This window comes from Streptomyces sp. NPDC048191 (assembly GCF_040652655.1).
Lineage (GTDB): Bacteria > Actinomycetota > Actinomycetes > Streptomycetales > Streptomycetaceae > Streptomyces.
In genome coordinates this window covers 140,831-196,909 of record NZ_JBEZMO010000017.1, presented here as the reverse complement: position 1 = coordinate 196,909, position 56,079 = coordinate 140,831, and the positions used below count along the sequence as shown (strand labels likewise).

Here is a 56,079-nt window from a genome sequence, read left to right as displayed (position 1 = left end):
CAAGAGGGCGCTGGTCATCGGCGCCGGGTCGATGTCCTCGCTGGCGGCCGCGACACTGGCGCGGGCCGGGGTCGCCGAGGTCGTCGTCGCCAACCGCACCTTCGAGCGCGCCGAGCGGCTCGCGCAGATACTGGCGGAGGCCGACGACAACGCGGTGACCGCCCGCGCGGTACGGATGGACGCCGTACCGGACGAGCTGACACGTGCCCACGTCGTCGTCTCCTGTACCGGGGCGACGGGCCTGGTGCTCACGGCGGAACAGGTCGCGCAGGCCGTCGAGGGCCGCACCGGGCAGCCGGCCGTCGCCGACACCGCCGTTCCCGCGGCGCACACCAGGGCTCCGCTGCCGCCGGCCGGCGCCGACGAGAACTGCCCGCTGGACCTGGCCGCCGTACAGCCCGGTTTCTCCCTCATGGGCGAGGCCGCCGTCGCCGGAATGGACGCGGCCACCCTGGAGCAGCACGCGGCCTGGGTCTCGGGCAAGACGACCGCCCGCCCCGGCCGCCGCAGCCCCGAGGCGGACGCCGAGCTGATCACCGCGCTCGCCGCGACCGCCGCCACGGTGGGCCGGATCCCCGAGCGGCGCAAGCCGGAGCCGCCCGCCGAGCGCCCGGCGCCCTTCTTCTTCCTCCTCGACCTGGCCATGCCCCGCGACATCGACGCGGCCGTGCACCGGCTGGCCGGGGTGCGGCTGGTGGACATCGAGTCGCTGGCGGAAGCCTCCGCGGACGCGCCGATGGCGGCCGACGTGGACCAGGTCCGGCGTATCGTCTCCGACGAGGTCGCGGCCTTCGGCGCGGCACAGCGGGCGGCACACATCACGCCGACCGTGGTCGCGCTGCGCACCATGGCCGCCGACGTCGTCGCCAGTGAGATCGCGCGGCTCGACGGCCGCCTGCCCGACCTGGACGAACGCCAGCGCGGCGAGATCCGGCAGGCCGTGCACCGGGTCGTCGACAAGCTGCTGCACGCGCCGACCGTACGGGTGAAGCAGCTCGCGGCCGAGCCCGGCGGCGCCGGGTACGCGGACGCGCTGCGCACCCTGTTCGACCTCGACCCCGAGACGGTCGCCTCCGTCTCCCGGGCCGGGGACAGCACAGACAAGAAGGACCGACCGGCATGAGTGACAAGGCACTGAGACTGGGGACCAGGCGGAGCAAGCTCGCCATGGCCCAGTCGGGGCAGGTGGCGGAGGCCGTCCGCCGGGTGACCGGGCGGCCCGTCGAGCTGGTCGAGATCACCACGTACGGCGACGTCTCCCGCGAGGCCCTCGCGCAGATCGGCGGCACCGGCGTGTTCGTCACGGCGCTGCGCGACGCGCTGCTCAAGGGCGAGGTCGACTTCGCGGTTCATTCGCTGAAGGACCTCCCGACCGCACAGCCCGAGGAGCTGGTCCTGGCCGCCGTACCGGTGCGCGAGGACCCCCGGGACGTGATCGTCGCCCGCGACGCGCTGAAGTTCACCGACCTGCCGCGCGGGGCGCGCATCGGCACCGGCGCGCCGCGCCGCATGGCCCAGCTGAACGCGTACGCCCGCGCGCACGCCCTGGACATAGAGACGGTCCCGATCCGCGGCAACGTGGACACCCGCATCCGGTACGTCCAGGAGGGTGAGCTCGACGCCGTCGTGCTGGCCGCCGCCGGACTGAACCGGATGGGCCGGATCGACGAGGTGACCGACTTCCTGTCGGTCGACACGGTTTTGCCCGCCCCCGGCCAGGGGGCCCTGGCGATCGAGTGTGCCGCGGGCAACGCGGACCTGATCGCGGCGCTCGGCGAACTCGACGACCCGTTCACGCGGGCCGCCGTGACCGCCGAACGGTCACTGCTCGCCGCCCTGGAGGCCGGTTGCAGCGCCCCTGTGGGCGCGCTGGCCGACTTCCTGGCCGACGGGCAGTTTGTCAAGGAAATGCGCCTGCGCGGCGTCGTCGGCACGACCGACGGCACCCGCACGGTGCAGCTGTCCACCACCGGTCCCGTGCCCCAGACGCACGACCAGGCGCTGGCACTCGGTCGCGACCTCGCCACCGAGATGCTCGCCCAGGGCGCGGCCGGTCTGATGGGGGAGCGAGCACATTGAGCCCCACCGCCCTTCCTGCCGCCGGTCCTGAACACGGGCACGTCACCTTCCTCGGTGCCGGACCCGGAGATCCGGGACTGCTGACCCTGCGCGCCGTGGAGGCGCTGTCGAGCGCGGACGTCCTGGTCGCCGAGCACGAGGTGCTCGACGTGATCCGGACCCACGCCCGACAGGGCGTCTCCGTGGTCCAGACGGACGCAGACCCCTCTTCGGTCTCGCCGCCGGGCACGGGCACGCCCCAGCTGACGGTCGTTGACGGCACGTCAACACCCGCCGCGGTCCCGGCTGCTGCCCGGGATGCCGCTCATCTTGTCATGGAGGCCGCGCGGGGCGGCAGGCGGGTCGTCCGTGCGGTGTCCGGGGACCCGGGACTTGATACGTACGCGGCCGAGGAAATGCTCGCCTGCGCCGCCGCCGGGGTGCCCTTCGAGGTGGTCCCGGGCGTCGCGGCGGCGGTCGGTGTGCCCGCGTACGCCGGTGTGCCGCTGCGGGACGCCGAGGGCGCGGACGTCCGGTTCGTGGACGCCCGTACGGCCTCCGACCGGTGCTGGACGGAAGTGGGCGCGTCCGACGGCACGGTGGTCGTCTCGACGACGCTGGACTCGGTCGCGGCGGCGGCCGGTGAGCTCGTGTCCGCCGGCCGCAAGCCGGACACCCCGCTGACGGTGACGATCGCCGGTACGACGACCCGCCAGCGCACCTGGACGGCGACGCTCGGCACGATCGCGCAGACCCTGAAGCAGGCGAAGGTGCTGCCGTCGCCGGACGGCGGCCGGCCGGTGATAGCCGTGGTCGGCGAGCGCAGCGCCGCCGCCCGGCGCGACCAGCTGTCGTGGTTCGAGTCCAAGCCGCTGTTCGGCTGGAAGGTCCTCGTGCCGCGCACGAAGGAGCAGGCGGCGTCGCTCTCCGACCAGCTGCGGTCCTACGGCGCGGTGCCGCACGAGGTCCCCACGATCGCGGTGGAACCGCCGCGGACGCCCCAGCAGATGGAGCGCGCGGTCAAGGGCCTGGTCACCGGCCGCTACGAGTGGATCGCGTTCACCTCGGTCAACGCGGTGAAGGCGGTCCGGGAGAAGTTCGAGGAGTACGGCCTTGACGCTCGGGCTTTTGCGGGTATCAAGGTGGCTGCGGTGGGCGAGCAGACCGCGAGGGCGCTGGTCGCGTTCGGCGTGAAGCCGGACCTGGTGCCGAGCGGTGAGCAGTCGGCCGCGGGCCTGCTCGAGGACTGGCCGCCGTACGACCCGGTCTTCGACCCGATCGACCGCGTGTTCCTGCCGCGTGCCGACATCGCCACGGAGACGTTGGTCGCCGGCCTGATCGAGCTCGGCTGGGAGGTCGACGACGTCACGGCCTACCGCACCGTGCGCGCCTCGCCCCCGCCGGCGGAGACCCGCGAGGCGATCAAGGGCGGCGGCTTCGACGCGGTCCTCTTCACGTCCTCGTCCACGGTCCGCAACCTGGTGGGCATCGCGGGCAAGCCGCACAACGTGACGGTGATCGCGTGCATCGGCCCGGCGACGGCCAAGACGGCCGAGGAACACGGCCTGCGGGTCGACGTCATGGCCCCGGAGCCGTCGGTCCACAAGCTGGCGGAGGCGCTGGCGGACTTCGGCCTGAAGCGGCGCGCCGCCGCGGTGGAGAACGGGGATCCGGTGACACGGCCCAGCGAGCGGCGACCGGGGGCGCGCAGGCGCCGGTCCACGACGTAGTCACGGCCCTTCGCGGTCCTTGCGCGCCCCGCCGTCCCCTACGGACGGCGGGGCGTCGCCCTGGAACGTGCCGCCGACCAGGTGGCCGCCCGGCACGCGGGCCGTGACGCGACGGTCGCCGCGCTGCGCGCCCTTCCCGTCGTCCACGCCGCGCACACCCACTACTGGCAGACGTACGCCGGGATGGGCAGGCCGCTGGGGGCCCTGCCACCGGTGGGCGAAGTGCACGGCGGCTTTCTGCGGCTGCTCGCCGCCCGGCCCGGAGAGGACCTCGCCACCCTCGCCGCCGGGCGTCGTCCGCCCAGGCCGCACCGGTACGACTCGCACCCGCCGACCGCCGAACGGATCGCCCTGGTCGAGGAACTCCCCGCCGACGACCGGGCCGACGACCCCGCCGACGCGCCGACCGCACTCGGCCTGCTGCGCGAGCCGGGCAAGGTGTTCGCCGAACTGGAAGCGCGCACGCTGCCGCACGAGGCGGCCGGGCTGCGGCGCATGAGCTGGGACGACCTCGTCATGGCCCGCGCGGTCGCCGACGCCGAGGGATGGTCCCGGCCGCTGCGGCTTGCCGTCGCCAGGGCGCTACGCTCGGAGGCCCGGGACCCCGACGAACAGGCGGGCACCGCGTTGCCCGGCCTGGAGGAGGTGCTCGACGCCTTCGACCGGGGCCTGCTGTGGATGGCGGTGGCCGACCGCATACCCAAGCCTCCGCAGGCGGCGCGACTGGTCGGGGCGTCCGCCCGCAACTTCATCCGGCCCAAGGTCTTCGACGGGCTCGCGGGCATGGTCCATCTGCGCCTCGTCGACGCCGGGCAGGCCGCCCCCGACATCGCGTGGTCGGGGTGTCCCGGGATCGCCCTCCCCGAGGAGTGGGAGAAGTCCATGGACGACGCCCTCGACGCGGCCGTCGCCGACACACCTGACACCGCGCCGCTGCGTAGCCTGCTCGCGGGCGTGACCCCGGCGTGGGGTGTCAGCGACCCGATGCGTACGACAGGAAGCTCGCCCAGGCGGTGGGGGTGAGGGCGAGACGGGGGCCGGTGGGGTTCTTGGAGTCGCGGACGAGGATGTGGTCGGGGACGGTGGCCACCTCGACGCAGTCGGGGCCGCTGGACGTGCTGTAGCTGCTCTTTATCCACTCCAGCTTCATGTCTCTCCAAGCACTTTCTCGATGAGGGCCATCGACTCCCGTGGGCTGAGAGCCTGCGCCCGGATGATTCCATACTGGATGTCGAGGAGTTGCACCTCTTTGGGCTCGGCGATCACACGACTGATGTGCACCACTTCGATGTGGCCAACCGTGCTGCCGTCCTTGAGCCTGAGCAACCTGAACGGTCCGTCGAGCCCCGAGTTCTCCTCGCGACCCAAGGGCAGCACCTGGAGGTCGACGTTGCGGAACTCGGCGACATCCAACAGCCGTTCGAGTTGGGTGCGCATCACCATCTTGCCTCCGACGGGCCGACGAAGCGTCGACTCACACTGGACAAAACTGAAGACAGGGCGGGCCGTCGTGTCGTTGACGATCTCCTGCCGCGCCATGCGGGCCGCTACCTGCTGCTCCAACTGGTCGGTCGTGAAAGGGGGACGGCGGGCGCTGAGCACCGCCCGCGCATACTCCTCGCTCTGCAGCAACCCATGGATGACGGAGTTGTTGTAGGCACACAGCTCGACCGCATCCGCCTCCAGCTTCTTCAGGTCCCGCACCTTCTTCGGGTACCGGACCTCCGCCAAGTCCTTCTTCATCGCGGCGACCCTGCCGCCCGCACCCAGGGCTTCGTCCGCCGCGTCCAGGTACTCCGGCCGTGGAATTCGCCGTCCCCGCTCCACCGAGGAGACCAGTTCCTCCCCGTACCCGATGGCCGCGCCGAACTCGGCCTGGGTGAGGCCGGCCGTCTCCCGCCACAGCTTCAGCTGTCGTGAGACCGTCCGCATCACCGCCCCGGCCTCGTCGTCCAGCCCCGCATCCCAGTCGCTCACGCACGCCGTCCTTCCGTCACCACTCACCCCGTACGGCCCGGACGCACCCGGACACCACACGGACAGCCCCCGTCCGCACGGGCCGCCGTGCTTCACAGGCTAAGCACGCTTGGACACGCTGAGTGACGTGAACGAGCGAATCTCCACCCTCCACATCCCGGCGCGCCAGTTCTGCGTGCCGCTCTCCTCAACCCGGCGCGGCGCCCGCCTCGGCCGGCTGCTGGCGACCGAGCAACTGCGCGCCTGGGGACTGCCGTTGGACCCCGCCCGGCTGATCGTCGCTGAGCTGACCGCGAACGCCGCGCTGCACGGCCGGGTTCCGGGACGGAGCTTCCGCTTGGCGCTTTCGGTCACCGCTCCGCGACGTCTGTGTATCGAGGTGACCGACACCCGGGGCGATCACCTGCCCGCCCGCCGGACCGCAGCCGGCGTACCCGCCGAGTCCGGCTACGGCCTACTGCTGGTCGAGGAGTTGGCGGACCGCTGGGGCGTGCGGCACGGACCGGTGCCGTGCAAGACGGTGTGGGTGGAACTGGACCTCGCACCGGAGCCGGGAAACGCGTGATGCGGTGACGCCGCGGCCGGGGCTGCGGGCCGTAAAAGACCAAAGAACCCGGGGAAAAAACCAACCAACCAAACCAAACCTCGCGTAGGTCACTCGCGCGGGTGAAACGGGTCGGTCTGGCTGGCGCGGCGGCGGCTCGGGCGTGCAGTCTCACCCCGAGGCAATTGCCTCCGTCACGACTCCACAGCCCCAGACATGCATCGGCCCCCGCCGGGACGGCAATCCCAGTGCGAGGGCCTGACCAACGAGGAAGAAAGCCCTTCCCCATGGCTGAGAAGAAGCCTAACGCCGCCCTGCGTCCGATTCCGGGTGTTCGGCGATCCACCACCCACTCCGGTGTCACTCACGTACGTACGTACCAGTCCGGCCAGTACGTGGTCGTCGGCAACCACCTCGCCCAGCACCGCGAGCTGTCGCTGACCGCCATCGGGCTCGCGACCCACATCCTGTCGGTGCCCGAGGGGACCCCGGTCGACATCCGCAGCCTCGCGGACCGCTTCCCCGAGGGGCGGGACCGGATCGCGGCTGCGCTGCGCGAACTGGAGAGGCACGGCTACCTGGAACGGGTCCGCGAGCACACGGACTCGGGCCGCCTGGTCACGCGGACGTACGTCCATCACGCCCCCGTCCCGGATCACGTCACCGCTGTCGCGCCCCTGCGCGTGGCCGGGCCTCAGGATCCAACGATTGGTACCCGTGACCGCCGGTCCGAGGCAGGCACGGACGTAACGGAAACGCCCAAGGAGGACGACCAAGCGTCCCACCGGGACGCGACCGAACCCGAAGCCGCGCCGAAGGAGCGCTGCTCCCACGACCGGCATCAGATCAGGGCTGTTGCCCTCCTCGCGGGCCTGCGCCGCACGGACGAACGCCTCGCCCTCTCCCAGCGGCAGGTGGACCGACTCGCCCCCGCCGTCGCCGCCTGGTTCGCGGTCGGGGTCACGGAGGCCGCCGTTCATCGGACGCTGAGTGCCAATCTCCCTGAGGACATGCCGCACCCGGCCGGTGTGCTCGCCTACCGGCTCCGTGCGATGCTGCCGGTACCCCTCCCGGCCCGTCCCACAGACTCGCCGCCCAGCGAAAGGACGGTTGGAGCCCCCCGTAGGCCCGATCCCCTCCAGACCTGCGACGGCTGCGAACGCGCCTTCCGCGCCGCTCACCCCGGGCGGTGCCGCGAATGCCGCGTCGATCGGACGGTGTCAAGCGAGGCCGTGTGCGTCGCATGAACCTGCTGCACCGGCCCGTGGGCCTTGCGCAAGCCGCCTGCGCCAGGGGAAGCCGTTCCTATACTTGCGCCATGGACCAGGAGTTGGAGCGAGCCGCCCTCGTTGCGCTACTGCGGCGTGGTGATCGGCCCTGGTCCGAGGTAACCGACCAGGTGGAGACGGTCGGAAGTGCCCGGGATGTCCTCGACAACTCACTCGACCTCTCGGGACAGGGGGCGCTCTTCGACACCGCGCCCTCTGTCGATCTGGAGAAGGTCACGGCGGAGATCGCCGACTGGGAGCGCGAGGGGATGCGGCTGGTCACGATCCTCGATCCTGACTATCCGCTCTACCTGAGGCTGGTCCATCAGCGTCCTCCTCTGCTTTTCCTTCGCGGGACGACGGCCGACGACGACCTGCGTGTCGCTGTCGTCGGCACCCGCACGCCCACTCCGGAGGGCGTCGCCCACGCCCGTGCGATCGCGGGCGGTCTCGCCGCGCGCGGTGTCACCGTCGTCAGCGGGCTGGCCGCAGGCATCGACACCGCCGCGCATGGCAGCGCCTTGGCCGCCGGCGGCCGAACCGTCGCGGTGATCGGAACCGGGCTGCGTCATGTCTACCCGGCCCAGAATGCGCGGCTCCAGGAGGAAATCGCCGAGAAGGGGCTGCTGATTTCCCAGTTCTGGCCCGATGCTCCTCCCTCGAAGACTTCCTTCCCCCTGCGTAACGCGGTGATGAGCGGTTACAGCCTGGCCACCGTCGTGATCGAGGCCGCCTACCGCAGCGGCGCTCGGATGCAGGCGCGACTCGCGTTGGAGCACGGCCGTCGAGTGTTCCTCATGCGCTCTCTGATGACTCACGAATGGGCCAGGGAGTACGCCACCAGGCCCAACACGACTGTCATTGACGGTCCGGAGGACGTCTTCCGCCACCTCGACTCCCTCGTCCCCACCACGGGCGAGCTGACCTGGACCTGACCGGCGGACCAGCGTGGCAACCGTCGTCGGGCTGTCCGCCCGCTATGCCAACTTCCTGGTCCACCCGCTGCTGCCCGGCCCTGGTGTGTGTCGGGTCTGCCGAGGTCCCGCCACGGTCGGGTACCGAACCTGTCTGCGGTGCAACGAGGCCGCCAAGCTTCTTGGCGCGGGAGTGGCTGACGCCGTGGTGCCTGTCAGCCTGGCCCTCAAGGGCGAGCAGTATGCCAACGAGCTCTGGCGCTACAAGAACGCAGCGGGCCCTCAACAGCAGTACTTCCGTATGGGGCTGGCAGCCGTTCTATGGCGCTTTCTCACTGCGCACGAGGAGTGCATCAGAACTCACTGCTTAGTGCCCTCCTTCGACATCGTGACCACGGTGCCCAGCACCAGCGGACGTGCGGATCACCCCTTGCGTGCGATGGTCGCCGAAATGGCCGGGGTCACCCGGGACCGCCATCGCCACCTGCTCGCGCCGACACCGGAGGCGGCCTACCTGGGCCGGGTGGCCTCTTCCAGGCGCTATGCGTCAGCGGCGCTCCAGGGTGAGAACGTCCTGCTCATCGACGACACCTGGACCACCGGCAACCATGCGCAGTCCGCGACGGCCGCGCTGAAAGCGGCCGGGGCCGGCAGCGTGGCCATCGTGGTTCTCGGCCGCCACCTCAACATCGACTACAGCAACACGGCCGAGCACGTCGCGCAGGCGCGATTACGCCGCTTCTCCTGGGACGCCTGCCCGTTGCGTCCCTGGGACCACGCCTGACCGAACCGCCTTCGGCGTGCTCTCGTCTCTGCGATGCTGACCGGCATGGGTGGGGGAGTTCGACGACGTGATGGTGCAGCCCGCTGGCTACGGCAGCGTGCCGCGGCAGTGGCGCTGACATGCTTCGGGGTTGCGGCCGCTGTGTTGCATGTCCTGGCACCTGGGCTGAAGATCGACGGTGTCACGGTCGCGCTGCTCGCGGTGGCGGCGGTGCCGTGGCTCGGGGATCTGGTGCGCAGTATCGACGTGCCGGGCCTGGTGAGGATTGAGTTCCAGGATATGCAGCGTCGGCTGGAGGCGGCCCAGCGGACAGCGAACGCGGCTCTCGTCGGTGATGAGCCGGGCGTCGGTGCCGTGGACGACACAGCCGCGTCGGACGCGGTCCGGGAACTTGCGGCCGAGTACGTGAAGGTACGCGACGAGCTGCGCAGCGGTCCAGCGCGGACCCACCGGATGGATCAGATCTTCGCCCGCCTGGTACGGGCAACTCAGCGAGTGCGCGATTTCGACGCAGAGGCGTTGCTGGGCTCGCAGGACGCCGGGCTGCGGCTCGCGGCCTACGCGCGCCTGTACGCGGTGCCCGAACCGGAGCTACTCGGCACGCTGGTCGAGGCAGTGACCGTCGAACCGCTCGCCTTCAACCAATACTGGGGATTGCGGGCGGTCGGCAGAGGCGTGGAGGAGACGGGAGCGGAGCACGTTCCGCTCGGCGTGGTCCGCCGTTTGGAGGAGTTCCGCTCCCGTATGCCGCGTGACAGCGACCGGGGCCAGCTCGCCGACCGTGTGCTCACGGAGTTCGGCGAAGGATGATCCGCCTGCCGCACACGCCGGTCAGGCCCCCGTACCCCCCGCGTAATCGCTGTTGAACGTCGTCTCGATCGTCTGGGCCACCGGCTGGGCCACGCCCGTGCCGGTGAGGATGATGCCCAGTTCGCGGTTGTTGCTGAGGGAGTTGCTGCTGATGTTCATGGAGCCGGCCTCGACCTCCTGGGTGGACAGGCCGTAGTCGGCGACCATCGCCTTGGCGTGGATGTAGAAGCCGTTGGGGTCGGAGTAGCCGACGACCGTGCCGCCGGCTGCCTTGATCGCGGAGACCTCGCTGGAGTAGCTGGAGGGGTTCTCCAGGACGACGCGGACCTTCACGCCGGCCTTGGCGCGGGCGACGATCGCGTTGACCACAGTGCTGTCGCTGAACTCCAGTTCCTCCACGTCCAGGGACTTGGTCGCGGAGTTGACGAAGGACACGAGGCGGTTGCGGGAGTCGGTGGGGGACCAGAGCAGGTGGTCGCCGTCCGTCGGGGTGATCGACGTCGCCGTGTAGTCGGCGTTGAAGACCTTCTCGATGGCGGCGACGTCGCGGGTGTCGTCGGTGAACACGCCGTAGTCGCGGCTGGTCGTGTAGTACTGCGAGGTCAGGTTCCCTGTCATGACCAGGGACTTCACACCGTCCACCGTGATCGTCTTCTGGTGCGTGTAGACGTAGGCGGAGGAGGACCAGACCACGCCCACGCCCGCGTTCTTCAGGGACGTGTACGCCGCGTTGTTGGCGCTCTGGTGCTGGCGGTCGAGGATGACGCGGACCGTGACGCCCTTGTTCTTCAGGGCTATGAGGTCGTTCACGGCCGTGGTGTCCTCCAGCTCGTACATCGTCATGTCGAGCGTGCTGGTGGCCGAGTTGACGAAGTCGTAGATCGTGGGCTGGCTGCCGGTCTGGGAGAAGGCGAACGCGGAGTAGCTCGCGGCGTTCGCGGGTACGGCCGTGGCGACGATTGCGGTGCCGGCGGTCAGGGCGACGGCGGCGCGGGTGAGGACCTTCCGCAGCATGCGTGACTCCTAGGTGAGCGCACGGGGAGGGGGTGGCGCGTGCATGTCACCACGCGCGTAGAACGCTGGGGAGGCCGGAGGATCCAGGGATGCCCAGGGGAGCGCAAAGTCTTCGTATGGCGGCGCCGCTATGCCCGTGAATGGGCTGTCTGTGGGCTCACTGTGGACCGGCCGCCGGGCCGACACGGCGTCGGCAAAGGCGGGGGCCGGGCGGGCGTAGCGTAGAAGGCATGACGAAGTACGGATCGTTTCCCGGAACGCGTCCCCGGCGGCTGCGGACCTCGCCCGTCATGCGCCGGATGGTCGCCGAGACCCGTCTGCACCCGGCCGACTTCATCCTCCCGGCGTTCGTCCGGGAGGGCGTGAGCGAGCCGGTGCCGATCGCCGCCATGCCCGGTGTCGTCCAGCACACCCGCGACAGTCTGAAGAAGGCCGCGCTGGAGGCCGTGGAGGCCGGGATCTCCGGGATCATGCTGTTCGGCGTGCCGGAGGAGGCCAACAAGGACGCGCAGGGCACGGCCGGCACCGACCCGGACGGAATCCTGCAGGTCGCCCTCCGGGACGTGCGGGCCGAGGTCGGCGACGACCTGCTCGTCATGTCCGACCTGTGCCTCGACGAGTTCACCGACCACGGGCACTGCGGGGTCCTGGACGCCGAGGGCCGTGTCGACAACGACGCGACCCTGGAGCGGTACGCCGAGATGGCCCAGGTGCAGGCCGACGCCGGTGCCCACGTGGTCGGCCCGAGCGGGATGATGGACGGTCAGATCGGCGTCATCCGCGACGCGCTCGACCAGATCGGCCGCGAGGACGTGGCGATCCTCGCGTACACCGCCAAGTACTCCTCCGCCTTCTACGGCCCCTTCCGCGAGGCCGTGGCGTCGTCGCTGCAGGGCGACCGGAAGACCTACCAGCAGGACCCGGCCAACTGGCGCGAGTCCCTGCGCGAGTTGGAGCTGGACCTGGCCGAGGGCGCGGACATGGTCATGGTCAAGCCGGCCGGACCGTACCTCGACATCCTCGCCCGGGTCGCGGACGCGGTGGACGTGCCCGTCGCCGCCTACCAGATCTCCGGCGAGTACTCGATGATCGAGGCCGCCGCCGAGAAGGGCTGGATCGACCGCGACCGGGCCATCTTCGAGACCCTGACCGGCATCAAGCGGGCCGGGGCGCGGAACATCCTCACCTACTGGGCGACCGAGGCGGCACAGAAACTGCGCTGACCGCGCCCGGCGGGCTCACCAGTCGAGGGCGTCGTCCGCGTTCTGCTGCCAGTACGTAACCTTCAGCGAGCTGTCGTAGTAGACGCCCTTCGCCGGCAGGGCGGGGGTCGCGGCGGGGCCACCGTCGCTGTTCGGGGTCCGGCCCTGGAACATCACGGTCAGCCGGTGGCCGGTGGCTCCGGCCTCACCGCTGCCGTCGGCGGCCGACAGCAGCACGCCCGCGTACCCCGACTCGCCGGGCGCCAGGGTCGTCACGGCCTGCGGCTGGGTGGCCTTGTCCCCCTGCGGCGCCCACTGCATCTCGTCGAAGCGCAGGACCGGGTAGTACGGCAGCAGGCAGGTCCTGGTGCCGGTGTTCTTCACGGTGATCAGCATGTGGTTCAGGGGGCGGGTGACGGGCCGGGCGGTGACGGTGGTGTTCGCGCCGTTGCACAGCACGACCGAACCGGCGGTGCCCGTCCCGGTTCCGGCGCCATGACCCGATCCGGTACCGGTGCCGGCACGGGTGCCGGTGCCGGTGCCGGTCCGGGTGGTCGGCCTGCCGGTGGGCGTGTGGGTACGGGCCGCGGACGCGCCGCTCGTCGCCCGGTCGCCGGAGCTCTGTCCCGGGGCCGTCGTGGCCGCGGACGGCGCCGGGTGTGCCGCGCCCTCGTCCTTCGTCCCGGTCCCGTCGCCGCACGCGGTGAGCGCGAGCGCGGCGAGTGCGGTGCCGGTGGCGGCGAGCAGACGGATGTGGCGCATACGCATGGCAAGTCCTCTTTCGGGATGGGCCCGTTGGCGTGTTTGGATGACCCATAGCCTGTGCGGCGCTTCGTCCCGGCGGCCACATGCAGCGGGAGATCCGGGACGCTGGAACGGCGGCACAGCAGATGACCTGCGGGAACAGTCCCTCCCTGGAACGCCGGGAGGGGACACGGGGGCGGAGGAACGGTGGCGGACGGCACCAGGGAGAGCGGTTTCGCGGACCTTCTGCGGGAGCTGAAGAACCGCTCCGGGCACAGCTACGGCACACTCGCCAAGCGGCTCCACATGAGTACGTCGACGCTGCACCGCTACTGCAACGGGGATGCCGTACCGACCGACTACGCCCCGGTGGAACGCCTGGCCCGGCTGTGCGGGGCCACGCCCGAGGAACTCGTGGAACTGCACCGCAGGTGGGTGCTGGCGGACGCCGGGCGGGGGCGGAAGGAGCCGGCGGCGGCCGCCGCGGTACCGGCGCCTCCCGCCGTGGAAGACGCCGAGGAGGAGCCACGGGCGCCCGGTGAAGCGGAGGCTGCGGCGCCCGGTGAAGCGCAGGCCCCAGCGCCCGCCCGGGCCCCGGTGCCGTACGACCGGCCTCGCCGCCGTGCCCGTACCGTCCTCCTCGCCGCCCTCACCGTCACCGCCGTCCTCGGCGGCGTGGGCCTCGCCCTGAACCTGTCCCCGAGCCCCAAGAGCGGTACCCCCACGGTCGCCGGTACGCGGGCACGGGACCAGGAGCCGACGGCAGGCGCCCCGTACCCGACGGCCCCCGCCGGCTCGGCCGGCCCGTCCCGCTCCCCGTCCCGGGCCTCCGGTGCGCCGCCCGCGGACAGTCCCGGCGCGCCGCACACCGGCCGTACGCCCGACGGCGGTGACACCGTCCCCTCCGCCACCCCTCCCCTCGCGATCACCACCCACCCCTACGCCTGGCCCGACCCCTGCAGCCAGCACTACCTGATCGACCGCGCCCCGGCGGACGTCTCCCCGCCTCCGCTGGAGCAGGACGCGCCCGCCTGGGTGGCCGTGCACAAGGCCGTGTCGGCGGGCGAGCAGTACGTCACGTTCACCGTGCAGGGCACCGGCTCGGACACCGTCGTACTGGAGGGGCTGACCGTGCGCACGGCGGGCCGGTGGGCGCCGCTCGCCTGGAACGACTACGCCATGGGCTATCCGGGCGTGGGCTGCGGCGGCGGCGTGCCGACCCGGTCCTTCACGGTCGCCCTGGACGCCCTGCGGCCCGGGGTCGTGCCGGCGGCCGGGCAGCCCGGTTTCCCGTTCAAGGTGAGCCGGTCGGACCCCGAGGAATTCCACATCACGGGCGACGCCTCCGCGTACGACGTCAGCTGGTACCTGGAACTGGCGTGGTCCAGCGGGACGCGCCACGGGACACTGCGGATCGACGACCACGGCCGCCCGTTCCGCACCAGTGGCAACAACAGCCGGCCCGCGTACGCCTTCCCGTTGGGCGGCGAGAAGTGGCAGCCGGCGACGGACGCCGACTGAGCGTCCGGATCGCGGAATTACCGGTGTAGACGGCACGCACTTGTCTAGCCTGACGGCTCCCCGAGCCGAAGGAGAGCGCGCCATGAGCACCGCCGAGTCCGTCGCCCCGAGACACGCCGCCCCGACCGTCGCCGCGCCTGCCCACGCCGTCACCGGGCCGGCCCCGGTCCCGGCCCGTGCCCCCCTCCCGCCGCTCGCCCCACGTGTCCGTACCGTGGGTGGCTCGCCCGTGCGGGACATCCTCGCGGTCACCGCGCGCCCCGAGGTGATCAACTTCGCGGGCGGCCTCCCGGCACCCGAGCTCTTCGACCGGGACGGCATCGCGGCCGCCTTCCAGGACGCCCTGGCGCGGACCCCGGCGCAGGCGCTGCAGTACTCCACGACCGAGGGCGAGCCCACGCTCCGGGCCGCCCTGGCCGCGCGCGTCACCACCCGGGGGCTGCCCACCACCCCCGACGAACAGCTCGTCACCACCGGCTCCCAGCAGGCCCTGTCTCTCCTGGCGACGGCCCTGCTCGAACCCGGCGACACGGTCCTGGTGGAAAACCCCTGCTACCTGGCGGCACTTCAGGTCTTCGGCCTCGCGGGGGCGCGCGTGGTGGCCGTGCCGGGGGACGAGGACGGTGTGGATCCGGTGGCCCTGGAGGAGGCGATCCGCCGCGAGCGCCCCAAGCTGCTCTACCTGGTCCCCACCTTCCAGAACCCCACCGGCCGCACCATGCCCGCGCAGCGCCGCACGGCCCTCGCCGCCGTGGCCGCCCGCGAAGGCGTGTGGATCGTCGAGGACGACCCCTACGGCGAGCTCCGCTACGACGGCGAGCACGTCCCCTGGATCGCCTCCCTCCCCGGTGCCGAGGACCGCACCGTCCTGCTCGGCTCCTTCTCCAAGGTCATGGCCCCCGGCCTGCGCCTCGGCTGGCTGCGCGCGCCCGCGGAACTGCGCCGGGCGTGCGCGGTCGCCAAGCAGGCGGCGGACCTGCATACCCCGACGCTCAACCAGCTCGCCGCCGCCCGCTACCTCGACGTCCTGGACACCCATGTGGAACGGGTGCGGGCCGTGTACGGCGAACGCCGGGACGCCATGCTCGCGGACCTGCCGGCCGCGCTCCCGGCCGGTTCGCGGTGGAGCCGGCCCGAGGGCGGCATGTTCCTGTGGGTGCGGCTGCCCGAGACGTACGACACCCTCGCCCTGCTGCCCCGAGCGGTCGAACAGCACGTCGCCTACGTCCCCGGCGCGCCCTTCTACGCCGACGCCCCCGAGCCCTCCACCCTCCGCCTGTGCTTCGTGACCCAGACGCCGGAGGAGATCGTGGAGGGGCTGCGCAGGCTGGGGCGGGCGCTGCGGGACTGAGACCCCGCCGGGGTCAGTCCCACCAGAAGGTCCAGGTGGACGCCCCGACCAGGTCCTTCGCGTACGTGCGGAGGGTGTCCCGGTCGCCCTGGAGCACGTTGTCCGGGCAGAACGCGAAGTGCTCCGCGGCCACGGCCTCGGCGTCCTCCTGGGTGGCCGGCGGAGCCGCCACGGAGACGACGAGGGTGCCCAGGCCGAGGGCCACGACCCGTATCCCGAAGCGGTCCTCCCAGGAGCGCAGCACCGCGCACATCCGGGCCACGTCACCCTCGTAGTTCACCGGGCCGGTCCAGCCGATCGCCGCCGGTATGTCGGCGGACCGGCGGGCCGGGACCAGGGCGAGGTGCGCACGCTCGATCTCCGACTCCGGATCGCGCACCAGCGCGTCCGCGACCTGGGCGGCGCGGGTGTCCGGATCGGCGGAGAGCGCGGCGGGGGCGGGCGCGAGGCCGGGCCACTCGGCCCCGAACGGCTCGATCTCCTCCGCGATCTCGCCGTCCTCCGTCTCCTCCTCCCAGTACTCCGCAAGGACGTCCTCGGCGTCGTGATCGCCCGGGTACGACGTCTCGCCGGGCAGCAGCACCCAGTCGTCCAGACCGGCCACCGAGCCACCGACGTCGAGGAGCACGGGCAGCAGACCGGCCCGGGCCGCCGGATGGCCGAGCGCCTTCCACGTGCCCGGCGCGGCCGGCTTCTCCGCGTGCCACAGCAGCGGTTCGTGCCAGGGCCCGTCGTCGGTCAGGTCGACCAGCCTGCCGGGCGGCAGTTGAAGCCCGAGGGAACGGCCGCTGGGGTCGGTGGCCAGCCTGGGCAGCGGATTGGGAAGAGTCGCCATACCCGTGACTGTAAAGCCCGCCACTGACAACGCCGTTGACCAGCCCTCCCCAGGAACCCAAACCCCCCGCAGCTTCTCTTACCGGGTGGTGTTGTGATGGGCGGGGACGCGGTGAGCGGTGTGACGGGAAGGACGGAGGAACGTGCGGATCGGGCGCTACCCGGTGCGGTGGCACATCGTGCTGCTCACGCTGTGGACGGCCGGGTGGTTCGTCGTGGCCGAACGCCACGCGGCCGTGTCCTGGCACTATCTGCGCCAGGGCGAGCAACTGCTCTTCGGCCAGGCCTCCGGCGGCGGTCTCGCCCTCTACGCCAACCACCCCGAGCTGCAGATAGGCCCCGTCAGCTTCCTGGTCGCCGGGCTCTTCGCGCCCTTCCCTCCCGACCTGGGTGAGAAACTGGCCGACGCGTTCATGTCCGGCGTCGGCCTGTACATGCTCGTCCTGGTCGGCCGGGCGGCGGCCGACCACTACCTCGGCACGGGCGTCAACCACAGACGTCTCCAGCAACGCGTGCTGATCGCCGGGGCGGCCTTCATCCCCATGTGGGTCGAGGTCTCCGTCCGCTTCGCCCACCTCGACGACGTGCTGGCCCTGTTCTTCACCACGCTCGCGGTGCGCGCACTGGTCCGCGGCAACGCGACGGCGGTGGGCGTGTTCCTGGCCCTGGCGGTCGACTCCAAACCCTGGGCGGTCGGCTTCCTCCCGCTGCTGCTGGCCCTGCCCCGCCCGGCCCGGCTGCGCTCGGCGACCTGGGTCGTCGCCCTGGTGGCGGTCGCCTGGCTCCCCTTCTACCTGACCCACCTGGAGACCCTGCACGCCGCCCGCTTCACGATCCCCAACCAGCCGGCCTCCTCGCTGCGCTGGTTCGGGGTGGACGACCCAGCGACCCCCTGGTGGGACCGCCCGGCCCAGATGGCGCTCGGCATGGGTCTCGGCGCCCTGGCGGTACGACGGGGCCGCTGGCCGGCGGTGGTCTTCCTGGCCGCCGACGCCCGCATCCTGCTGGACCCCAGCGTGTACACGTACTACAACGCCTCGGTTCTCCTGGGCACGTTGATCTGGGACTCGATCGGCCAGCGCCGCCTGGTCCCGTGGGTCAGCTGGATCGCCCTCATCTCCCTCTACGGCGGCGCCCTGCTGGTCCCGTCGGACTCCACCCGGGGTTTGCTCCGCCTGGCGTTCTGCGTCGGCTCGGCGGCGTACGTCCTGCTGTGGCCCCAGCGGGCACCGCGAGGCACCCGCGGGGGCCGGCGGTCACGGCGTGAGGCGCTTCGGGGGAGCCTCGTCGACCAGTGATCCGGCGGGAAGGTCCGGGCCCTACACCAGCGTCGTGATGCAGAACGGGTGCCCGGCCGGGTCCAGCAGCACCCGCCACCGTTCCCCGCCCGGCTGGAACTCCGGCTTGGTGGCGCCCAGGTCGAGCACGCGCTTCTCGGCAAGGTCCAGGTCGTCCACGCCCAGCTCGATGTGCGCCTGCTTCTCCTGGGCGGGGTCCGGCCAGGTGGGCGGGCGGTAGTCGGCGAGCCGGTTGAAGCCGAGGCCGGTCGAGCCCTCCTTGCCGAGGAAGACGAAGTCGTCGGTGGAGAAGAGGACGGACATGCCGAGCAACTCGCTGTAGAAGTCGGCCATTTCCTTGGGGTCGGCGCAGTCGAAGGTGACGGCGGCGTAGCGGAACGCGGGCGTGGAAGAGGTCTCCGTGGTCATGGGGAGGACGCTAGGACATGACCAGGACAGCTCCGGTCCTGGTTGTGCGGGGCGTGTGCCAGACTTCCCGTCGTGCTCAGCTCGTCCGCCCGCCTGCTAAGACTGCTGTCCCTGCTGTCCTCCCGCCCCTCCTGGACCTGTGCCGAGCTGGCCGAGCGCATGGAGGTCACGGACCGTACGGTCCGCAGGGACGTGGCCAGGCTCCGGGACCTCGGCTACTCCGTCGACTCGGAGGCCGGCCCCTGGGGCGGTTACCGCCTCCGTGCCGGATCCCGCGTGCCGCCGCTGATCCTGGACGACGAGGAGGCGCTGGCCGTGGCGGTCGGGCTGCGCGAGGCCGCGCTGAGCGACGCGCTCGGCGGCGACCAGGCGGCCCTGTCGGCGCTGCTGAAGTTGCGGCAGGTGCTCCCCCGGCACATCGCGGACCGTCTCGGCGAGCTGGACGACGCCTTCGTACGCCTGCCCGGGACCGACGGGCCGAAGATGCGACCGGGCCTGCTGCTGGAACTGGCTGTGGCATGCCGGGGTGGCGAGCGCGCCCGGCTGTCGTACACCGACGGGGAGGGCAGGACCACGGTCCGGGACGTGGACCCCTACCGACTCGTTCATGCCGCCCGGCGCTGGTACGTCGTCGCGCGCGACGTGGCCCGGGACCAGTGGCGCACCTTCCGCGCCGACCGTATCGACCGCTTCCAGCCCACCGGACAGCCGGCGGACCTCACCGACCCACCGGACCCCGCGCACCTGGTCTCCCGCAACATCGCGAACGGCCCCTACCCGCTCTCGGCGACCATCCGCCTCCCTTTTCCCCTGAAGGAAGCCCTGCGACTCATCCCCCCAACCGTCGGCACACACCGCCCCGACGGCCCCGACGCCACCCTGGTCGACATCGGCGGCCCCGACCCGGACGGCCTGGCCCGCTACCTCCTCGGCCTGGCGACGCCCCTACGGGTCCTCGAACCGGAGTCGGTACGCCAGGCGTTGGCACGCCGGGCCCGGGAGGTGGCGGACGCGAACGCTTAGGATGTGGGCGCGTCCCTCGTCTAGCCGAGGTCAGATGGCGTAAGCGCCGGTAGCCGGTTTCCCGTGCTCCCGCGCGTACGGCGTGAGAGCCACGATCCCGGCTCCCCACACCGTGGTGTCCGGGCCGAGGTCGAAGGGATTCACGCCCAATCGGCCTGCCAGCTCCGGCGCGAGGTACGGGGCGAGGTCCGCCCACTCCTCCTCGTTCTCTCCGTCGTCGGCGGGGTCGTCGCCCGGCGGCGTGATGCCTTCCTCGACGCAGGCGGCGCGCTCCTCCGGCAGGGGTTCGCCCAGGCTGTACCGCGCGTCGTCCGTGTCCCAGGAGCCGCTGCAACGACGTATGACGTTCCCGTCCTCCGCGACGAGCCAGCCCGAACCACCGCCCTGCTCACCGAAGTAGTACGCCTGGGCCCTGCCGTAGCGCCGGCTCAGTTCCGTGACGACGCGCAACACGTCCTCGGCGCGCTCCGGGTCGACGGGGTTGCACCACGGGCCGAGCACCAGCGTCCAGCCGTCGACTTCCGGGGTGACGTAGACCCTGCCGTATTCGGCACCGTCGTGGCTGTCGTGAGCCCCGATGCTGAGGCCCAGCGCGAAGGTGGCCGGTCTCGCGTCGTAGAGGTCGAGCACGTCCACGACTCCTTGCTGGTCGCCGCCGGGAACGGCGAACCAGGACGTGAAGCAGGTGTCCAGGGGCCGGGCCTGGTCGTGCGGCAACTTGATGCGGATGAGCCGCTCAACGGCGGCGCGGTCGGCCGCCGACAGGGCCTCCTCGCCGCCGACTGCGGCGAGCACGGACAGCGCGCCTGCCCTGAGCCGTCCTGGTCCATGACGGCGCACGCGGCGCAGGGGTTCGACGACACCCGGGCCCAGCATGCTCAGCACCCACATCGCCCGCTGGGCCACGCCGGGGTCCGGGTCGGCGAGCAGCGGAATCAGCGCGTCGATCACACGGCCGTAGTCCACGTCGGGATTCGGCTCCCTGCCGTAGTCCACCGAGCAGGCGTACTGGATGCCGATGGCGGCCGACTTACGTACGGACGCAGAGGGGTGGCCCAGCGCCTCCTTGTAGCGGTCGACCGTACCGAACGCCGAGAACGTGGCGCTCAGGCGGCGTCGCGACTCCTCATCCGACGCCGTGGCCAGAGCCGCCAGTACCTCGTCGTAGGCAGCCGGCCCGATCCGCTTGGACAGCACCATCTCTATCTCCCACGCGGGCACAGGTGATGCCGTGTCCAACAGCTCTTCGATCAGGGGCGGGGCCACCGCGGGGCCGCACGCGGCCAATCTCTCCCGAGCTGCCTCCCGTTGGTCCGGGTCGGCGAGGGCCTTGATCACCTCCGTCGCGGTCTGCTCCCAGACGCGAGGCTTCCAGGGGCCCACTATGGTGTCGGGGATCGACAGCTTGGGGAGAGGGCGCGGATTGTTCACCACAGCGGTCTCACCAGATCCCGTGCTCGAGTTCCTCGAGCGACAGGTTCCACTGCGATTCTTCATCGGCGAACGGCGTGGGATCGAAGGCGCCGACCACTCTCCGGAACCGTTCGGACAGTTCTTCCGGGGCGACATTATTGTCGTGATCGACTTCAAGCTTCCGAAGTTCGATGAGAGCGAAGAGTAGTGATTCGACATCGCGATGCAGCAAGATGTAATGCTCTTCGCTCTCCGGGAAGGAATACACCCTTCCGGATTCGGGGTCGACCGCAATGAGCGAGGTGAACAGGTAGCCAAGCGGCCACCATGCCCGGGTCTCGTAGGGGAACGGCCTCCCGAGGTGACCCAACAGGCCGGCCAGGGTTGTCGGGTTGAAGCCGAACTCATACATGTGCTCTAAATCTGTCTTCGAGGTGAAGATTGCAGAGTGGGGGAGACCCACTGAACTGAGGAGGGATGTCGGTTGTGGGCCGTCCGCGGATCCATGGATCGGGTGCTGCGGGAAAAAGACCACGTTCGTCAGGCCATAGGCCTTGATCAGGCTGGTGGCGGTTACTAGGTGTGTCACGGGGCCAGACGACGCTCTCTGCTCCTCACCACATGCCGTCCAGAACCTCACCCAGGAGACGGCTCCACTCGGTCTCCTCGTTTGCGAGTGGGACACGGTCCACCGCGGTGACAGCCTGCCGGAACTCGTAGACAAAAGCCTCCACCTCGTCTTCGTCCTCGGTATAAGCGTCAATGAGCTTCCGGAAGGCGCACAGAGTGAAAACGAATGACTCAACGTCGCGATGGAGTATCTGGCTTTCTGTCTCGCCTTCGGGATAGGCATGGACCGATCCGGTTTGAGGATCGAGGACGACCAGGGCCGTGATGAGGTAACCGAGTACGAGCCAACGGCGCTGCTCCGGTGGGCATGCCTGGCCCCGGTGGTCAAGGAGCGGGCCCAGTTCCGCCGGGGTGGGGAATCCGTTCTCGGGTTCGGCACGGGACACGAAAGTGCGGTCGCTGGGCAGACCCACAGCACCTAGGAACCCGGCCGTGGCAGCATCGAGTTCACTGCCGGCGTACTGGGGGTAGTAGTTGACGCCGTCCAGGCCGAACAGACGGATGACGTCTTCGCTGCTCACTGCGTGCTTCATGTTCGCCACGCTACCGTGTCCTACTTCTTGCCGTGGAGCCGTGCCAGGTTCTCCCGATAGGTCTTGTGCTCCTTGCCCTGTGTCGAAGGGTCACTTTGGTCGTAGTTCGCCGCGTGTGTGACCTTCGCATGCGGGAAGAACGCACTGAGCCATCGCTCACACCGAGGGCTCTTCTGGCAGGGAGCTCTCTCTGTGAACACCTCCCTGAGTCCGTTTGCGTTTCCTGTGTGAAGGAGAGGGTGTCCCAGAGAGCGTTCGGAGTGGAATCCTCCACCACTTCGCGTGATGAGGATCATTTCTCGACCGCTCTGGGGGTCTATGTACCGTCCGGCAGCGTAGTTCCTTCCCTGGTAATAGTCGTGTGCTTTACGGGCCAGTTGTGTCGCTTGCGCCAGGTCACTTGAAGCGGGGTTGATCTTCTGCGATACCACTTTCCCCTCGTGGCCTGAAGGCGTTTGCCATTTCTCCCGCTCAGACTGCGTCTTGGGGCGCCAGACCTGGCCGGTCGGAGCGATGTTCGCCAGATTCAGTCGGTCTTCGTGGTCGTGCCCGTGGGTTCCCTTGGCAGGTATCGTGCCGTCCGGCATCAGACGATCCACAGAGCCGTCCGCGTTCAGGATGTACATCCTGGGGTTCCCGTGCTCGTCTCGGCCCTTGTGGGTTTCGATCCCCTTGAGCCGTTGCCCGATCTCGATGTCGTTGTCCTTGTGCAGCCGCGAGACCCCCCGCGCGCGGTCCGGGACCGTCTCGGTGAGGTGCTTTCCGACCTTGACGAGGGCTTTTTCGCAGCCGTGCAGGGCGCCGTGGATCATCGAGTCGAAGGTCTGGGTGAAGGGGTCCTTGCCCCTGGTGCGGCCGAAGAGGCCCTTGGCGCGGCCGAGTGGGGCGGCGCTGTTCGCGTGGAGTTCGCTGCCGTGGAAGGAGAGCTTGCCGGCGCCGCTCTCGAACTCCTCGTGGTCGATGTGGAGGTCGCCACCCGCGCCCGAACCGCCGGACGCGGAGGCCAGTTCCATCCCACCGGTTCCGGCTCCCGCCGAGGCCAGCTTCATGCCGCCGTGTCCGTGGCCGTGTCCGGTGTCACCGCCGCCGCTTCCGCCCCCTCCCGCGCCGGTCGGGGCGGGAGGCAGGGTGAACGCATCCGCCGCCAGGTTCAGGACCGCGTCCTCGATCATCGCCTCCAGCTTGGCGTTGACCGGCTCGGTGACCTTGGCGATCAGCTCGTTCACGATCTGGTCGGCGGCCTCGTCGATGATGCGTTTCACCAGTTGGCGCATGGCCGTGACCTCGGCCGCGCCGAGCACGGCGGACAGGCCGCCGGTGACGAAGGACAGGCCGAGCGACAGGCCCACCGAGCCCGCCATGACGGCGAGTTCGGCCTCGGCCTTGGTCTTCATTCCGAAGATGACGTCCGCGACCACGTCCAGGGCGTCCGCGAACAGGCGTGCCAGCTCCGGGATCTTGTCGAGGTGGCTGGCCTTGACCTGGTTCCAGTGGTTCTGCATCGATTGGACGGCCCAGCCGTGGGAGGAGGCGAGGATCTGCTCCACCGTCTTGTGGGCGTCCGCCCCGTGTCCCTCGAACTTGTCGGCGAACTCCCGCATGGCAGTGGCCATGTGGCGGTAGTCGTCCTCGTCGACGTTCGGAAAGTGGATGCCGATGTAGTCGAGTACCTGGTCCAGCCAGCCCGGAATCGTGTAGCCCATCCCCCGTGACGCCCCCTCGCCCTCCTGATCATCGTATGAGCATCAAAACCCTAACGGGAAAGGTGGGTTGGGGGGCAAGGGTGCTCGCCGCCTCTATGGCATGACTGTGACAACGCCATCCGGTTTCAGGCCGGGCGCAGGTGCACCAGCATCTCGTCCGTGCCGACCAGGAGCGTCCCGGCATCGGTCACGGCCAGCGAGTTGACCGCCGCTCCGGGCCGGTAGGTGCGGACCGTGCCCTCGTCGTCCAGGGTGTGGTGTTCGACCAGGCCGTCCGCCCAGGCGATGGCCAGCACCGGTCCGCCCTCGGTGGTCGCTGTCGCCAGGGCCGTCACCGGGCACGCCCGCGACCGGACAGGCGACGCGAGGGGCTCCGCTCCGGGGGCCCATGCTCGCACCGTGCCGTCGTAACCACCGCTGTGGATCAAGGGGATTCCCGGGCCGTCCCCGGGCGTCTCCAGGCGCAGGACTGCCACTGCGGCGACCTCGCCCTCGTGCAGGTGCGCCACGAAGGCCCGTGTCTCTCCGTCCACTTCGGAGAAGGCGTGCACCGTGCCCGCGGCGTCCCCTGCCGCGAGCAGTCCCTCGCAGAATGCCAACGTGACCGCTTCGGCGCTCAGTTGTTTCCGCGCCGCCTCCGTCAGCCGCTCCACCGGCGCCGGCCTGTCCTCCAGCAGTGCCGCCAGGCCGGTGACCCGCGGCGTGGAGGGGCTGTGCTGGATGTGCATCCGGCCCTGCGCGTCCAGGACGAGTACGTCGCCCTCGGGGGTGGCGGCCACAGCACGCACCCCCGGCACCGGCTCCGGCAGCCGGCCACTCGGAGCCGCGTCCGACTCGTCCACCAGACGGACCGTGCCCTGATGATCGGCGACGACCAGCTTCCCCGCCAGGTGCCCGCGACCGGACGACAGCGCACGTGCCGGTCCCGGCCATGGCGGGCGCACGTCGCCGCGCACCCTGCGCCAGACGACCTGCCATGCGGCACCCTCGGCCAGGGCGGCGAGCGCCTGCGGCAGCCTCGGGTCGGCGTCGTCGCCCAGGGCCGCCAGGAGTACGACGGCCCGGTCCGCGGGTGCCTGCTCGTGGGTCAGGGAGGCGCCCGCCCGTAGCCATGCCGTCCGCAGGCCGCCGTGAGCGTCCCCGGAGCGTTCGTAGCCGACGGACACCTGCCAGGGGTCCGCTGCGCAGATCACGGTGGGGTCGTTCAGGTCGACAGTGCCCGTTGGGCGTTCGATCGGCACCTCGCGGTCGGCCGGCTGGGAGGCCGCCCACGCCGCGTACCGCTCCGGATCCGTCCACTGCGGTTGGTCGAGGTCCATCACGGCCGAAGGCACGGCCATGAGGGGCGCGGCCTCGGCGCTGTCGCTCCGCACCTCCACGAGCAGGCGTACATGGGGCAACTCGGCCAACAGCAGCACCAGTTCGGTGACCGTCCCAGCATCCTCCGCCTCATGCAGCTCCGGCAGCGCGATCACCGTACGGCGCTCGTCGGTGGCCAGTGAGGCCACCAGCTCGCCCGGGGTGCGGGCGGCCACGTGCAGCTGCTCGGCCAGTGTCCAGGCGGCGGTCAGGGCGGTCTGGCCGGCCAGAGGGACGAAACCGTGGATCCGGCGTTCCGGCTGCGTCGCCTCCCGCGTCCCGTGCCCGATCAGCCACGCCAGCAGTGTCGACTTGCCGCATCCCGCGCTGCCGGTGAGGACACAGAGGCGAGGGGCCTGTGGATCGGCCAGCCAGGCCAGCAGGGCGGCGGCGGCCGGTTCGCGGCCCGCCGCGGGACGGGACCAGCTGAGCTCGGTCACCGGTCGCCCGCCTGCTGAGCCGCGTGGGTGATCAACTCCTTGAGTCCCTCCTCGCGCGAGTCCGCCGTGTCGCCGTAGTCGAAGCTGTGCGTGAACTCCGCGTGCGGGAAGGTCGCTTGGAGCCAGACCGCGCAGTAGTGGCCCGGCATCATGCACGGCTGGAGTTCGCAGTAGACACGCCGTACCTGCTCCGGGGTCACCCCTTGCGCGTGCAGGCGCTGCCAGACCAGTTCCTCGGGGTGCGGGCGGCCCGGGCCTGTCGCGTCGGTGACGATCTGCTTGGCGCCCGTCGCGTCGACGTACTCGAACGCCGACGAGAACGGGAAGTTCAGGGTGTGCCGTACGTCGTCCAGCACCTTCGGCCACCAGCTCTCGCGCTCCTCGAACGCGGCGGCGTCGATCTGCCGCAGCTCGGCGTTGAGTTCACGGAACGCGGCCGCTGCCACCGGGAGGCTGGTCGAGGCGGCGATCACCGGCATGCGGCGGTCGAGTGCGGCCAGCGAGGCGTTGAATGCCGGCACGTCCGAGCTGACGAACATGTCGGCCTCGTCGAGGCCCAGGAACACCGCCTGCACCGCACCGTCCGGACGCACGCACAGGTGGGCCAGCGGGTCGGTGCCGAGCCGGAGCCAGTTCTCCTGGCCGGCGGGTACCGGCAGCCCTTGGTGGCCCGCGGTGACGCCCAGCGTGGGACCGTCCGTGTCGGGGGCGGCCGTGAAGTACGGCTGCACGTGCAGCGGTACCCCGGTGTCCGACAGCACCTCGCGGGCCACGTCGGGCAGTTGGACCCCGTAGGAGGCCGGCACCGTGAACCGGCGCATGCCGTCCCGGCCGAAGTGGGACGTGGCGGGATCGGGGACTCGCTCGGACATCGGGCTCCCTCAGAGTCTGCGCGGACGGGTCTGCACAGACTCTAAGGGCTGCACGTCAGAGGGTCAGAGCTTCTCCGGCGTCCTGATGCCCAGCAGGGCCATGCCCTGCTGCAGGGTGCGGGCCGTGACGTCGCACAGGAAGAGGCGGTTCTCCACCTGCTGCGGCGTCTCAGCCTTCAGGACCGGGCACTTGTCGTAGAAGGACGTGTACAGGGACGCCAACTGGTAGAGGTAGGCCGCCAGCTTGTGCGGGGCGTACTCGCCGGCCGCCTCCGCCACCGTCGCCGCGAACGCGTCCACGTGCAGACCCAGGGCCCGCTCGGCGTCGGTCAGTGCCAGCTCCGGGTGCGCGGCCGGGCGGGTCTCGCCGGCCTTGCGGAGGATGGACCGGATACGGGCGTACGCGTACTGGAGGTAGACGGACGTGTCGCCGTTCAGGGACACCATCTGGTCCAGGTCGAACTTGTAGTCCCGGTTCGCCGAGGTCGACAGGTCGGCGTACTTCACCGCGCCGATGCCCACCTGGGTGCCCCGCTCGGCGATCTCCTCCTCGGACAGGTCCTGGGCCTTCTCCCGGACCACGGCCGAGGCGCGGTCGATGGCCTCGTCCAGGAGGTCGACCAGGCGGACCGTCTCGCCCTCACGCGTCTTGAACGGCTTGCCGTCCTTGCCCAGCACCGTGCCGAAGGCCAGCTGGAACGCCGTCACGTCCTCGTTCAGCCAGCCGGCCCGGCGCGCGGTCTCGAAGACCATCCTGAAGTGCAGGGCCTGGCGGGCGTCCACCACGTACAGCAGGGTGTTCGCCTTCAGGTTGAAGACACGGTCGCGGATCGCGGACAGGTCCGTCGCCGCGTAGCCGTAGCCGCCGTCCGACTTCTGCACGATCAGCGGGACCGGGTTGCCGTCCGGGCCCTTGATGTCCTCGAAGAAGACGCAGAGGGCGCCCTCGCTGCGGACCGCCACACCGGACTCCTCCAGGAGGCGGCACGTCTCGGCCAGCATGTCGTTGTAACCGGACTCGCCGACGATGTCGGGGTCGCGGATCTCCATGTCCAGCTTCTCGAAGACGGAGAAGAAGTAGATCTTCGACTCGTCCACGAACTTCTGCCAGGTGGCGAGGGTCCGCGGGTCGCCGGCCTGGAGGTCGACCACCCGGCGCCGGGCCCGCGTCTTGAACTCCTCGTCGGAGTCGAACTTCTTCCGCGCGGCCTTGTAGAGACGGTCGAGGTTCGACATCGCCTCCTCGCCCGAGGCCGCCGTGTCCTCGGCGGACGCCTTGTGGTCCAGCTCGTGCGGGTGCTCGTCCAGGTACTGGATGAGCATGCCGAACTGGGTGCCCCAGTCGCCGATGTGGTGCCGGCGGATCACGTTCTCGCCGGTGAACTCCAGCAGCTGGACCACCGAGTCGCCGATCACCGCAGAGCGCAGATGGCCGACGTGCATCTCCTTCGCCACGTTCGGCTGCGCGTAGTCGATCACCGTCGTGCCCGGCTGCGCGGCGGTCGGCACACCGAGGCGGCCCGTCTCGTCCGCGTACCGCGCCGCCAGGTTCCCGGTGATCGCCCGGTCCGCGATCGTGATGTTCAGGAAGCCGGGGCCGGAGACCTCGACGTCCTTGATCAGCTCGTCACCCGTGACCACCTGGGAGACGACCTGTGTCGCCAGCTCCCGCGGGTTCGCCTTCGCCTTCTTGGCCAGCGCCAGGATGCCGTTGGCCTGGAAGTCGGCCCGGTCGCTTCGTCGCAGCAGCGGGTCCGCGTCGGCGGCCTCGGGCAGGGTGGCCGAGAGGGCGGACGCGAGGTGCTGCTGGACGTTGTCGCTGAGGGACGTGACCGAGGCCATAGGAATGGGTGCCGTTCTCCTCGTGGGGATGGATAGTCCCGGCCAGTATCCCATGGGAGGTAAAGCCGTTTTCGCGGGCGCGAGCCGGTCTGTGAGAATGGAGTGTCACCTTGTTGTGCCACCCCGTTCAGAAAGAAGGACGTGCCGATCGTGGCTCAGAGCACCGAGACCACCGACTGGGTCTCCCGTTTCGCGGATGAGGTCATCGAGGAGTCGGAGCGCCGGGCCCCGGGCAAACCGGTCGTCGTCGCGTCCGGACTCTCCCCCTCCGGCCCCATCCACCTGGGCAATCTCCGCGAGGTCATGACCCCGCACCTGGTCGCCGACGAGATCCGGCGGCGCGGACACCAGGTCCGGCACCTGATCTCCTGGGACGACTACGACCGCTACCGCAAGGTCCCGGCCGGCGTCGAGGGTGTCGACACGTCCTGGGCCGAGCACATCGGCAAGCCGCTGACCTCGGTCCCGGCGCCGCGCGGGTCGTCGTACGCGAACTGGGCCGAGCACTTCAAGGCCGCGATGATCGCCTCGCTGGCCGAGCTGGGTGTCGAGTTCGACGGCATCAGCCAGACCGCGCAGTACACCTCCGGTGCCTACCGCGAGCAGATCCTGCACGCCATGAAGCACCGCGGCGACATCGACGCGATCCTCGCCCAGTACCGCACCAAGAAGGCCCCGAAGAAGCAGCAGCAGAAGGCCGTCGACGAGGCCGAGCTGGAGGCCGAGGAGGGCTCGGGCGCGGCGAGCGAGGACGACGGCTCGTCCGGCTCCGCCGGCTACTTCCCGTACAAGCCGTACTGCGGCAACTGCGGGAAGGACCTGACGACCGTCACCTCCTACGACGACGACAGCACCGAGCTGGCGTACACCTGCAACGAGTGCGGCTTCGCCGAGACCGTCCGGCTCAGCGAGTTCAACCGCGGCAAGCTGGTCTGGAAGGTCGACTGGCCCATGCGCTGGGCCTACGAGGGCGTCGTCTTCGAGCCGAGCGGCGTCGACCACTCGTCCCCGGGGTCGTCCTTCCAGGTGGGCGGCCAGATCGTCGGGATCTTCGGCGGCAAGCAGCCCATCGGGCCCATGTACGCCTTCGTCGGCATCTCCGGCATGGCGAAGATGTCCTCCTCGCGCGGTGGGGTCCCCACCCCGGCCGACGCGCTGAAGATCATGGAGCCGCAGATCCTGCGCTGGCTCTACGCCCGCCGCAGGCCCAACCAGTCCTTCAAGATCGCCTTCGACCAGGAGATCCAGCGGCTGTACGACGAGTGGGACAAGCTGGCGGCGAAGGTCGCCGACGGCTCCGCGCTCCCCGCCGACATCGCCGCGTACACGCGGGCCGTGGGCACCGCCGGCGCCGAGCTGCCGAAGACGCCCCGCCCGCTGCCGTACCGCACCCTCGCCTCCGTCGCCGACATCACCGCCGGGCACGAGGACCAGGCGCTGCGGATCCTCTCCGAGCTGGACCCGGAGCAGCCGCTGGCGTCCCTGGACGAGGCACGGCCGCGCTATGCCAAGGCCGAAGCGTGGATCAACACCCACGTGCCCGCCGACCAGCGCACCATCGTGCGCGACGAACCCGACGCCGAGCTGCTGAAGTCCCTCGACGAGGCCTCCCAGCAGTCGCTGCGGCTGCTGCTCGACGGCCTCGCCGAGCACTGGTCGCTCGACGGGCTGACCCACCTCGTGTACGGCGTGCCGAAGGTGCAGGCCGGTTTCTCCGCCGACGCCACGCCGAAGGAGCTGCCGGCCGAGATCAAGACGGCCCAGCGTGCGTTCTTCGCCCTGCTGTACCACCTGCTCGTCGGGCGGGACACCGGGCCGCGGCTGCCCACGCTGCTCCTCGCGGTCGGGCAGGACCGGGTGCGGAAGCTGCTCGGAGAGTAAGAAACCGTAGGAGACCGCGTAAGAAAAAAGGGGCCCTCCGCCGAGGAGGGCCCCTTTTCCATGCCGTTACGCGATGTGGTTCTCTTCGCCGTTACGCGATGTGGTTCTCTTCCAGTTCCGCGTTGAAACGGTTGGTGAAGCGTTTGACCATGCGGTCGGCGTCCCGCGCGGGGAGCGGGAGACCGTACGTCGCCTCCACGGCCTCGCTGAACTGGTGCGGGGTGGGGAAGCTGCCGTCGATCGACTTGCGGAAGACCTGGTAGTAGTCGTCCTCGGTCGGGTCCGGCTCCGGGTTGCCGCCGCCCTCGCCGAGCTCGCGGGTGCGGTTCGGGCCCACGGGGATGGGGAAGCTGCCGGTCTCCTCGGGGGAGGGCTGCTGGAAGTCCTCCGGCTGCTGGTCCTCGTACCACTCCTCGTACTGCTCGTCGGGGGCGTACTGGGGTTCCTGCAGCTGGGGGTCGTAGGTGGGGTCGTAGCCCCCGTGGTAGTCGATCTGTCGCGGAGCCTGGAACCACGGGCTCTCTTCGTCCACCTCGGAAGCCGGGTGCTGCCCGCCGGGAGGCGCCGCCTGCTGGGGGACGGACGCCGCCCCGGCGGCACGACCGCCGGCGACCGCGGCACTCCCCGTGAGCCGCGGCTGCTGCGGCACGGGCGGCAGCACGACCGGTTCTATGCCCGCCGCCGCCAGGCCCGCCGGAGCCGTCTGCGCCAGTGGGACGCCGTAGCGCGCCAGCCGCAGCGGCATCAGCGACTCCACCGGGGCCTTCCGCCGCCACGCACGCCCGAAGCGGGAACGCAGGCGCGCCTGGTAGACGAGACGTTCCTGCTCCAGCTTGATGACCTGGTCGTACGAACGCAGCTCCCACAGCTTCATACGGCGCCAGAGCAGGAACGTGGGGACCGGGGAGAGGAGCCAGCGGGTCAGCCGGACCCCCTCCATGTGCTTGTCCGCCGTGATGTCGGCGATACGGCCGATCGCGTGCCGGGCCGCCTCCACCGCGACCACGAACAGCACCGGGATCACCGCGTGCATGCCGACGCCCAGCGGGTCCGGCCAGGCGGCGGCACCGTTGAACGCGATCGTCGCCGCCGTCAGCAGCCACGCCGTCTGGCGCAGCAGCGGGAAGGGGATGCGGATCCAGGTCAGGAGCAGGTCCAGGGACAGCAGGACACAGATACCCGCGTCGATGCCGACCGGGAACACATAGGAGAAGTTCCCGAAGCCCTTCTTGATGGCCAGCTCACGGACGGCCGCGTAGGACCCGGCGAAGCCGATGCCGGCGATGATCAAGGCGCCGGTCACGACCACGCCGATGAGAACGCGGTGCATCCGAGTCAGCTGCAGTGGCGCGGCCACTCGTACTCCCCTCCCATTGCCTGTTGTTGCGCGCAACAGGGTGGCACACGCGTACGGCGAACGTGGTACCGGTCGGTCCTACGGGCCCCTGGCTCAGTTCTTCTTCGCGGCCGACTTGGACGGAGAAGCACTGGAAGAGGCCGACTTGGACGGAGACTGCGACGACGACGGCTTCGACGCCGACCGCGACGGGGACGCCGAGGCACCCGCACCGGAACCGGCCGACGAGGAGGCACCGTTGGCGGACGACACCGACGCCACGACCTCCTTGACCGCCTTCTCGGCGGCCTTCGTCAGGTCGTCGGCGTCCGGCGTCTTCTCGCCCGCGAGACCGGCACCGTTGTAGTCCAGCGTGACGACCACGTTCTCGACCCGCGTGACCACCGTCTGCTGCTTGAACAGACCTTCCTTCTTCTGCAGGTCGTAACGCACCGCGGTCCCCTCCGTGCCCGTGCCGGACAGCGGGACCTCCTTGGTGTTCTTCGCGCCGGCCATCGACGCGGCGTCCTTGACCTGCTGCGTGAAGTACGTGTGGGCCTGCGTCTCACCCGAGCCGCGCGCGGTGTCCGAGTCGAAGCGGAGCAGGGAGACGTTCAGCCAGCGGAACTGCGAACCCTTCACGCCGTTGTTGTCCAGGCTGCTCCAGGAGCACGAGGCACGCGACGACGGATCGTTCGAACTGCCCTTCTTGGCGGACGACACACCCTTCGGCACCAGATCGCCCAGGGACTTCTTCGCCAGCACCGCGCACGCGTCGGGAAGCTTCTTGTAGGCGGCCGCCTGCACGGTCGGGGACGCGCTCGCCGAGGGCGTCGTGCTGCCGCCCTGCGACTGCTGCGCACCGCTGTCGGCACCCTTGCCCTTGGAATCGCCCGAGTCCGACGAACAGGCGGCGGTGATCAGCACCGCCGGAACGGCTGCCGCGCAGACAAGGACACGGCTCAGGCGCTTGGCACGCATCTGTCGCTCGGCACGGTTGTCTCGCTGGGCTGCTCGCTGCATGGTTCCTTCACTACGCTCGGTGTTCGTGCGGGTTCCTGCGGGGCCACCGTACGCGGTGAAGGAGCTGTGCGGTTTCCGTTCGCGTTCTTTGCGAGCGGGCGGACAACGGGCCTCGGAAGCCGTCAGCCGCCCAGCGTGTCGGCGAGTTGAGAGGCCAGATTTCGGGCCCTGTCCTGCATTTCCTTGCTGTCGGGGACCGTTCCCGTGGCTGTCGGCTGCTCCTCGTACTCAAGGGTGACGACGACGTTGGACGTGCGGAACACCACAGTCACCGTCCGCTGCTCGGCGGTCGAACCGGACGACGCGAGCTGATCGTCGATGTACGCCTCGTCACCGAGACCGGACAGCACCCGCGGCTGCAGATCGGCCACGGACGGGTCGGAGGAGGCGGAGCCCGAGGGAGCCGAACCGGAGGGGGAGGCGCCGCCGCTCGCGGAGGACGACGCGGCGCCGCCGGACGGGGGCGTGGACGAGGTCGTGGAAGTCGGCGACGGCGTACCGGCCGGCGACGAGGAGCCGCTCGGCTCGGGCAGGTGCGCGGCCGACTCCTTGCCCTCGAACAGCTTCTGCGCCTGGTCGTCGTCGCTGACCGTGTTGTCGTACGACACCACCCGCTCGAAGTCGACCGAGAGGCGGTCGGTGGCGTCGGCGGACTCCACCTTCCAGTGGCAGCCGACCTTGCGCTCGGTGTCGTAGGTGAGCTCGGCCTCGCCCTGGTAGGCCTTGTCCCGCTGGTCGGGGTCGGCGATCTGCTTGATGCCGGGCAGCATCGAGTCGAGCGTGTCGTGGCCGACCGCGCCGCAGGGCTCGGGCAGCGTGCGGTACTTGCCGGGCTGGGCGGCGGCCGTGGCCGTACCGGCGTCGCCCGGATTGGCGTTGTCCGTGGGGCTGTCACCGCCCGAGCCGCTCGTGCAGCCGGCCAGCAGCGCCGCGAGGAGGGCGGCGGTGCCGGTTACGTACGCCTTCCGCTGCACGGTCGGGCTCCTTCCGGGTGTGCGCTCGCTTGGTGCTCCAGTGTCCCCGCTGGTTATTCGCTTGCCGCAGCGGGGCGCCCCCTGGAGACAATGTCTATCGCACGCGCTGCCGTGACCGCCGGTCACTTGTCCCTTTTCAGTGGCTTCCGCGCTGCATTTTCGCTTTGCTGCTTATAAGCCTTATGTAAGCCTTTGTTGTCGTTTTCGGGGGGAATGAGGAACGTATGTCGTACGTGGAGATGCCGGGCGCGAAGGTCCCGATCCGGATGTGGACCGACCCCGCGACGGTCGAGGACGTGGCTCTTCGCCAGCTCCAGAACGTGGCGACCCTGCCCTGGATCAAGGGCCTCGCCGTGATGCCGGACGTGCACTACGGCAAGGGCGCGACGGTCGGCTCCGTCATCGCCATGCAGGGCGCGGTGTGCCCGGCGGCGGTCGGGGTGGACATCGGGTGCGGGATGTCGGCGGTGCGGACGTCGCTGACGGCGAACGACCTGCCGGGCGACCTGTCGCGGCTGCGGTCGAAGGTCGAGCAGGCGATTCCGGTGGGGCGGGGGATGCACGAGGATCCCGTGGAGCCGGGGGACTTCCACGGGCTGGCGACCGCCGGCTGGGACGACTTCTGGGGGCGGTTCGACGGGGTGGCGGACGCGGTCAAGTTCCGTCAGGACCGGGCCTCGAAGCAGATGGGGACGCTCGGAAGCGGAAATCACTTCGTCGAGATCTGCGTTGATACGTCCGACTCCGTGTGGCTCATGCTCCACTCGGGCTCCCGGAACATCGGGAAGGAACTCGCCGAGCATCACATCGGCGTGGCCCAGAAGCTCCCGCACAACCAGGGCCTGGTCGACCGGGACCTGGCGGTCTTCGTGTCGGACACCCCGCAGATGGCGGCCTACCGCAACGACCTGTTCTGGGCGCAGGAGTACGCCAAGCACAACCGCTCGCTGATGATGGCGCTGCTGAAGGACGTGATCCGCAAGGAGTTCAAGAAGGCCAAGCCGACCTTCGAGCCGGAGATCTCCTGCCACCACAACTACGTGGCGGAGGAGCGGTACGACGGCATGGACCTGCTCGTGACCCGCAAGGGGGCGATCCGGGCCGGCTCCGGCGAGTACGGCATCATCCCGGGTTCCATGGGCACGGGCTCGTACATCGTGAAGGGTCTCGGCAACGAGAAGGCCTTCAACTCGGCCTCGCACGGCGCGGGTCGGCGAATGAGCCGTAACGCGGCCAAGAAGCGCTTCTCCACGAAGGACCTGGAGGAGCAGACCCGGGGCGTGGAGTGCCGCAAGGACTCCGGCGTCGTGGACGAGATCCCGGGCGCCTACAAGTCCATCGACCAGGTCATCGACCAGCAGCGGGACCTGGTGCAGGTCGTGGCCAAGCTGAAGCAGGTCGTGTGCGTGAAGGGCTGACGCACCGTCAGTGAGCGTGGCGTACGGCGTAGATCATCACGAACGCCACGATGTGGATGCCGAAGAGGAAGTAGCCCAGGAAGTACCAGACCTTGCGTTCGTCCCTGGTCTCCTGGGCCAGGCGGCGCCGCTCCAGGTCTTCCAGGGGGTCGGCGGGGCCTGGGGTCTCGATGGGTTCCGTCATCACCGCTCCCGGTGGACCTTGGTGTTGGACGCCTGGGCGCGGGGGCGGAGGACCAGCAGGTCGACGTTGACGTGGCTGGGGCGGGTCACCGCCCAGGTGATCGTCTCCGCGACGTCGTCCGCCGTGAGGGGCTCGGCCACGCCCTCGTAGACCTTGGCGGCCTTCGCCTCGTCGCCGGCGAAGCGGGTGAGGGCGAACTCGTCGGTCTTGACCATGCCGGGCGCGATCTCGATGACGCGCACCGGCTGGCCGACGATCTCCAGGCGGAGGGTTTCGGCGAGGACGTGCGCGCCGTGCTTGGCGGCCACATAGCCCGCGCCGCCCTCGTAGGTGCCGTGGCCGGCCGTGGAGGAGACCACGACGACCACGCCGTCGCCGCTCGCGACCAGCTTGGGCAGCAGGGCCTGGGTGAGGTTGAGGGTGCCGATGACGTTCGTCTCGTACATCGTGCGCCAGTCCGCCGGGTCGCCGGTGGCCACCGGGTCCGCGCCGAGGGCGCCGCCCGCGTTGTTGACCAGGACGCCGATGGTCTGGAAGGCCGTCGCGAACTCGTCGACGGCGGCGCGGTCGGTCACGTCCAGCTGGTAGGCGACCGCCGAGTGACCCGCCCTGGTCAGCTCCTCCGCGAGTGCCTCGATGCGGTCCTTGCGGCGGGCGGTGAGGACGACGCGGTGGCCGGCCTCCGCGAGCTGCCGGGCCGTGGCGGCGCCGATGCCGCTGCTCGCACCGGTGACGACGGCGATGCGGGAGGCGGAGGCCATGGAGAACTCCTCGAGGGCTGGTGGCGATGGTCCGCGTCCAGCCTAAGTGAGGCTCAGCCGCCGTTCCTCGGCGCCCACATGATCACGGCCATTCCCGCGAGGCAGATCAGGGCGCCCACGATGTCGTAGCGGTCGGGGCGGTAGCCGTCGGCGACCGCGCCCCACAGCAGTGAGCCCGCCACGAAGATTCCGCCGTACGCGGCCAGGATGCGCCCGAAGTGGGCGTCCGGCTGGAAGGTGGCGACGAAGCCGTACGCGCCGAGGGCCAGCACTCCGCCGGTCGCCCACAGCCAGCCCCGGTGTTCGCGCACGCCCTGCCAGACCAGCCAGGCGCCGCCGATCTCGAAGACGGCGGCGACGACGAACAGGGCGGCGGAGCGGAGAACCGACATGGACGCAAGACTGTCACCTGTTGGAGGGCGCCTTTCGCCGTGGTCCGCGTGGCATACATCCCTACGCCAGTCGGATCGCGAGCGTGGAGGTGTGAGCGGCGTGCGGATGTGGACGTGGGCGGCGACCGGAGCCTTGTCCGGTGTGATGGTGATGCCGGGGGCCGCCGTGGCCGCCCCGGCTCCCGGGCCCGAGGCCGACCTGGCCTTTCACGGGACCGCGGTGATGAACGGCGACATGGTGGAGGTGCGGCTGACCCCCCGCAACAACGGTCCGGCCGCCGTGGCGGACGCGACCGTGCGGCTGCGCTGGTCGGCCGCGCTGGCCGAGGAGCAGCGGCTGCCGGCGCGGTGTGCCCGGGAGGGCGAGCGGACCGTGGTGTGCGGGACGGGCGCGCTGACGGCGAACGCGGTGGGGGAGCGGCTGGACGTGCCGGTGCAGATGAAGGACAGGGCGTCGCAGGTCACGCTGGAGATCGAGCCGGTGTGGGGCAGTGGCACGACCGACCGGGACCACACGAACGACCGGCTGAACGTGCTGGTCCTGGACACCGGGGACGCGTACGCGTTCTGAGGTGCGGACCGGTCAGCCCGGGTTCTGTGCGTCGTAGCGCTCGCGGGCCTCGCGTACCTCCTCGAAGTGGGCCTCCGCCCATGCCTTCACGGCGGTCAGCAGGCCGGCGAGGCCGGCGCCGAGCGGGGTGAGGGCGTAGTCGACGCGGACCGGTACGGAGGGGGTGACGGTGCGGCTGACGATGCCGTCCCGTTCGAGGGTGCGCAGCGTCTGGGTGAGCATCTTGGGGCTGACGCCGGCGATCCTGCGGGCGAGGTCGCTGTAGCGCATGGGGCCGGCGGCCAGGGCGGCGACGACGAGGCTGACCCATTTGTCGCTGAGCCGGCCGAGGAGCTGGTTGGTGGGGCATTCGCGCAGGAAGGCGTCGTAGTCGGCGCGGGCCTGTGCGCGTCGCTGGGCGGCGGTCGTGGTCGCCATGGGCCCTCTCCTTCGGGTCGGCTACGCACTCTGAGGTAACTACTTACCGATCGATAGTAGCTCTCCTACGGTTGGTGTCGCGGCCGGAAAAGGCGCCGCGGAAATCATCAACCGCCTTGTGACGGGGGAGAGTTGTCATGCGTGCTGCTGTGGTGAGGACGTTCGGCGGGCCGGAGAGCGTGGAGATCGCGGACGTGCCGGTGCCCGTGCCGGGAGCGCGGCAGGTCCGGATCAGGGTGGCCGCGGGTGCGCTGAACCCGGTGGACGCGGCCGTGCGCGCCGGCGTCTTCGGCGGGGCCGGCAAGACCCTGGGGCTCGGCTGGGACGTGGCCGGCACGGTGGACGCGGTGGGTGCGCCCGCGGCCTGGGAGACCGGGGATCCGGTGGTGGCGCTGGTGCCGGGCGTGGCGGATCCGCTGGGTGCGCACGCCGAGTACGTCGTCGTGGACGCGGGTGCGGTGGCGACGGCGCCCGCCTCGGTGGACGCGGTGCACGCGGGCACCCTGCCGCTGAACGGGCTGACCGCGCTGCAGGCCCTGGACCTGCTGGGTCTCGCGCCGGGCGACAGGCTGCTGGTGACCGGTGCGGCGGGTGCCGTCGGCGGGTTCGCGGTGCAGCTGGCCGCGCACCGGGGGATCGAGGTGACCGGGCACGCCCGGGCGGCCGACGAGGAGCTGGTGCGCTCCCTGGGGGCCGCGCACTTCACGGCCGACGGGGCCGGGCCGGGGAGCGTGGACGGCGTGCTGGACGCCGCCGTGCTGGGGGCGCCCGCGCTGGGGTGGGTGCGGGACGGGGGCGCGTTCGTCGCGGTGCGTGACGGGGCGCTGCCCGAGGTGGAGCGGGGGGTTCGCACCGGGAACGTGTGGGTGCGGGCCGACGGGGCGCAGCTCGCGGAGCTGGTCCGGCTGGTGGACGAGGGGGTGCTGACGCTGCGGGTGGCGGAGGCGTTCCCGCTGGAGGAGGCGGCCAAGGCGCATGCGCGGCTCGCCGGGGGTGGGACGCGGGGCCGGCTGGTGCTGGTGCCCTGAGGGTCCGGAATAACTCGGCCCGGGGGTCGGTTCGACGGGTATAGTTGAACCGTCAACAACTTGGGAGTGAGTGACCATGCAGTTCGGGATCTTCACGGTCGGCGACGTCACGCCGGACCCCACCACGGGGCGTACACCGACCGAGGCGGAGCGGATCAAGGCCATGGTCGCCATCGCGCTGAAGGCCGAAGAGGTCGGTCTGGACGTCTTCGCCACCGGCGAGCACCACAACCCGCCGTTCGTGCCCTCGTCCCCGACCACGATGCTCGGCTATGTGGCGGCCCGCACGGAGAACCTGATCCTCTCCACGTCCACCACCCTGATCACCACCAACGACCCGGTGAAGATCGCGGAGGACTTCGCGATGCTCCAGCACCTGGCCGACGGGCGCGTCGACCTGATGATGGGCCGTGGCAACACCGGGCCGGTCTACCCCTGGTTCGGGCAGGACATCCGGCAGGGCATCAACCTCGCCATCGAGAACTACGCCCTGCTGCGCCGGCTGTGGCGCGAGGACGTCGTGGACTGGGAGGGGACGTTCCGCACCCCGCTGCAGGGCTTCACCTCCACCCCGCGCCCGCTGGACGGCGTACCGCCCTTCGTCTGGCACGGCTCCATCCGCTCCCCGGAGATCGCCGAGCAGGCCGCGTACTACGGCGACGGCTTCTTCCACAACAACATCTTCTGGCCCGCCGACCACACCAAGCGGATGGTGGAGCTGTACCGGACCCGGTTCGCCCACTACGGGCACGGCACGCCCGAGCAGGCGATCGTCGGCCTCGGCGGCCAGGTGTTCATGCGGCGCAACTCGCAGGACGCGGTGCGCGAGTTCCGCCCGTACTTCGACAACGCCCCGGTCTACGGCCACGGGCCCTCCCTGGAGGACTTCACCGACCAGACCCCGCTGACCGTCGGCTCCCCGGAACAGGTCATCGAGAAGACCCTGGCCTTCCGCGACTACGCCGGTGACTACCAGCGCCAGCTGTTCCTGGTGGACCACGCCGGGCTGCCGCTGAAGACCGTCCTGGAGCAGATCGACCTGCTCGGCGAGGAGGTCGTGCCCGTGCTCCGCAAGGAGTTCGCGAACGGCCGTCCCGTGCACGTGCCCGAGGCGCCGACCCACCGGTCCCTGCTCGCCGCCGCACAGAAGGAGAACGCCGCGTGAAGCACGAAGGAGGAAGCCGTCGTACGAAGCTCGTCGTCGTGTCCGCGGGACTGAGCGTCCCCTCGTCCACCCGGCTGCTGGCCGACCGGCTCGCCACCGCCGTGGTGCGGCAGGCGGAGGTGGACGTGGAGGTGGTCGAGCTGCGCGACCTCGCCGTCGAGATCGCGCACAACTTCACCAACGGGTTCGCCGGGAAGGCGCTCGCCGCCGCGCAGGACGCGGTGGCGGGAGCCGACGGGCTGATCGTGGTCACGCCGGTGTTCAGCGCGTCGTACAGCGGGTTGTTCAAGTCGTTCTTCGACGTGCTGGACAAGGAAGCGCTGGTGGGCAAGCCCGTGCTGATCGCCGCCACCGGCGGTACGGCCCGGCACTCGCTGGTGCTGGAGCACGCACTGCGCCCGCTGTTCTCCTATCTGCGGGCCGTGGTCGTGCCGACCGGGGTGTACGCCGCGTCGGAGGACTGGGGCGAGGAGGGGCTGCCCGGGCGGATCGAGCGGGCGGCGGGCGAGCTGGCCGGACTGATGACGGGGCTGCGGGCGGCCACGCCCGGACCGCAGGCCGGACCACTGGTCGTACCGTTCGAGGAGCAGCTCGCCCGGCTCGGCGCTCAGGCAAGGTGAGAAGACGGTAGGGCGGCTGTCCGGGTTGCCCGTGTGACGGTGAGAGGCGGGTAAAAAGGGTGATCGTAGGTCCGCTCGCCCCGACCGAACCGCCTCAGGCCTTGGCAAACTGGGTGCGTGCCCCAGACTGTGCTGCTCGCTGAAGACGACCGTGCCATCCGTCATGCCCTGGAGCGTGCCCTGACCCTGGAAGGGTACGAGGTGACGGCGGTCGCCGACGGCGTCGAGGCGCTGGCTCAGGCCCACAAGACGCCGCCGGACGTCCTCCTGCTCGACGTGATGATGCCGGGGATCGACGGGCTGCAGGTCTGCCGGGTACTGCGCGCCGAGGGCGACCGCACCCCGATCCTCATGCTCACCGCCCTGGTGGAGACCGCCGACCGCATCGCCGGCCTGGACGCCGGCGCCGACGACTACGTGGTCAAGCCCTTCGACGTCGAGGAGGTCTTCGCCCGGCTGCGCGCCCTGCTCCGCCGTACCAGCCCGGTGCCTGCCGCCGGCATCGGCGGGGGCATCGGCGAGAACGGCGGGCGGGAGGCCCAGATCTCCGACCGCCAGGTGGAGGCCGCCGGCATCCGCATGGACCTCCAGGCCCGCCGGGCCTGGCGCGGCAAGCGGGAGCTGGAGCTGACCCGCACCGAGTTCGAGCTGCTGGAGCTGCTGGTCCGCAACGCGGGCATCGTCCTCGACCACTCCACGATCTACGACCGGATCTGGGGATACGACTTCGGCCCGGGCTCCAAGAACCTCGCGGTGTACGTCGGCTACCTCCGCCGCAAGCTGGACGAACCCGGTGCCCCGCAGCTGATCCACACCGTGCGGGGCGTGGGTTACGTGCTCCGGGAGGACTAGGTGGGCCGCCTGCGGCGGCTGCTGGCTCCCGGCCGGCCCAAGCTGGTCTCCCTGCGCACCACCTTCGCCGTCTCCTTCGCGGCCGTCACCGCCGCCGTCACCATCCTGGTCGGCATCCTGTCGTACGGCAGCGCCGCGCGGCTGGTCCGCGTCGACCAGCAGTCGGTGTTCACACAGGTCGTGCAGGACGTCCAGGACGAGGTGCGGCAGCACGAGATGGTCCCGGAGGACTTCTCCTCCTCCCGGCCCGGGCACGACCTGGTCCGGCCCGCCCGCACCGATGTGCAGGTGCTGGGCGCGCAGGGCCAGATCGTGGACCACGGCAACCCGGTCCTGCCCGTCACGTCCCGGGACAAGGCCATGGCGCTCGCGACGACGGCCGGGAAGGTCGTCGAGCACAAGGACGTACCGGTGGACGGGGACCTGTTCCGCATCGCCACCGTCTCGCTCGGCGACGGGCGGGGCGCGGTCCAGGTCGCGCAGGAGTTCAGCGACACCGAGGACCTGCTGCGGACGCTGCAGCAGCGCACGCTGATCCTGATGGCGGCGGTCGTGGTGGCGGCCGGCCTGTTCGGCTGGTGGCTGGCCCGGCGGATCACCCGGCGCCTGGTCGTCCTCACCTCCGCCGCCGAGGACGTGGCCCGCACCCGGCGGCTGGGCATCGAGGTGCCGGTGGCCGGGCTGGACGAGGTGGGACGCCTCGGCCGCGCCTTCGACCGGATGCTCGGCCGGCTCGCCCAGTCCGAGGAGGACCAGCGGCGCCTGGTCCAGGACGCCGGACACGAACTGCGCACCCCGCTGACGTCCCTGCGCACGAACATCTCCCTGCTGCGCCGGATCGACGAGCTGCCCCCCGCCACCCGGGACGAACTGGTCGCCGACCTCGGCCAGGAGGCGCGGGAACTGACCGACCTGGTCAACGAGCTGGTGGACCTCGCCGCGGGGCAGTCCGACACCGAGCCGCCGCAGCGGGTGGACCTCGCCGACATCGCCGAGGAGGTCGTGGGGCTGGCCAAACGCCGTACCGGACGCGAGATCGTGCTGCGCACGAGCGGCGACACCACGACCGACGGGCGGCCCGGGATGCTGCAGCGCGCCATGTCCAACCTGGTGGAGAACGCCGCCAAGTTCGACCGGGCCGGGAAGGCGCCGATCGAGGTCAACATCACCGGGCCGGCGCGGACGGGGACCGTGCGGGTGGAGATCCTGGACCGCGGGCCGGGCATCGCCGAGGGCGACCTCATCCGCATCTTCGACCGCTTCTACCGGGCGGCGGACGCGCGGTCCCTGCCGGGCTCGGGCCTCGGCCTGTCCATCGTCCGCGAGGTCGCCATGGCCCACGGCGGAGCACCGTTCGCCTTCCGGCGTGAGGGCGGTGGGGCGGTGATCGGGTTCACGGTGGGCGGCTGAGCGCCGCAGCGGTGCCCCGCCGGGCACGGGTGCGGGAGCGTTCCGGCGGCTCGCGCCCAGGCCGCTCCTGACGGTGCCCGTCCTCGCTCTGCCCTCCCCGCGCTGACCGGCGCCCGCGGCCGACCGCCGTCAGCGGATGCTGCCGGAGCTGGTCTCCGTGCCGGGCGTGACCGGGTCTCGGCCGGCGCACGGGCATCCCCTGAAGAACGGCCTGGCGGACGCGTGCGCCGACGTGAACGGCTGGACCCGGCCGCGCCGGCGCGGAGCGCCGTACGGCGGTGATCCGCGGCTGTACACGACGGCCGGGATACCCCACCCTGCAGTACGGGCCGCGAGACGTTCGGGTGGGCACACTCCGCGCGAGAGTGTGTCCGTGCGCGAAGTGGTGTGTGGGGCCCGGGCGTTGGTGGTTACGGTGAGGTGGACGGCCGGGGTGAAGTGAACGGGACGGGGAGGGCACGGGCGCGATGGCGGGGGCACCGCGGTACGAGGAGCATCTGCAGGGGCTGTGGGAGGCGGCGGGGGAACCCTCGGCCGAGTCGCTGAGCGACAGGGTGGGGGTTCCGGCACGGAGGATCGACGACTGGCTCGCCTGCCGGGTGGTGCCGCGGCGGGGCGACAGAGTGCGGGTGTTCGTGCAGACCCTGGAGTCCCTGGCGCGCGAGCGGAGCCGCGAGCCGCTGTCGTCCCCTCCGTCCTACGCCTGGGACCGCCTCCGGGACGAGGCACGTCGTCGCCTCCAGGCCCGGCGCCCGGCGGCGCCGCCGGCCGCCGGCGCCGGCGGTGTCCGGCGGGAGTGGCTGAGGGCGGCGGAGGGATCGCAGGCCTGGAACCTCATCGCCCCCGCCGCCGCGGACCAGGTCGAACAGCTCAGGGAACTCACCCTGGAGGCGGTGAGCCGCCTCGCGGAACTGCACGAGGCGGAACGGGAGGTGCTCCTCCAGGACCCGTGGTACGACCCCGGTCTCGCCCGCCGTACGGCCCGCTGGACCAACCTGCGGCTGACGGACATCAAGTCCCGCCTGGACAAGCGGACCCTGGCACCCGCCGAGGCCGCTCTGCTCGTGCTCCTGCCGTTCCTGCACGACGTGCACAGCGCGTGGACGCTCACCGTGCTCCACCACGTGACACCGGAGCACCTGGACGACCGGACGCCGGGCGGCAAGGACCGGCAGGGCTACAACCGTGTGCTGCTCGACCACAAACGGCTCATCCGCCAGGCGATGCGGGCGCAGAGGCTGCCGGACCGCAGCGACGGGCGCCCGGAGATCGGCTGGTGGCTGTTCCACCAGTGGGTGAAGGCGCAGCCGGGTCGGCTGGACGACGTGCTGGACGCCATGGGTGTCGTCGCGGACGACATGGGGGCCGTACTGGACCCCGCCCTGCTCGGCCGGCTGCTGTCCTGCGCGCATCTCGGGCCGCGCGAGCTCTTCGGTGGGAAACCGGACGGGCCGTCGGAGGAACCGTTCTCGGTGGACTTCGACGGATGTGACGCGCAGACGGTGCGCGAACGCCTCGTGGGTCCCCTGTTCGCCATCGCCCACGCCATGGCGATCGAGGTGACGGACCTGCCGTCGACCGTCGTCAAGCACGTGGCGATTCCCAACCCCGTCGATCCGGGGCAGTTGCTCAGCCGACTGGAGGAGGTCCAGTGGAACCCGCTCGGCGACGCCCTGGCCCTCGACGCCAAGTGCGACCACCCCGCCGTCGTGGCCGCGCTGACCGAACACGCCCAGTACGTGGACGCGTTGCTGCGCGAGGCGCGCCGCACCCGGCCGGAGGCGGAGATCGGCTGCCTGCCGGTGTACGCGCACGCCGACGGGGTCCGCGAGGTGGACGAGCGGGACGAGCCCCGGCAGGCCGGCGAGGTGATCCGGTTCCGGCTCGACGAGGAGCGGATCCAGGAACTCCTCATGGGCGAGAACCTGTACCGCGACCGCAGCCTCGCCATCCGGGAGCTGTACCAGAACGCGCTGGACGCGTGCCGGTACCGGCGTGCGTACGAGTACCACCAGAACGGGCGGGACACGTTCCAGGGCGAGATCACGTTTCGGCAGGGGTTCGACAAGGAGGAGCAGCGGTACTTCCTGGAATGCCGCGACAACGGCATCGGCATGGACGAGGCCCTGTTGTCCGAGGTGTTCTCCCGGGCCGGGGTCCGGTTCAGCGACCACGCCCGTCACCGGGAGCTGCCATGGCTGGCGGACGCGGAAGGGATCAAGGTCCGGCCGAACAGCAGGTTCGGCATCGGCGTGCTCAGCTACTTCATGCTCGCCGACGAGATCCGGGTCACGACCCGTTCCCTGGCCACGGGGAGCGCCCAGCCGGAGGAGCTGACCGTGCTGATCACCGGGCCGGGGCACTACTTCCGGGTGTCGCGTACCGGGGAGCGGCGGGGCCGGGTCGGCACCACGGTCCGCCTCTATCTGCGGGATGAGGACAACGCGCCTTCCTGCGTCCGTGAGTTGCGTCGGCTGCTGGGGATCGCGGAGTTCGAGACCAGGGCCTTCCACGGGGCGCGGGAGGCCATGTGGGATCCCGGCCTGCTCAAGCCCAGGCAGACCACCGCAGAACGGGCGGACGGTGTCGTGGCCTACGGGCGCAGGGTCTCCTGGCCGCCCGAGGATGACGTCCGGCGACTTGACGGCCAGGTGGTGTGGTGTGAGCACGGCGGCGGCATCCTCGCCGACGGCATCTTCATCGAGCCCCGGGTACGGCGCGGAGTGCTGGCCGGGCCGGCGAAGGGCAGCGGACTGCGCGGCGTCGTGGTGAACCTGACCGGGAGGAGCCGCCCCAAGAACTTGTCCGTGGACCGTGCGGAGATCCTGGATCCGGACGTGGACACGGTGGTCGAGGAGCTGATCCGGGACGCGCTGCCCGCCCTGATCGCCGCCGATCCGGCCCTGCTGACGAGGGAGTGGCTGGCGGGCGTGGCCGAGACCAGTCCCCGCCTCGCGGACATCGTGACCGAGGCGGCGGGGGAGGAGGGGGTCGTCCTGCGCGTGAACGGGTATCCGGCGCCGATGGCGACGGTCGGGTACTTTCCGCCGGACGTCACTCTCGTTCACGGGCGTGGCAGGGACACCAAGTCGCCCGGCACCACGGCGTTCGACAGCGATCAGGAGGACGTCATCCTGCTGTGGCGGCTTCTCGCACACCGGCCGAACACCGAACTGGAGGCACTGACCGGCGTCGTGCCCGAGCTGTCCCACGTCCGGGGTGTGCTGCCGGCGAGGCCGTCGGACGTGCTGACATGGTCCGCGGACTTCCGGGACTACCCCTCGAACGGCCGGCCTGGGACCGCGGGAACGGGGGAGCACGCCGCCCCGGGGCGGGTGCTCTCGGTGGCCTTGGCCAGTGGCGTGTCGTACGAAGAGGTGCTGAGCCGCTTGGAACAGCTCGGCCTGCCCGTTCCTCCGCGGCCGAGTGCCCCGGTCGCCCTCGACGCCACCACGGCGGTCCTGCTGGAAGAAGACCTGCAATTCGACGGGAGCCTGCAGCGATACACCGGACTCAAGCTCAAGGAGCCAGTGCCACCCGGGCACCTCGTCAAGGCGGCCCTGGAACTGAACATCGGCATCGGCGAAGCGGCCGACCGGATGAAGGCGCTGGGCTTCCGCGTGCCCGAAACCATGCGGCCGGAGACACCCGAGGACTGGGTGGTGCGTCTGCTCAGCCATCGCCTGCACGGTTCGAGGCCGTGGCTCAGCGCGTCCGAGCGGGTCCGGGCCGGGCACGTGCTGCGGGGTGTGTGTGAGCTGGGCCGCGAGCTGCCCGAGATCGTCGAGCGGCTGCAGGAGTACGGCCTGCGCCCTGAAGTGGGCTCACTGGACGGGCCGTCGGCGAGGGAACTGCTGCGGCTGAGCGCCGAGTGGGGCTGGGACGACTCGGTGGGGAGCCTGGACACGAGTCGGCCGATGCCTCCGGGATTTCTCGTTCGCGCGTCCCTGCGGTCGGGCGCCGCTCTCTCCGACATCGCACGCCGTCTGGGGGAGCTGGGATTTTCCACCGACGTCCTGCCCGACCAGGTCGCGGCCACGGACGAGGCGCTTCTCGGAGCTCGTGACTACTTCCTTGATACGCCCCTGGCCGGAGAGAAGGTTTTCCTGCACGACCTGGTTCAAGGAGCGGCGGACAGCGGGCTCTCGCCGAAGGAGGCGGCCGTACGCCTGCGCGCGTACGGCCTGCTGCCGCAGTACGGCGCGCTTCCGGACGACCTGGCGCCCGGTGACCTCGAGATCCTCACGTGCGTCTACAGGACACTGCCCAGAGGCGAGGACGACCTGAGCACCTGCACCGTGCCCATGTTCGCTGTCGTCGATGCCGCCGTGGACGCGCGTGTGTCACCGCAGGCCGTCATGGACTGCTTGCACCGTTACGGTGTCCGCACGTCACATTCCGTGGCGCCGGTGAAGGCGAGAAGGTACGACACCGATCTCATCAGGCTGAAGACACGCGGAGACTACCTCGACTGGGGCACACCGGTGCCGCTGTTCCACCTTGCAGCCGTCCCGACCGCGCTGCTGGTCGAACGCGACGAGGCCATCGGGCGCCTCGCCGAGTTGGGGCTGGAGGTCCCGGCGCACGAACTCGCCGGTCTCAGCGAAGCCGATCTGAGCCTGTGCCGGGACAGTTTCGGACCGGAAAGGAATGCGCTTCCGCTCGAGCTGAGACACCCGCTCGTGGACTTCCTGGAGATCGTCCTCCGCGTGCCCCTTCCGCTGGAAGAACTCCTCCTCCGCCTGACCCGCCTCGGCGTGGACCTCCCGCGCGTCGCCGAAGTCGTCCGCGCCGCCCTCCCGCACGTCCCCGGCCTCGTCATGGCGACCGGGAACGACGGATCCGAGGGCGGCACCCGGTCTACGACTGCGACCGCCCGCCCATCCCGGGCAACGTGAGGAACCCCTCCGCCCGGGCGCTCGCCAGGCCGATCCTCGGGATGTCGCTGCTCTTGGCGAAGAGCAGGAAGCGCGGCTCCCACACGGGGCGGTACTTGGCGTTGGCGCGGTAGAGGGACTCGATCTGCCACCAGCGGGAGAAGAAGGTGAGGGTGGAGCGCCACAGGCGCAGGACGGGGCCGGCGCCGAGGCGGGCGCCGCGTTCGAAGACCGAGCGGAACATCGCGAAGTTCAGCGACACCCGCTGTATGCCCAGCTCCTTCGCGTGCAGGAGGAGTTCCACGACCATGTACTCCATCAGGCCGTTCTCGCAGTCGCGGTCGCGGCGCATCAGGTCCAGCGAGAGTCCGTGCTCGCCCCAGGGGACGAAGCTGAGCAGGGCGCGCGGTTCGTCGTTCGCGTCGCGGCACTCCAGCATCACGCAGCGGCCGTCGTCGGCGTCGCCGAGGCGGCCGAGTGCCATGGAGAAGCCGCGTTCGGTGGCGCCGTCGCGCCAGTTGTCGGCACGGTCGATCAGCAGGGCCATCTCGTCGGCGGGGATGTCCTCGTGGCGGCGGATGCGGACGGTGTAACCGGCCCGCTTGACCCGGTTGTGGGCCTGGCGGACGACGCGCATGGCGCGGCCCTCGAGGGTGAAGTCGGCGATGTCGACGATCGCTTCGTCACCGAGTTCGAGGGCGTCCAGGCCGTGCCGGGCGTAGATCGTGCCGGCCTCCTCGCTGGCGCCCATGACGGCGGGGGTCCAGGCGTGCCGGCGGGCCTCGGTGAGCCAGGCGTCGATGGCGCCGGGCCAGGCCTCGGGATCGCCGATGGGGTCGCCGGAGGCGAGGGAGACCGCGCCGACGACGCGGTAGGTGACGGCCGCCTTGCCGGTGGGGGAGAAGATGGCGGCCTTGTCGCGACGCAGCGCGAAGTAGCCGAGGGAGTCGCGGGCGCCGTGCTTGGCGAGCAGGGCGCGCAGTTTCTCCTCGTCCTGCGGGGTGAGCAGGCGGCGTCCGCGGGGAGAGCGGAAGCAGGCGTACAGCACGAGGCAGAAGACGGCGGCCAGCAGGAGGTTGATGATGATGTCGGCCCAGCGGGGCGCGCGTACGGAGTCGACCTGGTCGGCGAGCGGGCCGACGCTGATGCCGCGCAGCAGGGTGTAGGCGAGCTCTTCGGCCAGGGGCGCGTGGGGCAGCTTGTTGGTGGCATGCACGAGCAGTGTGCCGAGACCGCCGGTCACCAGGACGCCGCCGGCGCCGACGGCCAGCGCGAGCTTGGGGTTGGAGGGGTCGCCGGTGGCGTTGAACTCACGGCGGCCGATCAGCAGCGCGACGACGAAGAGGCCGGTGAGGGCGGTGGAGACCCAGTTGAAGGCGTGGTCGCGGAACGGGTGCTGGGTGAGCGCGAGGGCGTAGAGCACGAACAGGGGGCCCGCGCACAGCAGGTTGACGAACCAGGCGGCCCGCTTCCCGCGTCGCATCACCAGCGCCAGGAAGATCGCCGCCGCGGCCGAGACCAGGCCCGCGGTGGCCAGGTACGGGGTGAAGAACTGGCCGGCGTGGTGCACGTGCGCGTGCACGTGGCGGGCGGTGAACAGCTTGCCGTCGTTGTGTTCCTGCACTTCTTTGCGGAACGGCAGCGACATGACCGCGATGATGTTGAAGACGGCGATCAGCCGCAGGTACCACACGGTGGCCGAGGCCGCCCGGGCACGCAGGCGGGGGCTGGGCAGGGGCAGTTGGGGGACGCGGCGGGAACCGCGCTGGGCGGGTACCTGCGGGGAGGTCAGGCTCTGCTGCTGAGCGGACATGGTGACTGGTCACCTTGGAGGAGGGGGACGGGGCAGCCCCGGTCGGGGCAAGCTGACCCTACAGCTTGTAGGGTAGTCCGGATGGTGGACTACGGGAGAGGAGCGTACCGGCATCCGCTCTTACCCGATCCTTCCCGTGCCGCCCCTCTTACCAGGCCTTACCGGGCCCTTTCCCGGCCGTGCCGGGCCGCCGCCAGATGCCAGGCCAGGTTGCCCACCGCCGCCCCGGCCGCGACGACGGCGACGATCACCCCGCCGGTCGCGAGGCCGTCGCTGAACAGGTGCGGACGCCGGTCCAGGCTGTGCAGCCCGAAGCCGCACAGCTCGTACACGCCGACGGCGGCGACGAGGAGGCTGACGACCAGCAGGGTCAGCGTCGGCGCCAGACTGCGCGCACAGACCTCCCCGCCGGCCTCCGTGTCCGTGTCCTGCATGGGTCCCCCGGTGAACAGACGAATGAACAGCCCTGCGGCCGCTGGCGGTTGGGAACCTACAATACGTAGGGTCGGTTAGGGTCGACGCCGTGCGTATCTACATCAGTGTGGACATGGAAGGCGTCACCGGGCTCGTCGACGCCGAGGACGTCCAGCCGGGCGGCCGGGACTACGAGCGCGGCCGCTCCATGATGGCCGAGGACGTGAACGCGGCCGTACGGGGCGCGCTGGCGGCCGGTGCCGGCGACATCCTGGTCAACGACGCGCACGGGCCGATGCGCAATCTGCTGCCCGAGGCGTTGCACCCGGCCGCCCGGCTGGTGCGCGGCAAGCCCAAGCAGATGGGCATGCTGGAGGGCCTGACCGGGGAGTACGACGCCGCACTGTGCGTCGGCTACCACTCCCGGGCGGGCGCCCCGGGCGTGCTCAGCCACAGCTTCATGGGCCACGAGATCGAGGACATGTGGCTGGACGGCCGGCCGGTCGGGGAGATCGGGCTCGCTCATGCCGCGGCGGCGGCCCTGGGAGTGCCCGTGGTGGCCCTCACGGGTGACGACGTGGCCTGCGCCGAGATGACGGCGTGGGACGCGTCGGTCGTCACGGTGCCCGTGAAGTACGCCCATGACCGGTTCGCGGCCGAGCTGCGGCCGCAGGCGGAGGCGTGGAAGGCGATCGAGGAAGCGGTCGCGGCGGCCCTCACCTCGCCCCCGCCACGCCCCTCGGCCTCCGCCTCCGACGTCACCCTCACCGTCCGCTGGCAGTCCGCCTCCGTCGCCGCCACCCTCCTCGGCATCCCCGGAGTGACGGCCGACGACAGCCGCACGATCCGGTCGACCGGACGGCTTCCCGCTCTCTACCGGCAGTTCGGGGTGTGGACGCGGGTGGCCGCCTCGCTCACGCAGCAGCGGCCGTACTGCTAGCTAAGGGGCGGGGTGGAGGGAGTCGAGTAGCTAAGGGGCGGGGTGGAGGGAGTCGAGCCAGCGCAGCAGGCGGGTTCCCTCGCGGGTCATGACGTCCGGGTCGCGCAGGGCGTTGGCCAGCAGTGACATGCCCTGGTAGGCGCAGACGAGGGTGAGGGCCAGGTCGTCCGGGTCGGCCAGGCCCAGCTCGCGGAACTGCCGTGCCGCCCAGTCCAGCAGCAGCCGGATCACCGCGCCGGCCTCCGCGTCCAGGGTTCCCTCGGCACGCTTGTCGAGTTCGACGGCCAGGGTGCCGGTGGGACAGCCGTGGCGGGCGGCGACGTCACGCCCGTCGATCCACGCCTCGACCAGCGCCTTGAGGCGGTCGCGCGGGTCGGCCAACCGCTCCAGCCGGCCGGTGAGTTCGTCCAGGTGGACGCGGTGTTCGTCGAGCGCTGCCCGGACCAGTTCGTCCTTGGTCTTGAAGTAGTAGTAGACGTTCCCGACCGGGACGTCGGCCTCGCGCGCGATGTCGGCGAGGGTGGTGCGTTCCACACCCTGCTCGTGCAGGACCCGCGCCGCCGCCGCCGTGAGCCGTTGCCGTTTCTGCGAGGCCCGCACCTGCCGATTCACTGAGTTGGTCACCCAACTGACTATAGACAGCGCCCTCGAGAGCGTGTTGTATGTGTCCGTACTTAGTCAGTCAGCTAACTCACTCGGAGGAGTTCGGAATGATCACAGTGACGGGCGCGACCGGCAACATCGGACGGACGCTGGTGGACCTGCTGGCCGGCGCGGGCGAGGAGGTCGTGGCCGTGTCGCGGCGGCCGCGGCCCGCACCCTCCGTGCCCGGCGTCCGGTGGGCCCGGGCCGACGTCGGGGATGCCGCGAGCATGCGGCCCGCCCTCGCCGGGGCCCGCGCCCTGTTCCTCCTGCTGGGAGGTGAGCTCAACCTGCGGGGCGAGCAACCGGACGCCCTGCTGGAGGTGGCCGCGGACGCCGGCGTCGAGCAGGTCGTCCTCGTCTCCTCGCAGGCCAACGCCACCCGACCCGACGCGCCCTCGCACGCCCGGCTGCGCGCGTACGAGGCGGCGGTACGGGCGTCGGGGCGGGACTTCACCGTCCTGCGCCCCGGCGGATTCGCCTCCAACGCCTTCGCCTGGGCCGAGACGGTCCGCACCAGGCGCACGGTCCTCGCCCCGTTCGGAGACGTGGCGCTGCCGGTCGTCGACCCGGCGGACATCGCCGCGGTCGCCGCGGCGGTGCTGGGTGAGGAGGGCCACGCGGGTCGCACGTACGAGCTGACCGGGCCCGAGCCGGTCAGCCCGCGTCAGCAGGCCGCGGCCATCTCCGACGCCCTGGGCGAGGAGGTGACCTTCGTGGAGCTGTCGCGTGAGGACGCGCATGCCCACCTGGCGCGGTTCATGCCGGAGGAGGTCGTCACCGGCACGCTGGACGTCCTCGGTTCCCCGCTCCCGGCCGAAGTGCGGACCAGTCCCGACGTGGAGGCCGTCCTGCACCGCCCGGCCCGCTCCTTCGGCGACTGGGTCGCGCGCAACCTGCCGGCGTTCCGGTAGGCGCCCGCGTCGGTGGCGCGCGGCCCGGCCCCGCGGCTCAGTCCTCCTCGCCCCGCCCCGTGCGGCGGGCGTAGGCGCGGGCCGCACGGGCACGGTCGCCGCAGCGGGTGGAACACCAGTGACGGCGGCCGTGGCGCAGCAGGTACCGGTTGCAGGGGGTGGAGCCGCAGGCCGTGAGGCGGTCGGCGTCGGGGCCGGTGAGCAGGTCGGCGGCGTCGGCGGCGAGGACGGCCAGGGCGTGCTCGACGATCTGGGTGGCCGGGTGGGCGGGGGAGCGGTGCAGGCCGCGAGCGGGCGACCAGTGCAGCAGGGAGGCGGCCGGGGCGAGGGTGAGTGCCTCGTTGACGGCGGCGAGGGCCTCGGCGGGCGCGGGGTGGCCCTCGGCACGGGAGGCGAGCAGAGCGCGGACCTGCTCGCGCAGCGACCGCAGCCGGCTCGCGCACGTCTCCCGCAGGCCGGCGTCGGCCGGGGCGAGCCCCCGCTGCACGAGCCAGCGCTGCGCGGCGGCGGGCGTGTCGAGCAGGTCCGCACGCTGTCCGCCGGGCAGCACGATCGAGCTGTTGGCGAGGTCGAGGGCGGGGTGCTGCGCGGCGCCGGGGGCGGGCGCCAGGACCGGCTCGGCGCTCTCCTCGGCCTGGGCAGGGGTCACAGGGCTCACGGTTCTCATGGTACGGCTTGCCGCCATCCGTGAGGAAGGGGTAGCGTCTCTCACGGATGAACTTCCAGCTATCCGTGAGGAGGGCCATCATGGCCGCCCGTTTGGACCCTTCCGAGACCTCCGAGACCTTGGAGACCTCCGAGACGTCCGGCACTCCCGGCGATTCTGGCGATTCCGGCGAGCAGATACCCGTCCGTGTGCTCGGCGGCCCCACCGTCCTCATCGAGTACGGCGGACTCCGCCTCCTCACCGACCCCACCTTCGACGACCCCGGCGACTACCCCTCGCCCAGCGGCCGCACCCTGATCAAGACCGCCCCGCCGCGCACGAGCGCCGCCGAACTCGGCCCGGTGGACGTCGTCCTGCTCTCGCACGACCAGCACGCCGACAACCTCGACCACTCCGGACGGGCCCTGCTCGCGGCGACCCCGCGCACCCTCACCACACCGGCCGCGGCCGACCGGCTCGGCGGCACCACCGAACCGCTCACCCCCTGGCAGTCCGTCGACCTGCCCCGACCCGACGGCGGCACGGTCACCGTGACCGCCGCCCCGGCCCTGCACGGCCCCAAGGGCTCCGAGCCGCTCGTCGGCGAGGTCACCGGCTTCCTGCTCACCTCCGCCGACCTGCCCGGCGTCTACGTCAGCGGCGACAACGCCTCCCTGGAACTCGTCCAGGAGATCGCCGACCGGTACGGCCCCGTCGACACCGCGGTCCTCTTCGCCGGCGCGCCCCGGATGCCCGTCCTCGACGACGCCCTCCTGGTCCTTGACGGCAAGGGCACGGCCACCGCCGCCCGACTGCTCGGCGCCCGCCGCGTGGTCCCGGCACACTGCGACAGCTGGGCCCACTTCACCGAGACCCGCGAGGACGTGGTGCGGGCGTTCGAGGCGGCGGGGCTGGCGGACCGGCTGCAGCTGGACTGACCGGGGCGCGGCGGCCCGTGGAGACGGAGCTTGACGACAGGGCCTAGGACCGTGGCGACGACGGCCTGACGCCGAGGACGTCGAGCATGGCGCGGGTGGCCGGGCTGGGGTTGAAGCGGCTCCAGGCCAGGTACTCCAGGCGGCGCGGGCCGTCGGCCACCGGGACCAGGGCCAGTCGGGGATCGTCCTCGGCGAGCGGGCGGATGAACGCCTGCGGCAGCAGCGCGACGGCGAGCCCGCGCGCGACCAGCCGCACGATCAGCTCCACGACGCCCGCCTCGTACGCCACGTCGCGGGCCAGCCCCGCGGCGGCGAACGCCCGGTCGGACTGGGCGCGGGCGGGCGTCCCGGCCACGAAGTCCACGAACGTCTCGCCGGCGATCTCCGCGAGCGTGACCCGGGAGGCGCCCACCAGCCGGTGCCCGGCCGGGACCACCAGCACATGCCGGTCGTGATCGAGGACGAGGGTCTCCAGACCGGCCGGGCGCTCACCTTCGGGCAGGCCGAGGAAGGCGATGTCCAGCTCCCCGGCGCGGATCGCCGCCGCCAGCTCGTCGCTGCGCCCGGACCGCAGGACGACACGGACGTCGGGATGCCGGGCTCGGTACCGCTGCAGCAGTTCCGGTACGTCCACGGCGGCCGTCGTCACGATCACGCCGACCGCGAGCCGCCCGCGCACCACGCCGGTCGCGGCCGCGGCGTCGGCCACCGCACGGTCGGCGGCGGCCAGGCACTCCCGCGCGCCCACGAGGAACGCGGCGCCCGCGCCGGTCAGTTCGACCCGGCGGCTCGACCGGGCGAACAGCCGCACCCCCACCTCCCGCTCCAACGCGGCGATCCGGTGGCTCAGCGCGGACTGCACCACCTGACAGCGCTCCGCGGCCCGGGTGAAGTTCAGGGTGTCGGCGACGGCGACGACGTAGCGCAGCTGCTGAAGGTCCACTCATCCATCGTTCTCCTTCATGGCTGTGATGACAACCATGCTTTGTAATCATGAGTACGGGCGGTCGAGACTCCCCTCATGCATCGGAACAAGGCGCAGACGACGACCGTCCTGCTGACCGCGCTCGCCCCCGCGTCCTGGGGCACCACCTATGTGGTGACCACGCGGCTGCTCCCGCCCGGGCATCCGCTGTTCGCGGGCCTGATGCGGGCCCTGCCCGCCGGGCTGCTCGCGCTGGTGATCACCCGGGTGCTGCCGCGCGGGGAGTGGTGGTGGAAGACCGCGGTCCTCGGCGTCCTCAACATCGGCGCCATGCCCCTGCTGTTCGTGGCCGCCGAACGGCTCCCCGGCGGTGTCGTCGCCACCCTGGGCGCCGCCCAGCCGCTGCTGGTCGCCGGACTCGGCCTCGCCGCGCTCCACGACCGGCCCACGGTCTGGCGGCTCACCTGGGGCGTGCTCGGCGTACTCGGAGTCGGCCTGGTCGTGCTCGGGCCGCAGGCCCGGCTGGACGCCGTCGGTGTGCTCGCCGGCCTCGGCCATACGACCACCATGGCCGGCGGGGTCGTCCTCACCAAGCGCTGGGGCCGGCCCCCGGGTGTCGGCCCGCTCGCCCTGGCCGGCTGGCAACTGACCGTCGGCGGGCTGCTGTTGCTGCCCCTCACCCTGGCTGTCGAGGGGGTGCCGCAGCGGATCGACGCGGGCGCGGCCAGCGGCTATCTGTGGCTCGGCAGCATGGGCGGACTGATCGCGTACGCGCTGTGGTTCCGCGGGATCGGCAGGCTGCCGGTCGCCGCGTCCGCACCGCTGGTGCTGTTGTCCCCGCTGGTCGCGACGGTCATCGGGCTCGCCCAGGGCGAGTCGCTGAGCCTGTCGCAGGCCCTGGGCTTCGCCCTGGCACTGACCGCGCTGGTGGCCGCGCAACTCGGGCCGGCCGCACGGAAGAACACCGCAATCAAGGAGAAGACGTCCGATGACACAGCACATGACGATCGCCGTGCTCGGGGCCACCGGGACGGTCGGCGGCCGGGTGGTCACCGAGGCGAGCGGGCGAGGACACCGGGTGCTGGCCTTGTCGCGGAAGCCGGCGAGTGAGGTTCCCGGCGTGACGCCGGTCGCGGTCGACGTGACCGACGCGCCGGCGGTGGGTCAGGCACTCGCCGGTGCCGCCGCGGACGCCGTCGTCCTGACCGTGCGGACCTTGCCGGTCGACGAGGAGTTCCTGGTCACCGCGACCGGTACGGTGCTGGACGCCGCGGCCCGGCTCGGCAGCCGTGTCCTTGTGGTCGGCGGCGCCGGCGCCCTGCGCAGCCCCGGAGACCCGGAGCTGCCGGTCGCCGACAACCCCGCGTACGTGCCCGCCGAGTGGCGGTCCGTGGCCGCCGCCGGGGTCGCCCAGCTGCGGACCTGCCGGGCCCACACCGGTGCCGACTGGGTCTACCTGAGTCCACCGGCCGTGCTGGAGCCCGGCGAACGCACCGGCCGCTACCGGCGCGGCACGGACACCCTGCTGACGGACGCCGACGGCCGGTCGTGGATCAGCACCGAGGACCTGGCGGTCGCGGCCCTGGACGAGCTGGAGCGCCCCGGGACGGACCGTCACATCACGGTCGCGCACCAGCACCGCTAGGCCACGACGGCCAGCGCCGCC

53 protein-coding genes (1 of these 53 running past the window's edge) are annotated in these 56,079 nt (G+C 71.2%); 28 read left to right on the top strand and 25 right to left on the bottom strand.

The window, feature by feature from the left end:
* The 4 genes from AB0D93_RS26615 to AB0D93_RS26600 form a co-directional block, all read left to right on the top strand.
* A protein-coding gene (locus tag AB0D93_RS26615; RefSeq protein ID WP_362123905.1) for a glutamyl-tRNA reductase crosses the window boundary here: on the top strand, positions 1 to 1,123 show its 3' portion. Its footprint begins 554 nt before the window's first position; the window shows 1,123 of its 1,677 coding nt (coding positions 555-1,677); its start codon lies beyond the left edge, outside the window; its stop codon occupies positions 1,121 to 1,123.
* Entirely contained in the window at positions 1,120 to 2,079 is a 960-nt protein-coding gene (gene hemC, locus AB0D93_RS26610) for a hydroxymethylbilane synthase (protein WP_362123902.1), read from the top strand. Before AB0D93_RS26615 ends, hemC begins: the two co-directional genes overlap by 4 nt.
* The gene (locus AB0D93_RS26605) at positions 2,076 to 3,788 is read left to right on the top strand and encodes a bifunctional uroporphyrinogen-III C-methyltransferase/uroporphyrinogen-III synthase (RefSeq protein WP_362123899.1); all 1,713 of its coding nucleotides are present in this window, start codon (positions 2,076 to 2,078) and stop codon (positions 3,786 to 3,788) included. Before hemC ends, AB0D93_RS26605 begins: the two co-directional genes overlap by 4 nt.
* Before the next feature lie 81 nt (positions 3,789 to 3,869).
* Positions 3,870 to 4,811: a hypothetical protein gene (locus tag AB0D93_RS26600; protein WP_362123896.1), complete on the top strand. Its 942-nt coding sequence runs from the start codon at positions 3,870 to 3,872 to the stop codon at positions 4,809 to 4,811.
* Here AB0D93_RS26600 and AB0D93_RS26595 read toward each other — a convergent pair.
* Complete coding sequence (locus AB0D93_RS26595) at positions 4,762 to 4,938, bottom strand: DUF397 domain-containing protein (RefSeq protein ID WP_362123893.1); 177 nt, start codon at positions 4,936 to 4,938, stop codon at positions 4,762 to 4,764. The two genes, AB0D93_RS26600 and AB0D93_RS26595, sit on opposite strands and share 50 nt — an antisense overlap.
* Complete coding sequence (locus AB0D93_RS26590; RefSeq protein ID WP_362123890.1) at positions 4,935 to 5,765, bottom strand: helix-turn-helix transcriptional regulator; 831 nt, start codon at positions 5,763 to 5,765, stop codon at positions 4,935 to 4,937. The genes AB0D93_RS26595 and AB0D93_RS26590 overlap by 4 nt, the downstream gene beginning before the upstream one ends.
* Positions 5,766 to 5,892: 127 nt before the next feature.
* Here AB0D93_RS26590 and AB0D93_RS26585 point away from each other — a divergent pair, with 127 nt between their 5' ends.
* The 5 genes from AB0D93_RS26585 (at position 5,893) to AB0D93_RS26565 (ending at position 10,085) form a co-directional block, all read left to right on the top strand.
* Complete coding sequence (locus AB0D93_RS26585; RefSeq protein ID WP_362123887.1) at positions 5,893 to 6,330, top strand: ATP-binding protein; 438 nt, start codon at positions 5,893 to 5,895, stop codon at positions 6,328 to 6,330.
* Between the two features lie 266 nt (positions 6,331 to 6,596).
* Positions 6,597 to 7,556, top strand: coding sequence for a helix-turn-helix domain-containing protein (locus AB0D93_RS26580; RefSeq protein ID WP_362123884.1), 960 nt, complete (start codon positions 6,597 to 6,599; stop codon positions 7,554 to 7,556).
* A 71-nt stretch (positions 7,557 to 7,627) separates the two neighbouring features.
* Complete coding sequence (locus tag AB0D93_RS26575; RefSeq protein WP_362123881.1) at positions 7,628 to 8,512, top strand: DNA-processing protein DprA; 885 nt, start codon at positions 7,628 to 7,630, stop codon at positions 8,510 to 8,512.
* A gap of 13 nt (positions 8,513 to 8,525) precedes the next feature.
* On the top strand, positions 8,526 to 9,275 hold the full coding sequence (locus AB0D93_RS26570) for a hypothetical protein (protein ID WP_362123878.1): 750 nt from the start codon (positions 8,526 to 8,528) through the stop codon (positions 9,273 to 9,275).
* 33 nt (positions 9,276 to 9,308) lie between these two features.
* Entirely contained in the window at positions 9,309 to 10,085 is a 777-nt protein-coding gene (locus AB0D93_RS26565; protein ID WP_362123875.1) for a hypothetical protein, read from the top strand.
* Positions 10,086 to 10,106: 21 nt separating this feature from the next.
* On the opposite strand, the gene AB0D93_RS26560 is transcribed toward AB0D93_RS26565, so the two are convergent.
* Positions 10,107 to 11,099, bottom strand: coding sequence for a phospholipase D-like domain-containing protein (locus AB0D93_RS26560; RefSeq protein ID WP_362123873.1), 993 nt, complete (start codon positions 11,097 to 11,099; stop codon positions 10,107 to 10,109).
* A 230-nt stretch (positions 11,100 to 11,329) separates the two neighbouring features.
* Between AB0D93_RS26560 and hemB the strand changes: the two genes are divergently transcribed.
* Positions 11,330 to 12,322 (top strand): porphobilinogen synthase, encoded by a 993-nt coding sequence (gene hemB, locus AB0D93_RS26555; RefSeq protein WP_362123870.1) that lies wholly within the window; start codon positions 11,330 to 11,332, stop codon positions 12,320 to 12,322.
* Between the two features lie 15 nt (positions 12,323 to 12,337).
* Here the strand turns inward: hemB and AB0D93_RS26550 are convergent, their stop codons facing one another.
* Positions 12,338 to 13,069, bottom strand: a complete 732-nt coding sequence (locus tag AB0D93_RS26550; RefSeq protein ID WP_362123868.1) for a DUF4232 domain-containing protein — start codon at positions 13,067 to 13,069, stop codon at positions 12,338 to 12,340.
* A 183-nt stretch (positions 13,070 to 13,252) separates the two neighbouring features.
* On the opposite strand from AB0D93_RS26550, the gene AB0D93_RS26545 reads away from it, so the two are divergent.
* Together AB0D93_RS26545 and AB0D93_RS26540 are read left to right on the top strand one after the other, a co-directional pair.
* Entirely contained in the window at positions 13,253 to 14,566 is a 1,314-nt protein-coding gene (locus tag AB0D93_RS26545) for a helix-turn-helix domain-containing protein (RefSeq protein ID WP_362123865.1), read from the top strand.
* Between the two features lie 82 nt (positions 14,567 to 14,648).
* On the top strand, positions 14,649 to 15,917 hold the full coding sequence (locus tag AB0D93_RS26540) for a PLP-dependent aminotransferase family protein (protein WP_362123863.1): 1,269 nt from the start codon (positions 14,649 to 14,651) through the stop codon (positions 15,915 to 15,917).
* Positions 15,918 to 15,930: 13 nt separating this feature from the next.
* Here the strand turns inward: AB0D93_RS26540 and AB0D93_RS26535 are convergent, their stop codons facing one another.
* The gene (locus AB0D93_RS26535; RefSeq protein ID WP_362123859.1) at positions 15,931 to 16,752 is read right to left on the bottom strand and encodes a DUF4253 domain-containing protein; all 822 of its coding nucleotides are present in this window, start codon (positions 16,750 to 16,752) and stop codon (positions 15,931 to 15,933) included.
* 142 nt (positions 16,753 to 16,894) lie between these two features.
* On the opposite strand from AB0D93_RS26535, the gene AB0D93_RS26530 reads away from it, so the two are divergent.
* Complete coding sequence (locus AB0D93_RS26530; protein ID WP_362123856.1) at positions 16,895 to 18,049, top strand: hypothetical protein; 1,155 nt, start codon at positions 16,895 to 16,897, stop codon at positions 18,047 to 18,049.
* 21 nt (positions 18,050 to 18,070) lie between these two features.
* On the opposite strand, the gene AB0D93_RS26525 is transcribed toward AB0D93_RS26530, so the two are convergent.
* A complete protein-coding gene (locus tag AB0D93_RS26525) occupies positions 18,071 to 18,457 on the bottom strand; it encodes a VOC family protein (protein WP_362123853.1) in 387 nt (128 codons plus the stop codon).
* Between the two features lie 72 nt (positions 18,458 to 18,529).
* Here AB0D93_RS26525 and AB0D93_RS26520 point away from each other — a divergent pair, with 72 nt between their 5' ends.
* On the top strand, positions 18,530 to 19,480 hold the full coding sequence (locus tag AB0D93_RS26520) for a YafY family protein (protein ID WP_362123850.1): 951 nt from the start codon (positions 18,530 to 18,532) through the stop codon (positions 19,478 to 19,480).
* 30 nt (positions 19,481 to 19,510) lie between these two features.
* On the opposite strand, the gene AB0D93_RS26515 is transcribed toward AB0D93_RS26520, so the two are convergent.
* The 7 genes from AB0D93_RS26515 to argS form a co-directional block, all read right to left on the bottom strand.
* Complete coding sequence (locus AB0D93_RS26515) at positions 19,511 to 20,911, bottom strand: HEAT repeat domain-containing protein (protein WP_362123847.1); 1,401 nt, start codon at positions 20,909 to 20,911, stop codon at positions 19,511 to 19,513.
* Positions 20,912 to 20,921: 10 nt separating this feature from the next.
* A complete protein-coding gene (locus tag AB0D93_RS26510; protein WP_362123844.1) occupies positions 20,922 to 21,482 on the bottom strand; it encodes an SUKH-4 family immunity protein in 561 nt (186 codons plus the stop codon).
* 25 nt (positions 21,483 to 21,507) lie between these two features.
* Positions 21,508 to 22,056 carry an SUKH-4 family immunity protein gene (locus tag AB0D93_RS26505; protein ID WP_362123841.1) on the bottom strand — a complete coding sequence of 183 codons (549 nt, stop codon included), beginning with the start codon at positions 22,054 to 22,056 and terminating at the stop codon, positions 21,508 to 21,510.
* Positions 22,057 to 22,076: 20 nt separating this feature from the next.
* Entirely contained in the window at positions 22,077 to 23,759 is a 1,683-nt protein-coding gene (locus tag AB0D93_RS26500; protein WP_362123838.1) for a nucleic acid/nucleotide deaminase domain-containing protein, read from the bottom strand.
* 125 nt (positions 23,760 to 23,884) lie between these two features.
* Positions 23,885 to 25,558: a hypothetical protein gene (locus tag AB0D93_RS26495; protein WP_362123835.1), complete on the bottom strand. Its 1,674-nt coding sequence runs from the start codon at positions 25,556 to 25,558 to the stop codon at positions 23,885 to 23,887.
* The gene (locus tag AB0D93_RS26490; RefSeq protein ID WP_362123833.1) at positions 25,555 to 26,430 is read right to left on the bottom strand and encodes an SUKH-4 family immunity protein; all 876 of its coding nucleotides are present in this window, start codon (positions 26,428 to 26,430) and stop codon (positions 25,555 to 25,557) included. Before AB0D93_RS26490 ends, AB0D93_RS26495 begins: the two co-directional genes overlap by 4 nt.
* Positions 26,431 to 26,493: 63 nt before the next feature.
* Entirely contained in the window at positions 26,494 to 28,272 is a 1,779-nt protein-coding gene (argS, locus tag AB0D93_RS26485) for an arginine--tRNA ligase (protein WP_362123831.1), read from the bottom strand.
* Between the two features lie 141 nt (positions 28,273 to 28,413).
* Between argS and lysS the strand changes: the two genes are divergently transcribed.
* Positions 28,414 to 30,153 (top strand): lysine--tRNA ligase, encoded by a 1,740-nt coding sequence (gene lysS / locus AB0D93_RS26480; protein ID WP_362123828.1) that lies wholly within the window; start codon positions 28,414 to 28,416, stop codon positions 30,151 to 30,153.
* A gap of 91 nt (positions 30,154 to 30,244) precedes the next feature.
* Here lysS and AB0D93_RS26475 read toward each other — a convergent pair whose 3' ends face one another.
* The 3 genes from AB0D93_RS26475 to AB0D93_RS26465 all read right to left on the bottom strand — a co-directional run bounded on the left by AB0D93_RS26475 (position 30,245) and on the right by AB0D93_RS26465 (position 33,486).
* Complete coding sequence (locus AB0D93_RS26475) at positions 30,245 to 31,483, bottom strand: DUF2637 domain-containing protein (protein ID WP_362123825.1); 1,239 nt, start codon at positions 31,481 to 31,483, stop codon at positions 30,245 to 30,247.
* Positions 31,484 to 31,603: 120 nt separating this feature from the next.
* Positions 31,604 to 32,512: a DUF3558 domain-containing protein gene (locus AB0D93_RS26470; RefSeq protein WP_362123822.1), complete on the bottom strand. Its 909-nt coding sequence runs from the start codon at positions 32,510 to 32,512 to the stop codon at positions 31,604 to 31,606.
* A 122-nt stretch (positions 32,513 to 32,634) separates the two neighbouring features.
* A complete protein-coding gene (locus tag AB0D93_RS26465) occupies positions 32,635 to 33,486 on the bottom strand; it encodes a DUF3558 domain-containing protein (protein WP_362123819.1) in 852 nt (283 codons plus the stop codon).
* Between the two features lie 224 nt (positions 33,487 to 33,710).
* On the opposite strand from AB0D93_RS26465, the gene AB0D93_RS26460 reads away from it, so the two are divergent.
* Complete coding sequence (locus AB0D93_RS26460) at positions 33,711 to 34,904, top strand: RtcB family protein (protein ID WP_362123816.1); 1,194 nt, start codon at positions 33,711 to 33,713, stop codon at positions 34,902 to 34,904.
* Positions 34,905 to 34,911: 7 nt separating this feature from the next.
* Here AB0D93_RS26460 and AB0D93_RS26455 read toward each other — a convergent pair whose 3' ends face one another.
* Genes AB0D93_RS26455 through AB0D93_RS26445 form a run of 3 tightly spaced genes read right to left on the bottom strand, consistent with a single transcriptional unit; the run spans position 34,912 to position 36,241 of the window.
* Complete coding sequence (locus AB0D93_RS26455; protein WP_362123813.1) at positions 34,912 to 35,088, bottom strand: hypothetical protein; 177 nt, start codon at positions 35,086 to 35,088, stop codon at positions 34,912 to 34,914.
* Complete coding sequence (locus tag AB0D93_RS26450) at positions 35,088 to 35,849, bottom strand: SDR family NAD(P)-dependent oxidoreductase (protein ID WP_362123810.1); 762 nt, start codon at positions 35,847 to 35,849, stop codon at positions 35,088 to 35,090. Before AB0D93_RS26450 ends, AB0D93_RS26455 begins: the two co-directional genes overlap by 1 nt.
* A 53-nt stretch (positions 35,850 to 35,902) precedes the next feature.
* A complete protein-coding gene (locus AB0D93_RS26445; RefSeq protein ID WP_362123807.1) occupies positions 35,903 to 36,241 on the bottom strand; it encodes a YnfA family protein in 339 nt (112 codons plus the stop codon).
* A 106-nt stretch (positions 36,242 to 36,347) separates the two neighbouring features.
* On the opposite strand from AB0D93_RS26445, the gene AB0D93_RS26440 reads away from it, so the two are divergent.
* Entirely contained in the window at positions 36,348 to 36,812 is a 465-nt protein-coding gene (locus AB0D93_RS26440) for a hypothetical protein (RefSeq protein ID WP_362123932.1), read from the top strand.
* Between the two features lie 12 nt (positions 36,813 to 36,824).
* Here the strand turns inward: AB0D93_RS26440 and AB0D93_RS26435 are convergent, their stop codons facing one another.
* On the bottom strand, positions 36,825 to 37,229 hold the full coding sequence (locus AB0D93_RS26435; RefSeq protein WP_362123804.1) for a helix-turn-helix domain-containing protein: 405 nt from the start codon (positions 37,227 to 37,229) through the stop codon (positions 36,825 to 36,827).
* 137 nt (positions 37,230 to 37,366) lie between these two features.
* Here AB0D93_RS26435 and AB0D93_RS26430 point away from each other — a divergent pair, with 137 nt between their 5' ends.
* The 6 genes from AB0D93_RS26430 (at position 37,367) to AB0D93_RS26405 (ending at position 47,202) form a co-directional block, all read left to right on the top strand.
* The gene (locus AB0D93_RS26430) at positions 37,367 to 38,257 is read left to right on the top strand and encodes an NADP-dependent oxidoreductase (RefSeq protein ID WP_362123801.1); all 891 of its coding nucleotides are present in this window, start codon (positions 37,367 to 37,369) and stop codon (positions 38,255 to 38,257) included.
* Between the two features lie 76 nt (positions 38,258 to 38,333).
* Positions 38,334 to 39,422, top strand: a complete 1,089-nt coding sequence (locus tag AB0D93_RS26425) for an LLM class flavin-dependent oxidoreductase (protein WP_362123798.1) — start codon at positions 38,334 to 38,336, stop codon at positions 39,420 to 39,422.
* A complete protein-coding gene (locus AB0D93_RS26420) occupies positions 39,419 to 40,042 on the top strand; it encodes an FMN reductase (protein WP_362123795.1) in 624 nt (207 codons plus the stop codon). Before AB0D93_RS26425 ends, AB0D93_RS26420 begins: the two co-directional genes overlap by 4 nt.
* Before the next feature lie 117 nt (positions 40,043 to 40,159).
* On the top strand, positions 40,160 to 40,894 hold the full coding sequence (locus AB0D93_RS26415) for a response regulator transcription factor (protein ID WP_362123794.1): 735 nt from the start codon (positions 40,160 to 40,162) through the stop codon (positions 40,892 to 40,894).
* On the top strand, positions 40,895 to 42,304 hold the full coding sequence (locus tag AB0D93_RS26410; protein WP_362123792.1) for a HAMP domain-containing sensor histidine kinase: 1,410 nt from the start codon (positions 40,895 to 40,897) through the stop codon (positions 42,302 to 42,304).
* A 467-nt stretch (positions 42,305 to 42,771) separates the two neighbouring features.
* Positions 42,772 to 47,202 (top strand): hypothetical protein, encoded by a 4,431-nt coding sequence (locus AB0D93_RS26405; protein ID WP_362123791.1) that lies wholly within the window; start codon positions 42,772 to 42,774, stop codon positions 47,200 to 47,202.
* On the opposite strand, the gene AB0D93_RS26400 is transcribed toward AB0D93_RS26405, so the two are convergent.
* Both AB0D93_RS26400 and AB0D93_RS26395 read right to left on the bottom strand, forming a co-directional pair.
* On the bottom strand, positions 47,165 to 48,994 hold the full coding sequence (locus AB0D93_RS26400; protein WP_362123789.1) for a phosphatidylglycerol lysyltransferase domain-containing protein: 1,830 nt from the start codon (positions 48,992 to 48,994) through the stop codon (positions 47,165 to 47,167). The two genes, AB0D93_RS26405 and AB0D93_RS26400, sit on opposite strands and share 38 nt — an antisense overlap.
* A 158-nt stretch (positions 48,995 to 49,152) precedes the next feature.
* Positions 49,153 to 49,428 (bottom strand): hypothetical protein, encoded by a 276-nt coding sequence (locus AB0D93_RS26395; RefSeq protein WP_362123786.1) that lies wholly within the window; start codon positions 49,426 to 49,428, stop codon positions 49,153 to 49,155.
* An 89-nt stretch (positions 49,429 to 49,517) separates the two neighbouring features.
* On the opposite strand from AB0D93_RS26395, the gene AB0D93_RS26390 reads away from it, so the two are divergent.
* Entirely contained in the window at positions 49,518 to 50,348 is an 831-nt protein-coding gene (locus AB0D93_RS26390; RefSeq protein WP_362123783.1) for a M55 family metallopeptidase, read from the top strand.
* A gap of 30 nt (positions 50,349 to 50,378) precedes the next feature.
* Here AB0D93_RS26390 and AB0D93_RS26385 read toward each other — a convergent pair whose 3' ends face one another.
* Positions 50,379 to 50,972, bottom strand: coding sequence for a TetR/AcrR family transcriptional regulator (locus tag AB0D93_RS26385; RefSeq protein WP_362123780.1), 594 nt, complete (start codon positions 50,970 to 50,972; stop codon positions 50,379 to 50,381).
* An 86-nt stretch (positions 50,973 to 51,058) separates the two neighbouring features.
* Here AB0D93_RS26385 and AB0D93_RS26380 point away from each other — a divergent pair, with 86 nt between their 5' ends.
* A complete protein-coding gene (locus AB0D93_RS26380) occupies positions 51,059 to 51,904 on the top strand; it encodes an NAD(P)H-binding protein (RefSeq protein ID WP_362123777.1) in 846 nt (281 codons plus the stop codon).
* Positions 51,905 to 51,941: 37 nt separating this feature from the next.
* Here the strand turns inward: AB0D93_RS26380 and AB0D93_RS26375 are convergent, their stop codons facing one another.
* A complete protein-coding gene (locus AB0D93_RS26375) occupies positions 51,942 to 52,562 on the bottom strand; it encodes an ABATE domain-containing protein (RefSeq protein WP_362123774.1) in 621 nt (206 codons plus the stop codon).
* Between the two features lie 89 nt (positions 52,563 to 52,651).
* Between AB0D93_RS26375 and AB0D93_RS26370 the strand changes: the two genes are divergently transcribed.
* Positions 52,652 to 53,488 carry an MBL fold metallo-hydrolase gene (locus AB0D93_RS26370; RefSeq protein WP_362123770.1) on the top strand — a complete coding sequence of 279 codons (837 nt, stop codon included), beginning with the start codon at positions 52,652 to 52,654 and terminating at the stop codon, positions 53,486 to 53,488.
* Between the two features lie 43 nt (positions 53,489 to 53,531).
* Here AB0D93_RS26370 and AB0D93_RS26365 read toward each other — a convergent pair whose 3' ends face one another.
* A complete protein-coding gene (locus AB0D93_RS26365; protein WP_362123767.1) occupies positions 53,532 to 54,431 on the bottom strand; it encodes a LysR family transcriptional regulator in 900 nt (299 codons plus the stop codon).
* 78 nt (positions 54,432 to 54,509) lie between these two features.
* Here AB0D93_RS26365 and AB0D93_RS26360 point away from each other — a divergent pair, with 78 nt between their 5' ends.
* The gene (locus AB0D93_RS26360) at positions 54,510 to 55,523 is read left to right on the top strand and encodes an EamA family transporter (protein WP_362123764.1); all 1,014 of its coding nucleotides are present in this window, start codon (positions 54,510 to 54,512) and stop codon (positions 55,521 to 55,523) included.
* Complete coding sequence (locus AB0D93_RS26355) at positions 55,414 to 56,058, top strand: NAD(P)H-binding protein (RefSeq protein ID WP_362123929.1); 645 nt, start codon at positions 55,414 to 55,416, stop codon at positions 56,056 to 56,058. The genes AB0D93_RS26360 and AB0D93_RS26355 overlap by 110 nt, the downstream gene beginning before the upstream one ends.
* The last annotated feature ends 21 nt before the right edge of the window (positions 56,059 to 56,079 follow it).

Excerpts from the sequence above, each read along its gene's own strand:
- hemC (WP_362123902.1), top strand. The coding sequence starts at position 1,120 with ATGAGTGACAAGGCACTGAGACTGGGGACCAGGCGGAGCAAGCTCGCC.
- AB0D93_RS26595 (WP_362123893.1), bottom strand. The coding sequence starts at position 4,938 with ATGAAGCTGGAGTGGATAAAGAGCAGCTACAGCACGTCCAGCGGCCCC.
- AB0D93_RS26580 (WP_362123884.1), top strand. The coding sequence starts at position 6,597 with ATGGCTGAGAAGAAGCCTAACGCCGCCCTGCGTCCGATTCCGGGTGTT.
- AB0D93_RS26575 (WP_362123881.1), top strand. The coding sequence starts at position 7,628 with ATGGACCAGGAGTTGGAGCGAGCCGCCCTCGTTGCGCTACTGCGGCGT.
- AB0D93_RS26565 (WP_362123875.1), top strand. The coding sequence starts at position 9,309 with ATGCTGACCGGCATGGGTGGGGGAGTTCGACGACGTGATGGTGCAGCC.
- AB0D93_RS26560 (WP_362123873.1), bottom strand. The coding sequence starts at position 11,099 with ATGCTGCGGAAGGTCCTCACCCGCGCCGCCGTCGCCCTGACCGCCGGC.
- hemB (WP_362123870.1), top strand. The coding sequence starts at position 11,330 with ATGACGAAGTACGGATCGTTTCCCGGAACGCGTCCCCGGCGGCTGCGG.
- AB0D93_RS26550 (WP_362123868.1), bottom strand. The coding sequence starts at position 13,069 with ATGCGTATGCGCCACATCCGTCTGCTCGCCGCCACCGGCACCGCACTC.
- AB0D93_RS26540 (WP_362123863.1), top strand. The coding sequence starts at position 14,649 with ATGAGCACCGCCGAGTCCGTCGCCCCGAGACACGCCGCCCCGACCGTC.
- AB0D93_RS26535 (WP_362123859.1), bottom strand. The coding sequence starts at position 16,752 with ATGGCGACTCTTCCCAATCCGCTGCCCAGGCTGGCCACCGACCCCAGC.
- AB0D93_RS26525 (WP_362123853.1), bottom strand. The coding sequence starts at position 18,457 with ATGACCACGGAGACCTCTTCCACGCCCGCGTTCCGCTACGCCGCCGTC.
- AB0D93_RS26505 (WP_362123841.1), bottom strand. The coding sequence starts at position 22,056 with ATGAAGCACGCAGTGAGCAGCGAAGACGTCATCCGTCTGTTCGGCCTG.
- AB0D93_RS26500 (WP_362123838.1), bottom strand. The coding sequence starts at position 23,759 with ATGGGCTACACGATTCCGGGCTGGCTGGACCAGGTACTCGACTACATC.
- AB0D93_RS26490 (WP_362123833.1), bottom strand. The coding sequence starts at position 26,430 with ATGTCCGAGCGAGTCCCCGATCCCGCCACGTCCCACTTCGGCCGGGAC.
- argS (WP_362123831.1), bottom strand. The coding sequence starts at position 28,272 with ATGGCCTCGGTCACGTCCCTCAGCGACAACGTCCAGCAGCACCTCGCG.
- AB0D93_RS26475 (WP_362123825.1), bottom strand. The coding sequence starts at position 31,483 with ATGCACCGCGTTCTCATCGGCGTGGTCGTGACCGGCGCCTTGATCATC.
- AB0D93_RS26470 (WP_362123822.1), bottom strand. The coding sequence starts at position 32,512 with ATGCAGCGAGCAGCCCAGCGAGACAACCGTGCCGAGCGACAGATGCGT.
- AB0D93_RS26460 (WP_362123816.1), top strand. The coding sequence starts at position 33,711 with ATGTCGTACGTGGAGATGCCGGGCGCGAAGGTCCCGATCCGGATGTGG.
- AB0D93_RS26455 (WP_362123813.1), bottom strand. The coding sequence starts at position 35,088 with ATGACGGAACCCATCGAGACCCCAGGCCCCGCCGACCCCCTGGAAGAC.
- AB0D93_RS26450 (WP_362123810.1), bottom strand. The coding sequence starts at position 35,849 with ATGGCCTCCGCCTCCCGCATCGCCGTCGTCACCGGTGCGAGCAGCGGC.
- AB0D93_RS26445 (WP_362123807.1), bottom strand. The coding sequence starts at position 36,241 with ATGTCGGTTCTCCGCTCCGCCGCCCTGTTCGTCGTCGCCGCCGTCTTC.
- AB0D93_RS26440 (WP_362123932.1), top strand. The coding sequence starts at position 36,348 with ATGTGGACGTGGGCGGCGACCGGAGCCTTGTCCGGTGTGATGGTGATG.
- AB0D93_RS26435 (WP_362123804.1), bottom strand. The coding sequence starts at position 37,229 with ATGGCGACCACGACCGCCGCCCAGCGACGCGCACAGGCCCGCGCCGAC.
- AB0D93_RS26430 (WP_362123801.1), top strand. The coding sequence starts at position 37,367 with ATGCGTGCTGCTGTGGTGAGGACGTTCGGCGGGCCGGAGAGCGTGGAG.
- AB0D93_RS26425 (WP_362123798.1), top strand. The coding sequence starts at position 38,334 with ATGCAGTTCGGGATCTTCACGGTCGGCGACGTCACGCCGGACCCCACC.
- AB0D93_RS26405 (WP_362123791.1), top strand. The coding sequence starts at position 42,772 with ATGGCGGGGGCACCGCGGTACGAGGAGCATCTGCAGGGGCTGTGGGAG.
- AB0D93_RS26400 (WP_362123789.1), bottom strand. The coding sequence starts at position 48,994 with ATGTCCGCTCAGCAGCAGAGCCTGACCTCCCCGCAGGTACCCGCCCAG.
- AB0D93_RS26395 (WP_362123786.1), bottom strand. The coding sequence starts at position 49,428 with ATGCAGGACACGGACACGGAGGCCGGCGGGGAGGTCTGTGCGCGCAGT.
- AB0D93_RS26380 (WP_362123777.1), top strand. The coding sequence starts at position 51,059 with ATGATCACAGTGACGGGCGCGACCGGCAACATCGGACGGACGCTGGTG.
- AB0D93_RS26370 (WP_362123770.1), top strand. The coding sequence starts at position 52,652 with ATGGCCGCCCGTTTGGACCCTTCCGAGACCTCCGAGACCTTGGAGACC.
- AB0D93_RS26360 (WP_362123764.1), top strand. The coding sequence starts at position 54,510 with ATGCATCGGAACAAGGCGCAGACGACGACCGTCCTGCTGACCGCGCTC.
- AB0D93_RS26355 (WP_362123929.1), top strand. The coding sequence starts at position 55,414 with ATGACGATCGCCGTGCTCGGGGCCACCGGGACGGTCGGCGGCCGGGTG.